Below are 56409 nucleotides of genomic sequence, written 5' to 3' on the forward strand. Positions count from 1 at the left end.
TCAGCCGCTCGCGCCAGCCGGGGAAGCCCAGGTCGAGCAGGTGCTCGGCGCGTGCGACGCCCTCGGCCTTCGACGCGTCCGGCGCGAGGGGGATCTGCCCCTGGATCAGCTGCTCGCCCGCCGGCGCGAGCGTGCGGTCCTGCGCCGTGAAGCGCTCGATCCACCCCGGCGCGTCCAGGTCGGAGACGGCGAAGGCGTCCCCGCGCCGGGTGCGTACGGCCAGGTCGACCAGGGTGGTGCGGCCGCTCGGCCAGGTCAGCGTGGGGTCGTCCAGCAGGCGGCGGGCCGCGTCGAGGGAGGTGGCGACGACGACGGGCGTGTCGGTGGGCAGCGTGTCCACGCGGGAGAGCGTCTCCACCCGTACCCCGAGGTTCCAAGATCCCGCCGAACGTGTACGAGGGCCTGAAGCGCAACCGGGCCGTCGAGGTGCACGCCTCCGGCAGGCTTCCCGGCGGCGGTCGAGCCGGACCCGGCAGCGGTCGAGGAGTACCTGCGCGAGCGGGGCGTCCGCTGCACCACCTGGGAGGGCTGGCAACTGCTCGACGCCCACGAGCGCACGCTCGGCGAGGCCGAGGAGCGGGAGCGGGAGCGGGAGCGGGTCAAGGTGGTCGAGCGCGAGGAGGTGCTCCGCCACAGCGGGGCGTGACCGGCCCCCTCGGTCACGGCCGGACGATCGGCAGCAGCACCTCGTCCACGATGGCCGCCGGGTCGAGGTTCACGGTGTCGCCGCCGCACACCTTGATCCGGTACAGCATCAGCGCCGGGACGACGTCGGTGACCAGCGGGGTGACCGCCCCCGGGCGGACCTCGCCCCGGGCGGCGCCCCGGTCCAGCACCTCGGCGATCAGTGCGGTGGTGGGCGCGACCACCCGCTCCAGCACGAGCTCCAGGAAGGCGTGCGCCCGCTGGTGGTCGAGCTCGCTCATGATCGCCCGGACCGCTGCGCCCAGCTCGCTGAACATCGCGGTGCGCAGCCCGGTCACCACCTCCAGCAGGTCCCCGCGCAGGCCGCCGGTGTCGGGGGCGGGCCGAGCCTGGGGCAGGCTCGCCCGCAGCGCGTCCGTCACCATTTCCTCCTTGGAGGACCAGCGGCGGTAGAGCGCGGCTTTGCCAGTCTGCGCGGCGGCGGCGACGCCCTCCATGGTGAGCCGCGCGTAGCCGTCGGTGGTGAGCTGCTGGAGGGCCGCCTCGTAGATGGCGTTCTCCAGTGCCTCGCCGCGCCGCCGGAGCGGGGCGTCGGTCGCCGCCGTGCGCGCGGTGTCGGTTTCAGCGGACATGGCTGCGCACCTTCCGGGGGGTTCCTGTTCACCAGGCCTCCTGCCAATGTTAGTGAACGAACCCGTTCCCTCCCAAGCATCGCGCGGGGACTCGGTCCCGGGCCGGGTCCGCGGTCCGGTTGGTGAGCGCCGTCCGCCAGGTGCGGGCTGGCGACGCCCTGCTCGCGCCGAGCATCACCCGGCGTCTGGTCGAGCGCTTCGCCCGCCGCGACGCGGCGGACGAGGCGCTGCACCGTGACCTGTCCGTGCTGACGCCGCGCGAACTGTGACGTGCGACCGCCGACCAGGGCGCCGCCGTCTACGTCTTCGGCCAGCGCTTCGAGCCCGAACCTGGCGTGCCGGACAAGGTGTTCGGCTTCCTGCCCGGCAACGGCGTGCACGACGTGCACATGGACCAGCGCAACAGCGGCCAGCTCCGCAAGGACGACGGGGTGCACCAGGACGGCGCGGTGCTGATCCACCTGCCGGACGAGAACCGGTGGACGGCGGTGATCCTCGCCTTCCAGTCGCAGTCCTGGCACACCGACGACCGCACCGGCCGCGCCCTGCCGGCCTCCGTCCCGCACCTGCCCCGGGCGCCTCACGGGACGCCGAGCATCAATTCGTGATCGGCGGATTGGGCCGGGTCAGCCCTCGGTCGTAGGCGAAGATCACCGCCTGGACCCGGTCCCGGGCGCCGATCTTCGCCAGCACCCGGCTGACGTGCGTCTTGACGGTGGATTCGGCGAGCACCAGGCGCTGGGCGATCTCGCTGTTGGTCCAGCCGTGGGCGATGGCCACCAGGATCTCCCGCTCGCGCTCGGTCAGCGCGTCCAGCCGGGGGTCCTCGACCGGCGCCGAGCCGGGCGGGCGGACCGGCAGGTGGTGGGCGTAGGCGTCGAGCAGGCGGCGGGTGATGGCGGGGGCCACCACGGCGTCGCCCTCGGCGACCGCGCGGATCCCGGCGAGCAGTTCCTCCGGGCGCGCGTCCTTGAGCAGGAAGCCGCTGGCCCCGGCGCGTAGCGCGGCGTGGGCGTATTCGTCGAGGTCGAAGGTGGTCAGCACCAGGATGCGTGAGCGTCCGCCGGTGGCGACGATCTGGCGGGTGGCCTCGATGCCGTCCATGCCGGGCATCCGGATGTCCATCAGCACGACGTCGGGCCGCAGGTCGGCGGTCAGCCGGACGGCCTCGGCGCCGTGGGAGGCTTCGCCGACCACCTCGGTGTCGGACTGGCTCTCCAGCAGCATCCGGAAGCCGTAGCGCTGCAACGGCTGGTCGTCCACGATGAGGACGGTGGTCACGTCGGGCCGCCTGTCGGGTCGGGGGTGAGATGGAGTACGGCCTCCACGGTCCATCCTGCCCCAGGGCCGGGGCCCGCCGTGACGGTGCCGCCGTACAGGGCCGCGCGCTCCCGCATCCCGGCCAGGCCGTGCCCCTCGCCGACCGGTCGGACCGGCCGGGGGCTGCCGCCGGGCGGGCCGCTGTCCTGAACGCGCACCCGCAGCCGGGTGGCGTCGGCGATCAGGGTCACGTGCGCCCGGGTCTCGGCGCCGGCGTGTTTGAGGGTGTTGGTGAGGGCCTCCTGCACGATGCGGTAGGCCATCAGCTGGACGCCGCGGTCGAGCTGGTCCAGGTCACCGCCGACGGTGTACCGCACCTGGGGGCCGGCGGCGCGGATACGGGCGCACAGCCCGTCGAGGTCGGCGATGCCGGGCTGGGGGTTGAACTCGGCGGTCTGGTCGCCCCGGTCGCGCAGCACACCGAGCATCCGGCGCAGTTCGCCGAGCGCCTGGCGGCTGGTCTCCCCGATCAGCTGCAGCGCCTCCCGGCCGCGCTCGGGGGAGGCCTGGGCGGCGTAGGCGCCGCCGTCGGCGAGGGTGACGATGACGGAGAGGTTGTGGCCGATGATGTCGTGCATCTCCCGGGCCACCCGGGTGCGTTCGGTGGCCGCGGCGAGGCGGCTGCGCTGGTCGCGCTCGATCTCCAGCCGGGCGGCGCGCTCGCGCAGCCCGGCGAGCTGGGCGCGGCGGATGCGCACCGCGATGCCGAGGGCGACGGCCGCGGTCGCGGCGCTGACCAGGAAGAACAGCGCGTCACCGACGGGCAGCCCGCCGCCGGAGACCTCGACGGCGACCAGGGCCATCGCGCCGGCCATCACCACGCAGGACCAGGCCAGGTGCCGCAGCCGTCCGTGCAGGGCCAGACTGTAGAGGGCGACCAGCAGGGCGGCGTCGGCGCGCAGGGCGACGCCGAAAGACCACTGCAGCACGAACACCGCCATGATCGCGGCGAAGGCCTCGGTGGGACGTCGGCGGCGCCACAGCAGTGGCAGGACCAGGCCCGCTTGGAGGGCCAGCATGGCCGGCAGCGGCGGGCGGACCAGGACGACCCGGTGCTCGTGCGAGGGCTCGCCGCGGCCGGGGAAGAGGTCGGGGAGGCAGAACATCAGGAAGACCACCGCGACCACGGCGGTGTCCAGCACCCACGGGTGGGCGCGGTCCGCCTCCCGCACCCGCTGGCCGATCCGGGCCAGCCTGGCGAACAGCGGGTGGCCGGACAGCGTGTCGACGGCCACGAGCGGGCCGGCGGAGGGGGCGTGGTCCTCGCTCACCGGTGGCGTCTCCCTGGTGGTGGTACGGGTGGTGCGGCGCCGGTCGGTTCCGACGCCGCACCGGGAGTGTCTCAGGACTCGGCCCGCGGACGGCCTCAGGCGTCGTGCGGGCTCGGGCGTCCGTGCGGCCTCAGGCGTCCGTGCGGACCAGCCGTACGGCCGCGCCGGCCAGGGCGAGCACCGTCCAGCCGAGGAAGACCAGCAGTCCGGCCGTCGGCGAGAGGGTGGTCGTGTCGTGGTGGAGGGCGAACATCGCCTCGCCCGCGTGGCTGGGCAGGTAGGGGCTGATGTGGTTCTGCCAGGAGCTGGGCAGCAGCGAGACCAGCCCGGGGATCAGCATCAGCGAGGCGACCAGCACCGAGATGCCGCCCGCCACCGACCGGAGCAGCGCACCGAGGGCGACCCCGATCACGCCGACCAGCCCGAGGTAAAGCCCGGCGCCCAGCAGGCCGCGGACCACCCCGGCGTCGGAGAGGGTCATCGCCGCCCGGGTGCTGGACAGGATGCCGCTGTCGGCCACGAACGTGGCGAACACCCCGACCGTGCCGAGGACCAGCGCGATCACGCCGTACACCGCGGCCTTGGACCACAGAACCGGCAGGCGGCGCGGAACGGCGGCCAGGGTGGAGCGGATCATGCCGGTCGAGTACTCGCCAGCCGCGACCAGCACGCCGAGCACGCCCAGTGCCAGCTGGGCGAAGTTGGTGCCGAACAGGGACAGGCTCAGCGCACTCGCACTGGCGAAGTCCCGGTCCATCGGGCGGCCCGAGGTGATCCGCGACTTGAACTGGAACGCCGCGATCAGGCCGAAGGCGACCAGGAAGAGCAGCGCCAGGCCAAGCGTGATCCAGGTCGAACGGAGCGACCACAGCTTGGCCCACTCGGAGCGCAGCACGCGCAGCGCCGTCACCTTGTAGGCGGGGCGGGCGGGGCGCGGCTCGGCGGGCGCGGTCGGCTCGGACGTCACGACGGTACTCATGCCGCGCTCCTCGGGGTCTCGGTCTCGATGCGGGCGGTGGTGGTGCCGTGGTACTCCACGGCGTCCCTGGTCAGGTCCATGAACGCCTCCTCCAGGGAGACCGTCCGGGGGGTGAGCTCGAAGACGGCGATGCCGTGCTCGGCGGCGGTGAGTCCGATCTCGCGGGCCGTACGGCCGGTGACCAGCAGTTCCTCGGAGCCCGACCGGCCGGTGATCTCCACGCCGGGCCCGGCGAGCGCCGAGCGCAGCCGGGCCGGGTCGGCGCTGGCCACCTTGACGGCGTCGCCGCCGGCCTCGCGGATCAGGTCCTGCACGGTGGTGTCGGCCAGCAGCCGGCCGCGTCCGACGATGATCAGGTGGTCGGCGACCAACGAGACCTCGCTCATCAGGTGCGAGGAGACGAAGACGGTCCGGCCCTCGGCGGCGAGGGAGGTCAGCAGGTTGCGGATCCACAGGACGCCCTCGGGGTCGAGGCCGTTGACCGGCTCGTCCAGCATCACCGTGGCCGGGTCGCCCAGCAGAGCGGCCGCGATGCCGAGTCGCTGGCCCATGCCGAGCGAGAACGCCCCGGCCCGCTTGCGGGCCACCGACTGCAGGCCGGTCAGCTCGATGACCTCGTCGACCCGGCGGCGCGGGATGCCGTGGGTGTGGGCCTGGGCCATCAGGTGGTTGAACGCGGAGCGGCCGGGGTGGATCGACCTGGCCTCCAGCAGCGCGCCGACCTCCTGCAGCGGCGCGGCGTGGTCGGCGTAGCGACGGCCGTTGACCCGCACCGTCCCGCTGGTGGGCGCGTCCAGTCCGACGATCATCCGCATCGTGGTGGACTTCCCGGCCCCGTTGGGCCCGAGGAACCCGGTCACCGTCCCCGGCCGGACCATGAAGTCCAGCCCGTCCACGGCGGTCTTCTCCCCGTACCGCTTCGTCAGCTGGTGCGCCTCGATCATCGCTCACCCTTACGTTCAGGGGCCGGGCCGTCCCGGCCGCCCACGCTTCCACGCTAGGTGCGGCAGGCGCCCGATCCGTGGCACCGCGGGCTGATCATCGGACGGGGCGTAGTACCGCGGTACCACTCCGCCACCCCACCCCGGCCGCTCTGGCGCGAAATGCGGTTCCGCCACCGCCCGCGGCCGGTCGAAGATGGGGCATGGACGCATCGAAGGTGACCCTGCGACCGATGACGCCGTCGGAGTACGAGGCGGCGACCAGGCACCGCGAGGCCGCAGTGGTCCTCGAACTCGCCAAGCGCATGCCTGAGGAGCTGGCCCGGGAACGCGTCCGCCGCGGCACCGCCCAGTACCTCCCGGACGGCCTCGGCACCGCCGACCACCACCTCCTGTCGGCCGTGAACGAGTCCGGCGAGGTCGTCGGCACCGCCTGGATCGGCCCCGACCCCCGCGAGTTCGGCACCGCCACCTCCGCCTGGCTCTACGACCTCCACGTCTTCGCCGCGTTCCGCCGCCACGGCTACGGCTCCGCCATCCTCGCCGCCGCCGAACGACTGGTCGTCGCCGAGGGCCTGACCTCGCTGGCCCTGAACGTCCTCGGCGACAACGAAGCGGCCATCGCGCTGTACCGCCGCAACGGCTACGGGGTGTCGGCGATGTACCTGCACAAGAACGTGCAGCGGTGACGGACGGCGCGGGGGATCGTGACACGAGCCCGGGGCCCTGCGGGGAGTGCGGTGCGCGGGGCTGCGAAGGGCTGTTCCACGCGCTGTTGGCGTTGGACCACGCGCGGAAGGAGCCGTGGGGGCCGCTGCACGGGGTGTCGGTGTCGTGCTTCCTGCTGCAGCATCCGAGTCGGCTGCCGGCCGACAACGGGGCGAGGGCTCGGGAGTTCCTGCGGGCCCATCTCGACGGGGGCCTGGCTGAGGTGGACCGACTGGTCGAGCGGGCGCGGGGGGCCAATTCGCACCGGGTGAAGGAGCGCGCGCCGGAGGTGGTCCGGGAGGCCCGGGTGGAGGCGCCGCGGGGCGGGTACGCCGTCACGATCGCGGAGGTCGCGGTCGACGGGACCTTCCCGGCCGAGGGCTTCCCGGAGCGGGTACGGGCCTGGGCAGCGGCGACGGTGGAGGCGTGGGGGCGACGGTGAGCCGTCTGCGGGTCGGCAGGGTCCCGCGAGGACCGCCAGGGTCAGGCCCATGGCGGCCCCGACCGGCCCCGACAGGCGCCGTTCGCAGCCAGCGCCGATACTGAGGCCGCAACCCGAGGTGGCCCCGGCGGCCGGGTACGGCCGTCGAGGTGCCGCCGAACCGAGGAGTACGCCGTGACCGGATCCGTTGTCGTCGGCTTCGACGGCTCGCCCGAGAGCCTCGCCGCCACCGAGTGGGCGGTGCGCGAGGCGCAGCGCCGCGGGCTCGGTCTCGAAGTCGTCCAGGCCTGGCCCTGGCCGAAGCGGGACGTGGTCGGCAGCGACCAGACCTACCACCGCGCCCTGGCGCACCTGGCCGACCGCGAGGCCGGACTGCGCGCCGTGGCGCCCGGGGTGCCGATCACCTCCGCGCCCGTGTCCGCCGACCCGGTGGAGGTGCTGGAGACCGCTTCGCGAACCGCCGCCGTTCTGGTGCTCGGCTCGCGAGGGCTGGGCACCGTGCGCGGTTTCCTGACCGGTTCGGTGAGCCAGGAGGTGCTGCGCCGGTCCGCCTGCCCGGTGGTGCTGGTCCGGGCCCACGAGAGCGAGCCGGCCGGTGCCGTGACGGTGGGCCTCGATCTGGCGCACCCCGCGGAGGAGGTGCTGGCCTTCGCCTTCGAGGCCGCCGCGCTCCGCTCGGCACCGCTGCGCGTGGTCCACGTCTGGTCCCCGCCGGCCGGCAGCGAGTACATGTCCTACGGCGCCATCGGCGGGCTGGAGCACGAGGTCTCCGCCGTCGAGCGGACCGGGCTCGCCGAGGCCCTGGAGCCCTGGCGGACCCGTCACCCCGAGGTGGAGGTGACGGAGGAGCTGGTGCGGGGCAAGCCCGCGGTCGAGCTGGTGGACGCGACGGCGACGGCCCGGCTGCTCGTGGTCGGCCGCCGCACCCGGCACGCACCGCTGCACCACCACCTCGGTCCGGTGGCGCACGCGGCGATCCACCATGTGCACTGCCCGGTCGCCGTCGTGCCGTACGGCTGATCCGGAGGGAGGCGAGATCCCGTCCGCTGCCACGGCTGTTCGCTCCACCCTGGACGTCATACGTTTGACCTCCCCGTTTCGGCCCATCCCTGAGGAGGACGTCATGGCCGATCACACCCGCGCCCACCTGCTCGCGGCCATCGATCTCGCGGCCTCCGCCCGAGCGCACGGCAACCACCCCTTCGGCGCACTGCTGACCGACCCCGACGGGAGCGTCCTGCTCACGGCCGAGAACACCGTGCTGACGGACCACGACGTCACGGCCCACGCGGAGACCAACCTGGTCCGACAGGCCTCCCGCGCCCTGGCCCCGGCGCAGCTCGCCAAGGCCACCCTGTACTCCAGCACCGAGCCCTGCGCGATGTGCGCCGGCGCGATCTTCTGGAGTGGTATCCGCCGGGTGGTCTACGCGCTCGCCGCGACCGACCTGAACGCCATCGCGGGCGCTGACCCGGAGGAGCCGGTGCTCCACCTGCCGTGCCGCCAGGTCTTCGCGGCCGGCGGCAGCTCCGTGGAGGTCTCCGGGCCGCACCTGTTCGAGGAGGCCGCCGCGGTGCACACGGGGTACTGGAGCTGACCGGCCGGACCGTCCAGACAGCACGGGTGGCCCGGTGCCCGGTACGGGGCCGGGCACCGGGCCACGGTCAGGCGAGGTGCCACGCCCCCGGGGCGTACGGTGAGGACGGAGCACCCCTGCGAGCCAGCGCCGACGACGGCACCGGCGCAGGCTGGAAGTAGCGAACCGGCGGACAGGCGGGAGCCGGCGATGGACACGACGCGACAGGCACCGGACGAGACCGGGGCATGGGTGGTCGCCCACCCCGGCCCCGTCGGTACGGCGGGCCCGGGGCCGTTGCTCTGGGAGCGCCGGCCGCTGGCCGGGCCGGGGCTCGGGGAGATCCTGGTGGAGGTGGAGGCCTGCGGGGTGTGCCGCACGGACCTGCACCTGGCGGAGGGGGACCTCGCCCCCAGGACGCCGAGGTGCACGCCCGGGCACGAGGTGGTGGGCCGCGTCCGGGCGGCCGGATCCGGGGTCGAGGGGTTCGCGGTCGGGGACCGGGCCGGGGTGGCCTGGCTGGCCCACACCTGCGGCAGCTGCGCGTACTGCCGGACGGGGCGGGAGAACCTCTGCCCGGAGTCCCACTACACCGGCTGGGACCGGCACGGCGGCTACGCCGAGCACGTACTCGCCGACGCCCGGTTCGCCTACCGGCTGCCCGAGGGCCCGCCCGCCGAGGAGCTCGCCCCGCTGCTCTGCGCCGGGATCATCGGCTACCGGGCCCTGGCGCGCGCCGACCTCCCGCCGGGCGGACTCCTGGGCATCTACGGCTTCGGCGCGTCCGCGCACCTGACCGCCCAGATCGCCCTGGCCCGGGGCGCGCGGGTGGCCGTGTTCACCCGGGGTGCGGAGGCCCGACGGTTGGCCCTGGAGCTCGGTGCCGGTTTCGCGGGCGATTCCTACGACCCCGCCCCGGATCCGCTGGACGCCGCCATCCTGTTCGCCCCGGCCGGCGAACTGGTGCCGGTCGCCCTCGCGGCACTGGATCGCGGTGGCACGCTCGCGGTGGCCGGCATCCACCTCAGCGACATCCCGGTGCTCGACTACCAGCGGCACCTGTTCCAGGAGCGCACGCTGCGCAGCGTCACCGCCAACACCCGGGCCGACGGCCGGGCGTACCTGGCGGAGGCGGCCCGGACCCGCCCGGCCGTGCGTGTGCGCCGCTACCCGCTGCGGCAGGCGGACACGGCGCTCGCGGACCTCGCCGCCGACCGGGTGACCGGGGTCGCGGTGCTCGTCGCGGAGTAGCGGAGTAGCGGAGCCACCGAGTAACGCCGGAGCGGTCCCCGGGCGGTCAGCTCCGGGCGGTCAGCTCCGGGCAGCGGGGAGGACGATCTCGAAGCAGCAGCCCCCGGCGGTGTTGCTGACCCGGGCACGGCCGGCGTGGGCCTCCACGATGCCGCGCACGATGGCCAGCCCAAGTCCGGCGCCGCTGCCCCCGCCGTCACCCCGCTCCCCCGGGGCACCCGGGTCGGCCGGGCGGGGCGTGCGGGCGGGGCTGCCGCGCCAGCCCGTCTCGAACACCCGGGGCAGGTCCTGCTCCGGGATGCCGCCGCACCCGTCGGTGACCGAGAGCACCACCTCGTCCGCCTCCCGGCGGGCGGAGACGGCCACCACGCCGTCCTCGGGGGTCGAGCGGATCGCGTTGACCAGGAGGTTGCCGAGCACCCGGGTGATCTCGCCGCTGTCCACCTCGACGGGTTCGGCGGCGACCTGTCGGCCCTCCAGCCGGACGCCACGCTGCCGGGCCAGCGGGTGGGCCCCGGCCAGCGCGTCGTCGACGAGGTCGTAGACGGACACCCGGGACAGCGACAGGGCCAACGCCCCCGCCTGGATGCGGGAGAGCTCGAACAGGTCGTCCACCATCCCGGTCAGCCGCTCGACCTCGGTGCGCATCCGCTGCAGGTACTGCTGGGGATGTTCGGCGACGCCGTCCTCCAGCGCCTCCGCCATGGCGCGCAGGCCCGCGAGCGGGGTGCGCAGGTCGTGCGAGATCCAGGCGATCAACTCCCGCCGGGAGCCGTCCAGGGCCCGGGCGCGGGACCTGGACTCGGCCAACCGGGCGCTGGTGGCGGCGAGTTCCGCACTGAGCTGGGCCAACTCCAGGCCGAGCGGGGGCTCGGGCGCGGTGAACCCGGTGTCGCTTCCGACGGTCCGGGCGGCCGCGGTCAGCGCTCTTCCCCCGGCCGCGACCTGACGTCCGAGCAGTGCGGCGGTCGCCAGCGACACCACCGAGGCCATCGCCAGCACCGTGATCACCACCCCGAGGTCGTGCCGGGACAGGAACATCGCCTGGGCGACGGCGAAGGTCCCTGAGGTCACCGCCAGAACGGTGACGGCGGCGACGCAGAACAGCGACAGCGCGAGCGAGCGCCGGCGCAGCAGCCGGACGGCCGCCCAGCCGAGCAGGCCCGCCCCGCCGGCGCCGAGCGCGGCGAACAGGGCGATCAGCAGCAGGTCCTTCACTCCGGGCCGTCCTGCTCCCCCGTCGCCGGGTCGTAGCGGTAGCCGACACCCCAGACGGTGGTGATCAGCGCCGGCGCGGCGGGGTCGTGCTCGACCTTCTCGCGCAGCCGGCGGATGTGGACGGTGACCGTGGAGAGGTCGCCGAAGTCCCAGCCCCACACGCGCTCCATCAGCTCCTGCCGGGAGAACACCGTCTGCGGGTGCCGCAGGAGGAACGCCAGCAGGTCGAACTCCCTGAGCGTCAGGAGAAGTTCGCGGCCGCCGCGGTGCGCCCGGCGGGCCTGCGGGTCGAGCGCGATGTCACCGGAGACCAGCTGCCCCGCGGGAGGCTGCGCGGGCGCGGACGCCCGGGAGCGGCGCAGCACCGACTGGACCCGCAGGACGAGTTCGCGCGGGCTGAACGGCTTGGTGACGTAGTCGTCCGCGCCCAGTTCCAGGCCGAGGATGCGGTCGGTCTCGTCACCCTTGGCGGTGAGCAGCACCACCGGCGGGTCGGCGCCGTCCGCGCCGGCGCGCAGCCTGCGCAGGATCTCCAGGCCGTCGATGCCGGGGAGCATGAGGTCCAGGACCAGCAGGTCCGGGCGGTGGGCACGGGCCAGGGCGAGCCCCTGCGGGCCGTCGGCGGCGCGGTCGACGTGGTGACCGGCCCGGGTGAGGTAGCCGGCGACCACCTCGGCCACGGTCGGGTCGTCATCGATCACCAGGATGCGGCCGGGACGGGGTGGTCCGGCGATGGCGGGGCTCTCGTTCATCTCGGCGAGGATACGAGGCGGCGACCGCGGCCGGTGCGCGCCGGGGGCCCACGTCTGAGTTCCGTGAGATCCCCCGGACGGCCCCGGCCGCGCGGACGTAGCACTTCCGTAAGTGCGCGGTTCAGGACCGCTTCGCCCTGGAGCACACGCCGCTCGCCGTCTGGGCCGAGGCGATCGCCCGCCTCGGCAGCAACCTGCAACCGACGGCGCTGCTGCGCGACCTGGCGGCGGTCTGGGCCGGTCTGACGGAGGTCCACCGGATCGACTGGGCCACGATCCGGGCCGACGTGGTGTGGGTGGACGCCGAGTTCGGACGCGGGGACCACGACCTCGGCGCCCGGCTCATCCGCCGGGGCGGCGCCCGGGTCGACTACCGGGTGGTTCCGGGCTACGGCCACGGGGACGTGGTCTGGTCGGCGACGGCCGAGCGTGATGTGTGGGAGCCACTGCTGCCCAGCCGGTGAAAGCCGCCTCACTGGTCCACGGTGCTCGGCTGGCTCCGGGCCACCCGCTGGGGCAGCGAGCGGCGGGTCGCCCGGCTGGACCACCTCGGCATGCCAGCCGGCGTGGTCGCCTACTCCGCCGACTCGCTGGCGCCGATCCCCACCGCCGGCTGATCCTGTCCGGCCTGCCACTGCGGGTGCTCGCGCGCGGCCCAGCTCCGCTCCACCAGCCCGGTCCGCATCCCGAGCCGCGCCTCCCGGTCCCGCCAGGCCATCCGGACGTGCCCGGCGACCACGACCGCGATGGCGGCGGCCAGCCAGTCGTGCACGAAGGTCGCGCCGGTCCGCCAGGACGGCGGTGCGAGGTGGGTGAGCCACATCAGCAGCCCGGTGCCGACGATCACCAGCATCGATCCGAGCGTCCACTGCGCGTACAGCTTCTGTCCGGCGTTGAACTTCCCGGCCGGCCGGTGGGCGGCCCGGGCGCGGACGGCCCGCAGCCACTGCCAGTCCGCCGGGGTGAACCGGCTCAGCCGGGCGACGTCCGCCCGCATCGCCCGGGAGGCGAGCCCGAGCAGCAGCGGCACCGGCAGCGCCAGACCGCACCACACGTGCACGGTGACGACCAGCGGCCGGTTGCCGACCAGTTCGGCGAGCGGCGCGAGGTAGAGGCAGGCGGCGGTGGCCAGGCAGACGCCGATCAGTGCGGCGGTGGTCCGGTGCACCCAGCGCTCGGCCCGGGAGAAGCGGAGGACCAGTTCAGCTCGTGGGCGCATCGTCCCTCCCGTTCGACCGGCCGACCCAGGCGTCGACGTCGTATCCGTTCTGCTCCCAGTAGCCCGGCTCGACCGAGCCGGTGACGGTGATGCCGGAGAGCCACTTCGCGGACTTGTAGAAGTACATCGGCGCGACGTACAGCCGCACCGGCCCGCCGTGGTCGTGCGCGATCGGGTTGTCCTGCATGCGCAGCGCGACCAGCACGTCGTCCCGCCGGGCCTGCTCCAGGGTGAGGCTCTCGGTGTACGCGCCGTCGAAGCAGCTGAAGCGTACGGCCTTGGCTTCCGGCTTCACCCCGGCGGCGTCGAGGAGGTGGGCCAGCGGCACCCCTTCGAACGGGGTGTCCGGCACCCGCCACCCGGTGACGCACTGGACGTCCTTGACCAGCCGCCGCTGCGGCATCGCCTGCAGGTCTGGCAGTCGGTGGGTGGCGGGGCGCTCCACCAGTCCGTCCACGGTGAGGGTGTAGTCGCCCGCGTTCCGTTCGGGGACGGAGGTCACCACCGAGTAGTACCGGAAGCCGTTGTTGCCCGGCAGCAGCCCGGACAGGCCGCTCGGATCCCGTTCCGCCAGCGCCGACTCGGCCCGCTGCAGGTACGGCCCGGCGGCCACCCCGAGCGCGCCGAGCCCGAGCAGGCCGAGCACCACCCGGCGTCCGACCGGGGTGCCCCTGCCCTCTTCGTTTCCACTGTTCACGGGACGATTCGACCAGGTCCGCCCCGGCGACGGCCAGGGCCGGGGGCGTCCCGTCAGACTTTCGTCATCTCCGGCCGCGCCTCACGGGTCGGGCGGGCCGGCCCGGCAGTCATGAGACGGCGCAACACCGGCACCACGAGCACACGGGCCAGGGCGGCCCCCGTAGGCGACGCGCTGGGCGTCCTCTCCGCCGACCGGGTGGAGCACCTGGCCGGCCGCGGGAACCGCCAGCCACTCCCAGCGCCCGTCCAGCGCGACCAGGGCCACCACCAGCAGTCCGTACCAGCTGAAGGACGGCGTCACGCTCGACGGACCGGCCGCCCCCAAGGGCGAGTTGAGCGGCCGGTGCCTCAGGTGGCAGGACGGCCCGGACCTCCTACCGTCCGCCGACCTCACCCTGCCGCTCGACCCGATCACCCTGCACCCGATGCTCCACGGCACCGGACGGGCCGCCGGCGACGCACCGTTCCCGCGCCCGACCGCGGTTCGGCATCCCGGCCGGCCCGTGGGCCCACCTGACAACCCTCGCCGCTGAGGCAAGCCAGGACGGCGGACTGTTCTGGTGGCACGGTTGGGAGCAGTCGGCCACCGCCCTGCGCACCGTCGAGCGCGCCCTGTGGCAGGGCGGACCGTAGGCCCAGGCCCCCTGCACCGAACCGCAGTTGGCCCGGCCGGGGGAGGCGCTCCAGCCGCTTCACCCGCGGCTACAGCCGCCCTCCGGGGCTGTCGGCGGACAGCCGCTGGGCCAAGTAGACCGGCACCACGGAGAGCAGCACCAGGACTGCGGCCACGACGTTGACCACCGGGGCCTGGTTGGGCCGGGCCAGGTTGGCGTAGATCCAGATCGGCAGGGTCTGGACGCCGGGGCCGGCGGTGAAGGTGGTCACCACGATCTCGTCGAAGGAGAGTGCGAACGCCAGCAACCCGCCCGCCAGCAGCGCCGACCGCACCGCCGGGAAGGTGACGTACCGGAAGGTCTGGAAGGTGTGCGCGCCGAGGTCGGCCGAGGCCTCCTCGGCGGAGGGCGACATCCGGCGCAGCCTGGCGATGACGTTGTTGAAGACCACGACGATGCAGAAGGTGGCGTGCCCGATGATGACGGTGAGCATGCCGAACCCGATGCCCGCCGGGCCGAGCACGGTGCGGAACGCGGCGTTGAGCGCGATGCCGGTGACGATGCCGGGCAGTGCGATCGGCAGGATCACCAGGAACGACACCGTCTGCCGACCGAAGAACCGGCAGCGCTGGACCGCGAATGCGGTCATCGTTCCCAGGACCAGGGCCACCAGGGTGGCCCCCGCTCCCGCCTGCAGTGAGGTGACGAGCGCGCTGCGGGCGCCCTCGGACTGCCAGGCCCGCACCCACCACTCGGCGGTGAGTCCGGTCGGCGGCCAGGCGAAGGAGCGGTCCCGGTTGACCGAGTTGAGCAGGACCAGCAGCAGCGGCAGGTAGACGACGGCGAGGCCGGCGGCCACGGCCGCGCGCAGCGCGATCCGGGCACGGCGGGAGAGGATCACTGGTGTTCGACTCCTACAGAGAGTCCAGGGCGCCGGTCCGGCGCACGGCGAGCAGGTAGCCGACGATCACCACCACGGGTACGCAGGACAGCACGGCAGCCAGTGGCAGGTTGAGCGTCACGTTGTCGGCGATCGCGGTGCCCAGCACCTGCGTCTTCCCACCGACGATCCGTACGGCGATGTAGTCGCCGAGGCTCAGCGAGAAGGTGCAGACCGACCCGGCGAACACCGAGGGCAAGACCTGCGGAAGGACCACTGAGCGGAAGGTCCGCCCGGCCGAGGCGCCCAGATCGGCCGAGGCGTCAAGGAGGTTGGTCGGCAGGTTCTCGAGTCCCGCGTAGACCGGCAGGATCATGTACGGCAGCCACAGGTAGGCCAGGACGGCGATGACCGCCGCCGTGCCGTACCCGGGGCTCGACAAGCCGAACGGTTTGCCGAGCCAGTCGAGCACGCCGCCCCGGCTGAAGATGACGCGCCAGGCGTACGCCTTGACCAGGTAGCTGGCCCAGAGCGGGGTCAGTACGGCGACCACCAGGAGCTTGCGGGTGCGCGGCCGGGCGATCCGGGCCATGTAGAAGGCCATCGGGAACGCCACCACGGCGTCGACCACCGTGACCGCGGCGGCGATGCCGAGGGTGCGCAGGGCGATCGTCCGGTAGACCGGCTCGGTGAGGACGGTGTGGAAGTTGGCGGTGTTCCGGATTCGGACGATGTCGTAGGTGAAGTCGTCGACCGTCCAGAAGGCCGAGAGGAACAGGACGGCGAGCGAGCCCAGGTAGGCGAGCACCAGCCAGGCCATCGGCGCCGCCAGTAGCAGCGCCAGCCGCAGCCTGGCGTGCCGGTGCAGGACGGAGGCCGCCTGCCGCATGCCACCCCGCCGCAGCGGCGGGGCAGCGACGTCGTGATTCGCCCGCTCGCCTCCTGCCCCGCCTGCTGCTCTCCAGCCCCGACCTGCCGTTGAAGCAACTCGCCGCCGAGGTGCTGCGCCCGCTCACCCGGTTCGACGGGACCAACAACGCCGATCTCGTCACGACCCTGCACGCCTACCTGGCCGCGGACTGCTCGGTCCAGGCGGTCGCCGACCGGCTGTACGTCCACCGCAACACCGTCCGCTACCGGCTGGACCAGATCGAGCGCCTCACCGGCCGATCACTGCAGTCCATGCAGGACCGCTTCCAGCTCTGGCTCGCCCTCCTCGCCGCCTTCCCCGACCGGACATCGGCGATTCCCCAGCATGATTGATCGTTTCCGACGATCAGCCGGGGGCCGCCAGGGCGACGGGTCGGTCAGGGGTGGCGCAGGGCTTCGGTGAGGCGGTTGGCCGCCTCGACGACGGCCTGGGAGAAGTGCGCGCCGGGGTGGCGGGTGAGGCGTTCGATCGGGCCGGAGACGGAGACGGCGGCCACGACCCGGTTGGACGGGCCGCGGACGGGCGCGGAGACGGAGACCACGCCGGGCTCGCGCTCGCCGACGGACTGGGCCCAGCCGCGGCGCCGTACGCCGCTGAGGGCGGTGGCGGTGAAGCGGGCGCCCAGGAGGCCGCGGTGGAGCCGCTCAGGTTCCTCCCAGGCGAGCAGGATCTGGGCGGCGGAGCCGGCCTTCATGGGGAGGGTGACGCCGACGGGGACGGTGTCGCGAAGGCCGGAGAGCCGCTCGGCGGCGGCCACGCAGATGCGGACCTCGCCCTGGCGGCGGTAGAGCTGTGCGCTCTCGCCGGTGACGTCGCGCAGGTGGATGAGGACCGAGCCGGCGGCCGCCAGCAGCCGGTCCTCACCGGCCGCCGCCGAGAGCTCCCCGAGCCGGGGGCCCAGGACGAACCGGCCCTGCAGGTCCCTGCCGACCAGACGGTGGTGTTCCAGTGCGACGGCGAGCCGGTGGGCGGTGGGCCGCGCCAGGCCGGTGGCGGCGACGAGCCCGGCCAGCGTGGCGGGACCTGCCTCCAGGGTGCCGAGGATCGAGGTGACCTTGTCGAGCACGCCGACGCCGCTCGTGTTCTCCATGGATGGGTACTCCAGTCTCAAACCCCGTGAGCAGCAGGTGGGTTCCGCTCACGGAGGCTCCCCGCGGGGAGCGGGGGGTGGTCAGCGAGAACGGGCCTGAGAAGTCGGCCGATTGCCTGCGCCGGGCACGAGACGGGTACGCGAAAGGGCCGGGGCGGGAAGCGCCCGGGCGAAGGACAGCACAGAGAGCACCGTGTCTCCTCATCTTTCCCGCGCCACGTTGGCGACAGGCCGGAGTTGGCACTGATCCCGGACGGCGCGGCGCGTACTTCGCACACCGAGTCGACCGGGGAGTTGCCGGGGCTTCGTAGGGCCGGTCCCTCCACCCCTCTGGATGATTCGCGAGGAACCATACAAGACTCCCCGGCCGACCCGCCAAACCTCCCCCCTCCCGTGCGAACGCTCCGCATCATCCGGTCAGGGGATTGGCCGCCGGTTTGCCGCCCCCAAGGGCGAGCGCTGAAGGCCGCCTCCTGGCCGACCGTGCGCTCCGCGCCGCCGTGCGCCGGCCAGACTCTGTCAGTCGTCAGCCCAGGGTGCGGTCGAGGTTGTAGGCGGCACTGATCAGCGCGAGGTGGGTGAACGCCTGCGGGAAGTTGCCCTGTTGCTCGCCGGTGTGGCTGATCTCCTCGGCGTACAGGCCGAGGTGGTTGGCGTAGGTGAGCATCTTCTCGAAGGCGAGCCGGGCCTCGTCCAGGCGGCCGGCCCGGGTGAGGGCCTCGACGTACCAGAAGGAGCAGATCGAGAAGGTGCCCTCCTCGCCGATCAGGCCGTCCGGGCTGGCCTGCGGGTCGTACCGGTAGACCAGCGAGTCGGAGACCAGGTCGGCGCTGAGCGCGTCCAGCGTGGAAAGCCACTTGGGGTCGGTGGGTGCGATGAACTTGGCCAGCGGCATCATCAACACCGCGGCGTCCAGCACCTGATCGTCCTCGTGCTGGACGAACGCCCTGCGCTCCGCGGACCAGCCCCGGTCCATGATCCGCCGGTAGACGGCATCACGCGCGGCACCCCAGCGCACCAGGTCGGCCGGCAGGCCGCGGCGCCGGGCGATCCGGACGGCCCGTTCGATCGCCACCCAGCACATCAGGCGGGAGTAGAGGAACCTCTTGCGCCCGCCGCGGGTCTCCCACACGCCCTCGTCGGGCTGGTCCCAGTTGGCACAGACCCAGTCGACCACGGCGCACACGGCGTCCCACTGCTCGCTGGAGATCGGCTGACCCCACTTGTCGTACAGGTAGACGGAGTCCAGCAGGGCGCCGTAGATGTCGAGCTGGAGCTGGTCGACGGCCGCGTTGCCGACCCGCACCGGAGCGGACCCCCGGTAGCCCTCCAGGTGCCGGAGCTCGCGCTCGGGCAGGTCGGAGCGGCCGTCGATGCCGTACATGATCTGCAACGGGCCGGAGGGCCGGGTCCCGTCCCGGTCGATCCGGGCGGTCAGGAAGCCCATGAACGCCTCGGCCTCGCCGGTGAAGCCCAGCCGCAGCAACGCGTACACGCAGAACGCGGCGTCCCGTACCCACAAGTAGCGGTAGTCCCAGTTGCGTTCGCCACCGATCCGTTCTGGCAGGCTGGTGGTCGGCGCGGCCACCATCGCGCCGGTCGGGGCATAGGTGAGCAGTTTGAGCGTCAGCGCCGAGCGGTGAACCATCTCCCGCCACCGCCCTCGGTACCGGCTCTGCGCCAGCCACCCCCGCCAGAACGCCACCGTGGCCTTGAACTCCACCTCCGCCTCGTGGTGGGCGCAGCCCCTCGGCGACACGCCGCCGTCGACCCGGTCGAGCGCGAACACCGCCGTCTCGCCCTGGCTGAGCTTGAACTCGGCGGTCACGTCCAGCTCGTCGCACTCGAACGCCACCGTGGAGGTGAGCGCGAGTGACAGCGCGCCGGACTCGAAGATCGCCAGGCCGTCCCCCTGCCGCCGCACCACGTGCGGCTGCGCCCCGTAACCGAACCGCGGCGCGACCCGCGCCCGGAACGGCAGCGAACCCCGCACGCACACCACCCGCCGAATCAGCCGATGCCGCCCGGTCTCACCCGCCACATGACCGCCGACGATCGGCATAAAGTCCTGGATCTCACCGACGCCGTCCTCGGTGAGAAAACGGGTGATCAGCACATTGGTGTCGGGGAAGTAGAACTGCCTGGTCCGGCCCGGCACGGCCGCCGCCAGCTCGAACGCCCCGCCCCGATCCGCATCCAGAATCGCCCCGAACACACTCGGCGCGTCGAACGACGGACAGCAGTACCAGTCGATCGTCCCATCCGTGCCCACCAGCGCCACGGTCCGCAGGTCGCCGATCAGCCCGTGCTCGGCCACCGACAGATACCGCTCCACCTCACCCGGCACCCGGGGTCCCAGTCCTTCACCCATCGCGGCACCCCTCTCCTCACCCAGTCTCCCGCGAGCCCGGACCACGCGGCCAGCGGGCCCGTCCGGTGACACTCCACCCAGCAGGGTGGCCGGTACCGGTACGGCCGGGTTCGGCGACCGTGGCGTGACCCCGGATGACCTGAAAGTGACCCCACCTGCCGCCACGAGGACACCCTCGCCGCCGCCCTGTGGCCGAACGCGCCGAGCCGGGCGTGGACGCCGGGGAAGACGCAGGTGACGACGGGCGCGGGCCAGTCGTCGGCGGAGAAGCCCGGGCGGAGCAGGGTCAACACCCCGTCAAGAAGACGGGAAGGACGCGTCAAGGTCGCCGACACGGGCGCCCGCCCCGGCGCGTCGTCCGCGCCGACCCGCTAGCGTGGGCGGCTTCGTTTCCCGAGACCCGTCCGAGGAGCACAGCCCCGTGTCCGCCAGCTTCACGCACCTGCACGTCCACACCGAGTACTCGATGCTGGACGGGGCGGCGAAGAACGGCAAGCTGTTCGCCGAGGCGGAGAGACAGGGCATGCCCGCCATCGCGATGAGCGACCACGGCAACATGTTCGGCGCGTACGAGTTCTTCCACGCGGCCGCGAAGACCGGCGTGAAGCCGATCATCGGCATCGAGGCGTACGTCGCACCGGGCTCGCGCTTCGAGAAGAAGCAGGTGTTCTGGTCGCCCGGCGGCCAGCGCCCGACCGGCGCCGACGGCGAGGGCGGCAAGGACGTCTCCGGCGGCGGCCGCTACACCCACATGACGATGTGGGCGCGGAACCCGACCGGTCTGCGGAACCTCTTCCGGCTCTCCTCGCTCGCGTCGATGGAGGGCTACTACATGAAGCCCCGAATGGACCGTGAGCTGATCGCCACGCACGCGGACGGCATCATCGCCACCACCGGCTGCCCCTCCGGCGAGGTGCAGACCCGGCTGCGGCTGGGCCAGTACGAGGAGGCGGTCAAGGCCGCGGCCGCCTACCAGGACATCTTCGGCAAGGAGAACTACTTCCTGGAGCTGATGGACCACGGCCTGGACATCGAGCGCGAGGTCCGCGCCGACCTGCTCCGGCTCGCGAAGCAGCTGAACATCCCGCTGCTGGCCACCAACGACTCCCACTACGTGACCGCCGACCAGGCCGACGCCCACGACAGCCTGCTCTGCGTCGGCGTGGGCAAGAACAAGGACGACCCGAACCGGTTCAAGTTCCAGGGCACCGGCTACTACGTGAAGACCGCCGCCGAGATGCGCGAGCTGTTCCGTGAGCTGCCGGAGGCCTGCGACAACACGCTCGCGATCGCCGAGCGGATCGAGTCGTACGAGGAGGTCTTCACCTACGTCGACCGGATGCCTCAGTTCGACGTGCCCGAGGGCGAGACCCAGGCCTCGTTCCTGCGCAAGAAGATCGAGATCGGCCTGAAGCACCGCTACGGGGACAACCCCAGCCAGGAGGTGCTGGACCGGATCGAGCTGGAGATGGGCGTGATCACCCCGATGGGGTTCGACGCCTACTTCCTCGTGGTCGCCGACATCTGCCAGTACGGACGGGACAACGGAATCCCGGTCGGCCCGGGCCGCGGTTCGGCGGCCGGCTCGATGGTCGCCTACCTGACCGGGATCACCCAGCTGGACCCGCTGGAGCACGACCTGCTGTTCGAGCGCTTCCTCAACCCCGAGCGGATCAACCCCCCGGACGTCGACATCGACTTCGACGACCGCCAGCGGGACCAGATGGTCCGCTATGTGACCGAGAAGTACGGCGCCGCCTACACGGCCCAGGTGAACACCTTCGGCACGATCAAGGCCAAGGCCGCCGTGAAGGACGCCAACCGTATCCTCGGCTACCCGTTCTCGATGGGCGACCGGATCACCAAGGCGATGCCCCCGGACGTCATGGGCAAGGGTGTGCCGCTGGCCGACCTGTTCGACGAGAAGCACCCCCGCTACAACGAGGGCACCGAGATCCGGGCGCTTTACGAGAACGAGTCGGACGTCAGGAAGATCATCGACACCGGGCGGGGCATCGAGGGCCTCATCCGCGGCACCGGCGTGCACGCCGCCGCCGTCATCCTGTCCTCCACCCCGCTGCTCGACCTGATCCCGCTGCACATGCGGGACAAGGACGGGGTGATCATCACCGGCTTCGACTACCCGTCCTGCGAAGCCATGGGCCTGATCAAGATGGACTTCCTGGGCCTGCGGAACCTTGGCATCATCGATCACTGCATCAAGATCATCAAGGCCAACCGGGGCGTCGACGTCTCCATCGAGGACGTCCCGCTGGACGACCCCACCACCTACCACCTGCTCGCCCGCGGCGACACCCTCGGTGTCTTCCAGCTCGACGGCGGGCCGATGCGCGCCCTGCTCCGGCTGATGAAACCCACCGAGTTCGCCGACATCTCCGCCGTCTCGGCGCTGTACCGGCCGGGCCCGATGGGCATGAACTCGCACACCAACTACGCGCTGCGCAAGAACGGCCAGCAGGAGATCGTCCCGATCCACCCCGAGCTGGAGGCCCCGCTCGCGGACGTCCTCGGCCCCACCTACGGCCTGATCGTCTACCAGGAGCAGGTCCAGCGCGCCGCGCAGGTCCTCGCCGGCTACTCGCTCGGCCAGGCCGACCTGCTGCGCCGGGCCATGGGCAAGAAGAAGAAGGAGGTCCTGGAGAAGGAGTTCATCCCCTTCCAGGCCGGCTGTCGCGAGCGCGGCTACTCCGACGAGGCCGTCAAGGCGGTCTGGGACGTCCTGGTCCCGTTCGCCGGCTACGCGTTCAACAAGTCGCACTCCGCCGCGTACGGCCTGGTCTCGTACCAGACCGCCTACCTGAAGGCCAACTACCCCGCCGAGTACATGGCCGCGCTGCTCACCTCCGTCGCCGACGACAAGGACAAGATGGCGGTCTACCTGGCCGAGTGCCGGCAGATGGGCATCAAGATCCTCTCCCCCGACGTCAACGAGTCGGTGGTCGACTTCACCGCCGTCGGCAGCGACGTCCGCTTCGGCCTCAAGGCCGTCCGCAACGTCGGCGTGCCGGTGATCGACTCGCTGGTGCGCACCCGCGACGAGAAGGGCAAGTACACCTCCTTCGCCGACTTCCTGGACAAGGTCGAGCTCGTGGTCTGCAACAAGCGCACCGTCGACTCCCTGGTCAAGGCCGGAGCCTTCGACTCGCTCGGCCACACCCGGCTCTCGCTCAGCACCGTGCACGAGAGCGCGATCGACGCCGTCACCGGGGTGAAGAAGCAGCAGGCCATCGGGCAGGACGACCTGTTCGGCGCCCTGGACTCCGGCGACAGCGGCGGCCCGGGCATCGGGCTGGACTTCCAGCTCACCGAGCAGGAGTGGCCCCGCCGCCAACTCCTCTCCCTGGAACGCGAGATGCTCGGCCTCTACGTCTCCAGCCACCCACTCGACGGCGCCGAGCACATCCTCTCCCAGAACCGCGACATCTCCATCGCCGAACTCCTCGGCTCCGGCCGCTCCGAGGGCGAGGTCCGACTGTCCGGCCTGATCACCGCGGTCGACCGGCGGATCAACAAGGCCGGCAACGCCTGGGCGATCATCACCGTCGCCGACCGTGACGGCTCGGTCGAGGTGCTGTTCTTCCCCGCGACCTACAACCTGATGGCCGAGCAGATGATCGAGGACAACGTGATCTCGGTCCGCGGCCGCCTCAACGAGCGCGACGGGTCGCTGAGCGTCTTCGGGCAGGAGATCACCACCCTCGACGTCTCCTCCGCCGAACTCGGCACCAAGCCACCGGTCCAGATCACCGTCCCGGCCGCCCGGATCACCCCCGAGACGGTCGCCGAACTCAAACTCGCCCTCCAGGCCCACCCGGGCGACGTCCCGGTGCGGTTGCTGACCACCAACTGGGACAAGAACACCCTCTACGAGCTCGGCTTCCGGGTGAACCCCGACAACGGGCTCGCCTCGGACATCAAGACCCTGCTCGGCAACCGCGCCTGGGCGGGCACGGCCGTCCGGTCCTGAGCCGCGGGGCGCCGGACAACGACATTACCGACCGCGGCCCGGGCGGGACGACGGGGCCGGTGCCGTCCGGTCGCGACGGCGACCGGGCGGCACCGGCCTCACGGCGTCGACGGATCAGGACAGGTAGTCCTCCGGCCCGCCGTCGCGCCGGATGTCCAGGGTGACGCAGTGGAAGCCGCCTCCGAGCACCCGGGAGTGCCGCAGCCGGTGCGGCAGGACGGTGATCCCGGAGTGCTCCAGCAGCTTGATCAGGCTCTCCTGGCCCGACTCGACGATCGCCGTGTCCGGGGAGACCATCAGCAGGTTCATGCTGATCCAGCTCTCGCTGAGCGCGTGCTCGGGCATGTCACCGGAGGGCTCGGCCGGCGGGCACCACAGGATGTCCCAGCCCCGCAGCGCCTCCGGGACGGTCTCCGGGCTGATCCGCTCCGGGTTGAGCAGCACCAGCCCCGGCCGCAGCAGCGCGATGGTGCTGTCGATGTGGGTGTAGCCGTAGATGTCCCGCAGCGGGTGCAGTCGCAGGCCGCCGTCGCCGAGCAGGCCGAGGGTGGACTCCAGCCACCGCAGGCCGAGTTCGTTCCCGCTGCGGGAGACCTGGTAGAACACGTCCCGGCCGAGCCGCAGCACGTTCGCGGCGTCGAAGACCGGCTCGGCCTCGCCCAGCCGCGGCAGCCCGTCCGCGTCGAACTCGAAGAGCTCGTCCCTCAGTTGCGGCCTGGGAGCGGCCAGCCAGCGCGCGCCGCGGCGCAGGTAGTCCTGGAAGAGTCCGCGCAGCCCGAAGACCTCGAAGTAGCGCTGTCGCATCGGGCTCGCCACCTCGATCACCGTCTCGCCGACCACCAGGGTCAGGTCCCGCGGGCAGTAGGAGTGGAAACCGCCGTCGGCCGTCCAGAGCGGGGAGGAGAACTCGGCCGCGTGGTCGATCACTTCGGGCTGGTGGACGGTGACGCCGAGGCCCCGCAAGGTGGCCACCAGCGCGTCCAGGTCCTCCTCCGTCTCCTCCACGACCTGCTGCGAGTAGGGGCCGACCTCGATGGAGGCGAGGTCGACGGCGCTGGTCTTCGGAAAGCAGGACAGCCAGGAGGACGGCTCGGTCTGCTCGGGCAGCCGGGCGCCGACGGCGGTGCCGACCACGACCTCCCGCAGTGTGGTGAACTCGTCCCAGCTGTGGACCGGACGGGCCGAATTGGACATGACTCCCCCTTGACACGGGTTTAGGGAAACGCGGATACGGCGGCGAACGCGACGGCTTTTGAAGTGCACGGCAGGACGGCCGGGCGGGGTGAGCGCCGAACGGCCGTCAGCCGCTGACGGAGCGAGGTCGCCGAACACAGCGGAACCGGCAACGGAAATCGGTACGGATTGATCGCCGGACCGCTTCTGGGCCGATCACGGCGTACGGGAAATCACCGACCGAGCAGCCGAATTCGCCTTTCGACGGGCCGGGATCGACCGTCAAGCTACCCGCCCGGCCGACGGCGGCGCAAGGACCGTGATCGGCACCGAATACGCCGCCGCGACGAACCGACGGTTGATCCTCCTGTTGTTCAACTCCCCCATTCCGACACTGATCAATACCCGGGTGACGGCCCGAACGAGACGCTCGCGGGAACGACCGGCCGCACCGCGCGCGGCCCGGCGCTCACCACCGCCAGGCCCGACGGATCCGGTTCCCGCCCGCCAGGGCCAGCAGCGCCCCACTCGCCATGGCGACCCCGGCCACCGCCAGGTTCTGGCGCTGCGCCCGGCGCCGGTCGGCGGCGGCCGCCCGCGCCGAGGCCGCCAGGAACGCCCGCTCAACGCCGGCCGGGACCAGCTCGCCGGCCGCCACCCGCCGCCGGAGCTGGTCCAATCGGACGCCCCGGTACAGCAGTTCAGGGTCCCGGTCGGCGGACGCCCAACCCCGCGCGGCCGCGGTGAGCCTGCGCTGCTCCCCCAGCCCCTCGCGGCCCTCCGCCAGCCATCCGCGCAGCCTGGGCCAGGCCTGCGGGAGCGCGTGGTGGGACAGCTCGACGGTGTCCCGGTCCACCACCACGAGCCGCGCCCGGACCAGCCGTTCCATCACCTCCGGTACGCCGGGATCGTCGAGCTCGGCCCGCCGCACCGGCCTGCGGGTGCCCTCGTCGCCGCCCGACACCAGCTCACCGCCAGGCGTCAGCGCGTCGCCCAGTGCCGTCCCGCCACCGGCGGGGTCCTCACGGGCACCGAGCAACTCCCCACCGAGCCGCAGGAATACCGCCTGCGCCCGCGTCCGGTCGGACGCCTCCAGCCCGTTGTACAGCGCCTCCGCCGTCCGGGCCAGCGCGCCCTCGAAACCTCCCGTGGCCTGGAACCCGGCCAGGGTGAGCGCGTTGCCGCTTCGCCTGCGCCAGGTCTCCAGCAGCGCCGCCGACAACAGCGGGAGCGCGCCAGGCTGTTGCGCGGCGGTCGAGATGAGGACGGCCAGCAGGGCGCCCTCGACGGTGCAGCCGGCCCGCAACGCCGGTTCGGTGATCGCCCGCCGCAGCTCGTCCGGCGCCGGGCGCCCCACCGACAGCACCCCGTGGCGACCGGCGTCGGCCAGCCCCGGGTGCTCGGCGAACAGCGGCCCGCTGTGGTCCGAGCGGACCACCAGCACCACCCGGCACCGGGCCGGCACCGGCGCCGGCAGCTCGGCCAGGGCCTCGCCCGAACCGCCCGAGGCCGTCGCCACCAAGGCGTCCAGGAAGCGCGCCCGCTCGGCGGCGTCCCGGCAGCGGGTGCGCAGTTGCTCCCCCTGGTCCACCACCAACACCGGGTCACCGGCCGGCGCTCCGGACGCGCCGCGCGTCGCCTCCCCGACTCGCTGCCCGAGCCGGGCGAGCGCGAGCGCGTACGCCTCCATCGGTCGTTCACCCGGCGTCAGCAGTGCCACCGGGACAGCACCCCCACCGGCCGGGGCCCGCCGCGTTCCGCCCCTGGCCCCGCTCCTCCCGGCAGCCGCTCCCACGGCGGGAGCCCCGCCGAGCCGGTCCAGCAGACCGGCTCTGACCAGCGAGGACTTCCCCACCCCGGACGGCCCGGTGAGGATCACCAGCCGCCGTTCGGCCAGCAGCGCGACCAGCCGGTCCAGCATCGCCTCGCGGCCGAAGAACCGCTCGGCGTCGGCCGCCTCGAACGCCGCGGCTCCGGGGTAGGGAGCCCGTCCGGCGTCCTGGGCTCGCCGCCGGGCGGCGGTGTCCGCGGCCAGTTCGGCAGCGAGCAACTGCCAGCGGTGCCGCCACTCCCGCACGTCCCCGCCGCAGGCCTGCACGTAAGCGAGGGTGACGGCGAGGCTGGGCAGCCGCCGACCGCCCGCGGCCACCGACAGGCTGGCCGCCGAACAGTGCGCCCGAACGGCGAGTTGGCGGTACGGCGGACTTCCGGCGCGCTCCCGCAGGGCCCGCAGATCGCCCGCGAACCGCAGCAGCGGCCCGTCCCCCGGGTCCAGTGGACTTTCCCGACGCGGCACTACAGCCCCCTTCTTCGTTGAAGCGGTGTCCTGACACCCTTGCGTGCCCACGCGCCCACGCGCGTCGCGCGTGTCTCGTGTCCATCCCCCGGTAATTCATCATGCACAGCGCGGTTGGCGTCAAACAATGGTGCGCGCGGGTCGGTTGTTCCGAGTTGATGTTCAATGTCCAGCCACACGGCGCTGAACAAAGCCGGTGGGATAGAACCGGGACCCGCAGCCTTCGCTGACTTCGGAGATATCCATGAAGTTCACGCGGTACTGCCGTTCCCTACTGTCCACACCCGCGATGGCGGTGGAGCGGTACAGCAAGAGCCACCAGTCCGGGGCCGACATCGCCATGGTCGACCTGGAGGATTCGGTCCCACCCGCCCGGAAGGAGGAGGCCCGCCGGCTCGCCGAGGATTTCTTCACGCTCCCGTCCACCAAGCTCGCGCGCAGCGCGGTGCGCATCAACACCCTTTCCGGTCCGGACGGTCTGCGCGACCTGATCGCCATCACCCGGTACCGCGTCAAGCCGGACCTCGTGCTGATCCCGATGGCGGAGTCCCCCCGGGACATCGAGATCGCCGCCGGCGCGCTCGGTCCGGACTGCCCGGAGACGGAGTTCCTGGCCGTCGTGGAGACCCCGCTGGGCATCGAGCACGCGCCCGCCATCGCGGCCGCCGGGCACCGGCTGCGCGGGCTGGTCTTCGGCTCGGCCGACTACGCCTTCGCGGTCGGCGCCCGGCTCTCCTGGGAGGCCCTGGCCCATGCCCGCGCCCGGGTGGTCAACAGCGCCCGCGCCGCGGGGGTGGAGGTGATGGACGCGCCGTTCTTCGAGGTCACCGACCTGACCGGGCTAAGCCGGGAGGCCGGGCTCGCCCGGGACTTCGGGTTCAGCGGCAAGATCGCCGTCCACCCGCGCCAACTCGCGCTGATCAACGAGACGTTCAGCCCGGACGAGGAACTGCTGGCACGGGCCCGCCGGGTGGTCGCGGCCGGTCTGGAGAACGGCCGCTCGGTCACCGTGGTGGACGGAGTGATGGTCGGCATGCCGTTCTTCGAGGCCTCGCAGCGCCTGATCGAGCAGTTCGACCCACCCCGGCCCGAAAGCCGCCTGCCCACCGACCCCCCGAACCACGCGACGGAGAAGTGACCATGACCGAAGAATCCATCCTGGGCCCGCGCCGGTACCGCAACGCCGAGACCATGCTGGCCGCCGCCGACCCGGTCTGGCAGGCGGCCGCCGCCAACGGCCTGATCGGCATCACGGTGGACTCGGAGTCCAACAACCGGCTGATCGTCCGCGAGACCGGCCACGAGTTCGCCAACATGGTCTCCTGTGCCTACCTGGGACTGAACAACCACCCCTCGGTCGCGGCCGCCGCGGTGGACGCGCTGGCCGAGTCCCGCAGCACCTGGCTGGTCACCTCCACCACCCGGATCCGGCACAACCTGCTGGTCCGCCTGGAGGAGGAGCTGGGCGAGCTGTTCGGCGCGCACATCCTGCCGGGAGCGTCCTGCACCTCGCTCACCGCCGGCATCCTGCCGCTGATCGCCTCCGGCCACCTGGACGGCACCTGTCAGAGCGGCGGCGGGCCCCGGGTGATGGTCTTCGACCGCTTCTGCCACTTCTGCATGGCGTACGTGAAGCCGATCTGCGCGGACGAGTCGCTGGTGCTGACCTGCCCGCACAACGACCTGAACTACCTCGAGGACATCTGCCGCAAGTACCCGCGGGTCGCCTACGTGGCCGACGGCGCGTACTCGATGGGCGGCGCGGCGGCCCTCGACGGGCTGCTCGAACTCCAGGACCGCTACGGACTGTTCCTCTACATCGACGACTCCCACTCGCTGTCCATCATGGGCGAGCGCGGCGAGGGCTTCGTCCGCTCCCGACTGGAGATGAACCCGCTGACGGTCATCGTCGCGAGCCTCGGCAAGGGCTTCGGCACCGGCGGCGGCGTCGCGATGCTCGGCAACCGCGAGCAGTTCGAGTTCCTGCACCGGCACGCCGGCCCGGTCGGCTGGTCGCAGAACGTCGCCCTGCCGCTGGTCGGCGCCTCGCTGGGCAGTGCCGCCATCCACCGCTCCCCGGAACTGGGCGAGCTTCAGGCCAAGTTGAACCGCAACATCGATCTCTTCGACGAACTGCTGCCGACCACCTTCGCGGGCAACGGCCTGCCGGTGCGCCGCGTCGACGTCGGAGACGCCGAGCGGGCGGTCAAGCTGTCCGCCCTGCTCTTCGAGCGCGGCTTCTACAGCTCGGCGGTGTTCTTCCCGATCGTGCCCAAGGGCGAGGCCGGGCTCCGACTGATGATGCGCGCCGACATGGACGAGCGACTGATCCGCGAGTTCGCCAACCACGTCAAGGAACTCACCGCCGAATAACAGGAGTTGGGGGAACCACGATGGACGGAACCGAACCCGTCGGCTACCGGCGGATCGGCGAGCGCCGCTACCGCGAGGTGGTCGGGCGCTACTACGAGGAGTTCGAGGTCGGCGAGGTGGTCGAGCACCGCCCCGGGCGGACCGTCACCGAGCTCGACAACGTGCTGATGAGCATGCTGAGCATGAACGACGCCCCGCTGCACATCGACGCCGCCTACAGCGAACACACCCCCTGGGGGCGACCGATCGTCTCCAGCCTGGTGACACTCAGCATCGTCGGCGGGATGACCGCCCGCTCGACGAGCGGGCGCACCATCGCCAACCTCGGCTGGGAGAAAATCCGGATGACCCACCCGGTGTTCGCCGGCGACACCCTCTACGCGGAGACCGAGACCCTCGCCAAGCGGCTGTCCAAGAGCCGTGCCGGGCAGGGCATCGTCAGCTGCCGCACCACCGGGACGAAGTCCACGGGAGAGGTCGTGGTGGAGTTCGAGCGCAGCTTCCTCGTCCCGCTGCGCGGCCACGGCCTGGACGAGGTCGCCGGGTACTGACCGGGCACCGGGCCCGACAGCGGACTGTCGGGCCCGGTGCGCACGCCGCTCAGCCCCAGGGGCGGACGTCCACCAGCACCTTGCCCATGGTCTCCCGCGCGGCCAGCGCCCGGTGCGCCCCGGCCACCCCGGACAGCGGTACGGTCCGGTCGATCCGCGCCACCAGCCGCCGCTCGGCCGCGAGTCGGAAGAGGCGGTCGGCGATGCCGGCGAACAGCGCCCGGTCCTCCAGGACGTGGTGGAGCCAGAAGCCCAGCAGCCCCGCCGAGCGGTCGGCCAGCTCGTCCACCGAGAAGCTCTCCTCCGGTCCACCCCGGGCCCCGACCGACAACAGCCGCCCGAACGGCGCCAGTCCGGCCAGCCCGGCGCGCAGCACCCTGCCGCCGACCAGGTCCACGAACAGGTCCACCCCACCCGACTCCGCGATCCGCCCGGCCAGGTCGGGATCCTCGGGGTCGAGGGCCGGATCGGCTCCCAGCGACCGCGCGAACTCCCGCTTCGCCGGGGTGGAGGCCACGGCGACCACCCGGCCCGCACCCAACTCCCGCGCCAGCTGCACCGCCAGGTGGCCGACCCCGCCGGCGGCGGCGGTCACCACGACGGTCTCGCCCGGCCGCAGCCGCCCCGCCAGGGTCAGCGCGCCGTAGGCCGTCGCCCCCTGTTCCAGCAGCGCGAGCGCCTGCTCGTCGCCCACGGCGTCCGGCACCTCCACCGTGTACGCCGTCTCGGCGCAGGCCACTTGGGCGTACCCGCCGCCGGCGCGCAGCAGGGCGGCGACCCTCCGCCCGTCCCCGCGCCGTCGCCCGACCACGTCGGCGCCGAGCACCGCCGGCAGCGGGTAGCGCGCGTACTCGCCGGTGCGGCACTGCAGGTCCGCGTAGTTGAGCCCGGCCAGGGTGACGTCGATCAGCACCTGACCCAGGCCGGCCACCGGCTCCGGCACCGTCTCGGTGCGGAACTCCTCCGGCCCGCCGTAGCGGTGGATCACCGCCGCACGCATCCCGCTCACGGCCCCGTGGAGTCTCATCCGGCGAAGAGCGCGAGCAGCCCGGCCTCCAGGGCACGGATGGCCTCCGGGCTCTCGGCGATCACGCAGTACATCACCGAACCGTCGGCGGGCGCGAAGTCGCAGCTGTACACCACACCGGTGCCGGTCTCCGGGTCGAAGGCCAGGCCGGCCGCGTCGATCGCCGCCACGGCCCCCGCGAAGGACGGCACCTTGAGGCCGGCGAGCTCCAGGATGTAGCGCGAGTCGCGGTGCTCCTCGCGCAGCAGGCGGCCGAAGTAGGCGTCGTGGAGGTGGCTGGAGCCGGTGAGCCGGCCGTTGGTCTCGTGGAAGTAGATCTCGCCCTTGGGGGTCAGCACGGCGTCCGCGCTGACCGTGCCCCGGTAGCCGATCACCCGCAGCGACTCGCACAACCGGGCGGCCTGGTCGACGAGTTCGGCCCGGACGTCGGAGTCCGGGGTGACCGGCGGGGTGATCTCCCCGATCACCACCGGCCGCATGACCATCTCGCCGCAACCGGAGAGCACCACGGCGGCGTCGTCGATGATGAACTGTGCGTACAGCGGCGCGGAGTCGGCGAAGTACCGCTCCACCACCACCCGTTGGCCGCGCCCGCCGGTCAGCCAGGTCCACCGCCCGACCACGTACGCGGCCACCGACGCCCGGTCCGGCAGCGGCACCACCCGCTCGGCGCCGGCCGCGTCCACCTGCTCCTCCCGGGCGAGGATCTCGTTGCCGAAGCCGCCCGCCTGGTACTCCACCTTCACCATCACGCTGTGCCCCTGCACCAGCAGGTGCTCGATGGCGGCCTCGACCTCCGCGGGCGAGGCGGCCACCGTCCCGGGCGGGATCGGCACCCCGGCGCCGGCGGCCAGCGCCCGGAACCCCGCCTTGCTGTTGACCAGGGCGTTGCCGCCCTGCGCGGCGAAGGGTTGGCCGGGCATGGCGTGTGCCAGGCCGAGCGCGGCCGCCAGCTCGGCCACCGCGCCGTTCGGCGAGATGGCCAGCACCTCGTCGACGGTGCGACCGTCCAGGGCGCGACGCAACTCCGCGCGGAAGCCCGGGTCGACCAGGCGATCGGTGGTGAGCATCTGGTCGCCCTGCTCGCCCGGCGGCGGGACCACGAAGGTCAGGCCGTCGGCCCGCACGCCGGTGAGCCCGGTGACGTACGCCAGGTACTCCGGGTCAGGGCCCCAGGGCAGCACCAGGACGTCACCGTCCTCGGCCCACCACAGCATCCGCTGTGCCCCGCACCCGGCGAACCGCTGCTCCAGCGGCGTCATCCCGGTGAGGTCCCCGACCATCTCCTCGGTGCGGTTGTTCGCGATGCAGAGCGTCGTCATCTGGTGACTCTCCCGGCGTTCGGCGCTGTTGCGGCCCTGGTCCGACGCACGACACGGGTGTGGCGTGCGCTACCGGTGTAGCGCACCGGGATTGTTCTGGTTCGGCCCTCGGTCATTGAACAAAACGCCGAACAACCGGCGGCCCGCCACGCTCCCCCGACGACCGGCCCAACCTGACCTATGAGGGCCGGGCCCCCTTCCGTACTCAGCCCGGCGATGCCTGTCGTCCGGGTACACACGAGCTCGGGAAGGAGGCCCGGCAATGTCCGTCTACGTCGGCCGCCCGCATCGGGGTGGGTCACGCCGTGGCGAGCGAGACCTCGGTGGACTTGATGAGCGCGACGACCGACGAGCCGGCCTCCAGGCAGAGCTCCGTCGCGGTGTCCTTGGAGATGGCCGCGGTCGGCTCACCGCCTTCGACGGACACCTTCACCGTCACCATGTCCGCCCCCGCCGCCACATCGACCACCGTGCCGGGGATGCGCCAGGGCCGTGTACTCCACCATGCTCAGATCGGCGTCGCGCTGCAGCTGGGCGTCGATGGCCCACGGCAAGCAGGGGCCGCCGTTGACCGCACGGTCCTGCGGTGTGAGAACCTACGGTCCGTAGTCGCCGGGGGCGTCGGACACTGGAAGCGATGGGGGCGGAATGGCATCTAGCAGGCCTGTGGGGGTGGGGCTGGCTCCGTTGGAGACCGCCGGTCACCTCCTGGAGAAGATCCGGCAGGGCAACGAGTACGCCCGAGGGAGGAAGAAGCGTTTCCGGCTGGCCTCCTCGGCGTTGAAGATGCTGACGCTCTCGCTGTCCGCCGCCTCAACGATCATCCTCGGTTTGCAGAGCCTGAACTTCTGGGCCGGCCTGGCCTTCGCCCTGGTGGCAGTGGTCACCCTGCTGGGGGCCGTCGAGTCGTTCTTCAACTGGCGGTCGCGCTGGGTGTTGATGGAGGAGACCCAGTACCGGTTCCAGCGTCTCGCCGATGACCTCGAGTACCTCATCGCCTCGACGCCCGCCGCCGATCTCACCCACGACCGGATCCGGCCCCTCTTCGATGAGTACCAGAGAGTATGGACGCAGCTGAGCGAGGGTTGGCTGCGGGAGCGCCGCGCGCTCGCCGCCTCGTCCGGGAGCCAATGAGCCTTCGGCGCTGCGCAGTTCGAAGCTGGCGGGGGTCGGCGCCGAGCCGTCGTCGAAGCCGCTGGTCAGCAGGACGGCGAAGGGCCGGTCCGGGGTGAGCCGGTAGCGGCCTTCCGCCGTCCGGTAGTAGAACATCGGAAGCCGGAGCGCCTGGTGAGCCACCGGGGCGAGGCCGAGCTGTGCGGACAGCCGCCCCTTCGGGCCCGTGGCCCTGTCGGGCGGCCGTCACGCCGTAACCGTCAGCTGTCCCGCCGCACTGCCCGGGAACCCTGATCCGCCGCGCCCGACGCCCGTGCAAGGAGGCTTCTCTGGCATGCCTTCCGGCTCGGCGGCCCCGCGCGGCGAACCGCGTGTCGAACCCCGCGGCACCCCCTGAATCCGACCTGTCCAGATCGTTGGCGCGGCCCCCGTGGCTGTATAGACTCCTTCGGCTGACCGAACATCAACTTCCGTTCGGGCAGGAACATCGCAGCATCGCGGCACCACCCAGGACACCAGGCACGATCCGCCGACGACCATGGGGGTCTCCATGCAGTTCCGCGCCAGAGCGCCGCTCGCCACCGCGACCGCAGTACTCGTCCTCGCCGTCGTCGCGGGCGGCACCCCGGCCGGCGCGAGTACGGGCGGTACGCCGCTCGCCCTGATCTCGCCCGGCGATCCGTACGCCGCCTGCGACATCAGCGCGGACGGCGACGGCACCAACCACCCGTCCGCGGAGGACGAACCGTACGCCGCCGCCAATCCCCGTGACCCGGCCAACACGATCACCATCTACCAGCAGGACCGCTGGTCCAACGGCGGTGCCCGGGGCCTGAGTTCGAGCTACAGCACGGACGGCGCCCACTTCACCCAGACCGCTCTGCCGTTCACCCACTGCGCGCCGGGCGGACTGCCCTACCAGCGGGCCTCCGACGGCTGGGTGAGCTTCGGTCCGGACGGCACCGCCTACGCCAGTGCCCTGATCTTCGACGCCACCACGGCGCGCAGCGCGGTGGCCGCCGCCACCTCGACCGACGGCGGGCGCAGCTGGCAGCACGTCACCGAGCTGATCAGCGACAACGACCCGACGATCACCGATGACAAGAACGCGGTCACCGCCGACCCGGTGCACCCGGGCGTCGCCTACCAGGTCTGGGACCGGATCGACCAAGCCACCAACCCCACGCCGGTCTTCGACGGACCGGGCTACATCTCCATCACCCGCGACCACGGCCGCACCTGGTCCCAGGCGAAGCCCTTCGTGATCACCAGCACCACGCCGAACACCCAGACCATCGGCAACCAGATCGTCGTCGATCCCCGGACCGACACGCTCTACGACTTCTTCGACTCGATCACCTTCACCGACGCGACCGCCAGCACGGTCAGCGACGTGCACTTCGGCATGGTCAGCTCCACAGACCAGGGCCGCACCTGGAGCCAGCCGGTCCGGGTCGCCGCCGACACCTCCGTCGCCGAGGTCGACCCGAACGCGCCCACCGACGCCACCAAGTCCCTCCGGGCCGGCGCCGGCCTGCCCAGCGTGGCCATCGACCCGCAGACGGGCGAGCTCTATCTCGCCTACGAGGGCTCGGAGTTCACCGGTGGCCAGTACGACGCGATCCAACTGGTGCACTCCACGGACGGCGGCCGGACCTGGAGCGGCCCGGCCCGGCTCAACCAGGCCCCGGGCGCTCCGGCGTTCACCCCGTCCATCACCGTGACCGCCAACGGCACGGTCGCCGTCAGCTACTACGACCTGCGCTACCTCACCCCGGGCAACACCACCACCCTGCCCACCGCCGCCTGGCTGCTCAGCTTCCCGCGCGGCGGCGAGAGCAGCCCGGTCGAGCGGCAGATCTCGCCGGTCTTCGACTGGCTCCAGGCGCCCTACGCCGGGGGCCGCTTCCTCGGCGACTACCAGGCGCTGATCAACGACGGCCACCAGATCCGCCCGGTGATGGTGACCGCCAACGCCGACCCGTTGAACTCCACCGACGTGTACAGCGGTCGCTTCCAGCCCAGCACCCTGCGCAACCCCGCCGCCGGTTCGCCGGTCGCGCAGACCGCCCACGCCACCGGCCCGCGCACCGTCCAGCACCTGCGGCGCTGAGCCGTTCCGGTCGGCCCTCAGGGACGGCTGGCACGACCGGTGCCCGCGATCTGGTGAGCGGCGGCTGACCTCGTCCCGGGTCCACGGAAATGGCACTACGCGGCGTCCTGCGGCTCCTGAGCACGGAGCCGCAGGACGCCGCGTTTCGCAGACCATCCGGCGCACCCGGCAGTTTCCCCACCGCGTTAGGTCGTGCCCCGGGCGGGTAGAGCCCCGCCACCGCCGGGCGATGCGGGGTCGGCGGTGGGGACGGAGGGGACGTGGGCGAGCAGCGGCGCGAGCACGGTGCGCTGGAGGCCGAGGTGACGGCCGTGCTGTGGGCCTAGGCCCGCCCGATGACGGCCACCGAGGTGTCCGTGAGCTGACCCGGGGCCCGATGTTCAGGCCGTCGGCAGCGGCTGCGGGGCCATCGGTCCGGTGTAGCGGGCGGACGGCCGGATGATCTTGGGGTCGGCGGCCTGCTCCAGGATGTTGGCGCTCCAGCCGATCGCGCGGGCCGCGGCGAAGGTGGGGGTGAACATCTCCTTGGGCAGACCGCACAGGTGCATCACCACACCGGCGTAGAACTCCACGTTGGTGTGGAGTTCGCGGCCCGGCTTCAGCTCGGCCAGGATCGCCTCGACCCGGGCCTCCACCTGGACGGCGAGGTCGACCAGCTCGCCGCCGAAGGACTCGGCGACCCCGCGCAGCATCCGGGAGCGCGGGTCCTCGGTGCGGTAGACGGCGTGGCCGAAGCCCATGATCCGGTCGCCGGCCAGCACGTGCTCGCGGATCCAGCCGTCGATCCGCTCCGGGGTGCCGATCGCGTCCAGGGTGTCCAGCGCCCGGCTCGGCGCGCCACCGTGCAGCGGCCCGGAGAGCGCGCCCAGCCCACCGACCAGACAGGCCACCAGGTCGGCCCCGGTGGAGGCGATCACCCGGGCGGTGAAGGTGGAGGCGTTGAAGCCGTGGTCCACCGTGGAGATCAGGTACTGCTCGATCGCCCTGGCCTTGGCCGGCTCGGGCTCCTCGCCGGTCAGCATGTAGAGGTAGTTGGCCGCGTAGCCGAGGTCGTCGCGCGGCTCCACCGGCTGCCCGCCCCGCTGCAGCCGGTGCAGCGCGGTCAGGATGGTGGGCACCAGCGCGGTGGCGAACAGCGCGTCCTCGACCCGCCGGTCGGGCGCGGTGTCGTAGAGCGGCCGGATGCCGCGGTCGGCGGCGGCGATCGAGAGCGCGGCGCCCAGGGCGGTGAGCGGGCCGCCGTGCGCGGTGCTCGCCGCCAGCGCGGGCAGCAGCGGGCGCAGCGCGTCGGGCAGTCGGCGCAGCGGCGCGGTGCGGGCCAGGAAGGCGGCGCGGCCGGACGCCCCGGGCAGCTCGCCGAGCAGCATCAGCTGCCAGACGTCCTCCAGGGTGCGCTGCTCGGCGAGCTCGATCGCCGAGTACTGGCGGTAGTGGTAGAAGCCCTCCAGCCCGCGGACGTCACTGAGTTCGGTCTCGGTGACCACGACGCCCTTGAGACCGCGCGGGACGTCGATTTCGGTGGTGCTCGGCATGTCGGCAGCCCTCCTGATGGGTGCTTCGGGTGACGTTCTGTACTCTCCGATCATTGATCCACATTGTCAACGTTGATTGAAATCAATATGGAATACTATGGATCATCATCGAGACGCGGTACGAGGACGAGGGCAGACCATGGCCGAACGCTTGACCACCCAGCAGGTCGCCGAGCAGCTCGGGATCAAGGTGGAGACGGTGTACGCCTATGCCAGCCGCGGCCAGCTCAGCAGCGAGCGGGCGCCGGGCGGCAAGGGCAGCACCTTCGACGCCCGCGAGGTGGCCGAGCTGGCCGCCCGCGGCCGCCGCACCGCGGTGCGCCCGGCGGCCGCGGGCGAACCCGTCACGGTGCGGACGGGGCTGACCCTGATCGAGAACGGCCGGCTCTACTACCGCGGCAGGGACGCCGTCGAGCTCGCCGCCCGGCACGGGTTCGAGGCCGCGATCGGCTGGCTCTGGGGGCTGGGCACCGACGCCCCGGTGACGCTGCGGGTGCCGCCCGCCACCACCGAGGCGCTGGCCCGGGCCGCCGCCGCGCTGCCCGACGGGATCCGGCTGCCCGACCGGCTGCGGATCTCGGCCACCGTCGCCGCGGCGCTCGACCCGCTCCGCTTCGACCTGCGCGAGCAGACCGTGCAGGCGGCCGGGGCGGCACTGATCGCCGGGATGGTGGAGGCGCTGCCGCGCACCGCGCCCGACCCCGGGCCCGACGCCTCGCTGGCGGCGCGGCTGTGGAGCCGGCTGGCCACCGCCGCGCCCACGCCCGAGGCACTGGCCTGCCTGGACCGCGCCCTGGTGCTGCTCATCGACCACGAGCTGGCGGTCTCCACGGTGGCGGCCCGGGTGGCGGCCTCAGCGCGGGCCCATCCGTACGCGGTGGTCTCCGCCGGGCTCGGCGCCACCGACGGCCCGCTGCACGGCGCGGCCAGCCCGCTGGCGCACCGGATGCTCGGCGAGGTGCTGGCCGACGGCGCCGTGCCGGTGGTCTCCGACTACCTGCGCACCGGCCGACCGATCCCGGGGCTCGGCCACCGGCTCTACCCGGAGGGCGACCCCCGGGCAGTGGCGCTGCTCGACGCGGTGGGCCGGCTCGACGGCGGTGCGGCCGTGGTGGCGGCGGTCGCCGAGGTGGAGGCGGCGGCGGGCCCGGCCGGGCGACCGGCGCTACGGGCCAACATCGACCTGGCACTGGCCGCCATGGCGCTGGCCACCGGGCTGCCGGCGGAGGCCGGCGAGGTGGTCTTCGCGGTGGCCCGCACTCCGGGCTGGCTGGCCCACGCGGTGGAGGAGTATCGCGAGGAGCCGCTGCGGATGCGGGCCCGCGGCAGCTACACCGGGCCGCGCCCCTGAGACCTGTCTTCGGACTCCCGGCAGCGGGAGTCCGAAGACAGGTTCTGGGTCATGCTGTCGGCTCGGTGGCGAGAAGGGCCGTGATCTCGTCGGCGAGGTGCGGGCCGAGCTCGCCCCAGCCGTCCTTGTAGCCGTAGACGCCGGCCAGGGTTCGGGCTTCGTAGTCGCCGTTCATGATCTCGATGTCGTTGGCGGTGATGAGCGCCGGGTGGGCGACGCCGACGGCCGCCGAGACCTTCATCAACTCCTTGCGCAGGGTGCGCAGGTAGGCAGCGGCCCGGTCGGCCTTCGAAGCCGGGTCGAGGCCGCGGGCCAGCCACGGGTTCTGGGTCGCGATGCCGGTGGGGCACTTGTCGGTGTGGCACTTCTGGGCCTGGATGCAGCCGATCGACAGCATCGCCTCACGGGCCACGTTGATCATGTCGGCGCCCAGGGCGAAGGCGACCGCGGCGTTCTCGGGCAGGCCGAGCTTGCCGGAGCCGATGAAGGTCAGGTCGTCCGTCAGACCCAGCTCCGCGAAGGTGCCGTAGACCCGGGAGAAGCCCATCCGGAACGGCAGCGACACCGAGTCGGCGAAGATCCGCGGCGCCGCCCCGGTCCCGCCCTCGCCACCGTCGACGGTCACGAAGTCGACCCCACGGTCACCACGCGCCATCAGCGCGGCCAGCTCCTGCCAGAAGCCCATCTCCCCCACCGCGCTCTTGACCCCGACCGGCACACCGGTCTCGGTGGCGAGCAACTCGACGAAGTCGAGCATCGAGTCGACGTCGCTGAACGCGGTGTGCCGCGACGGGGAGGCGCAGTCCTTGCCGACCGGGATGCCGCGGATCCCGGCGATCTCCGGCGTCACCTTCGCGCCCGGCAGCATCCCGCCCAACCCCGGCTTGGCGCCCTGGGAGAGCTTGATCTCTATCGCCTTGACCGGGGCGCCGGCGACCACGTCCTTGAGCTTGTCCAGGTTGAAGCTGCCGTCCTCGTTGCGGCAGCCGAAGTACGCCGTGCCGAGCTGAAGGACGAGGTCACCGCCGTTGCGGTGGTACGGCGAGAGGCCACCCTCGCCCGTGTTGTGCATCGCGCCTGCCAGCGCCGCCCCCTTGTTGAGCGCCGTGATGGCCGCGCCGGAGAGCGATCCGAAGCTCATCGCCGAGATGTTCACCGCGCTCGTCGGCCGGAACGCCTTCGCACGCCCGCGCGGCCCGCCCAGCACCTTGGCCGAGGGCAGTGGAGCGAGCGGGTCGTGCGCGTCGGGCAGCGCGCCGGCGAACGTGCGCTGCTTCAGGTAGGCGTGCCCCTGTACGTGCTCGACGTCGACTTCGGTGCCGAAACCGAAGTAGTTGTTCTCCTCCTTCGCCGACGCGTAGATCCACGTGCGCTGGTCACGACTGAACGGGCGCTCCTCCTCGTTGGAGGTCACGATGTACTGCCGCAGCTCCGGCCCGATCGTCTCCAACAGGTACCGGGCGTGCCCGATCACCGGGAAGTTCCGGAGCAGTGCGTGCCTCTTCTGCATGAGGTCGCGGGCAGCCAGAAGCGCCACCGCTGTTGCGGCGGCAGCGCCGATCTTCCGGGCTCGCATGGACGTTCCTCCTCGATGCACGGCTCCATCGCCGTGCGGCGGAGCCGTTGGGTCGTCTTGGCTGGCTGTTGGACGGCGGGCACACGGCCGGGCGGCGGCAGCGTCCGTCGATGGATGCGAAATGATGTTAGGAGGCCTCGCGGAGAGGCCTGCGGCCAGGGGGCTGCTCCGGGGCCCGTCCTCACCCCGGCGGGGGCGATGGGATGGACTCCGGCGCCGGATGTTCAGGAGCCACTCCGTGATGGGGCCATGCCCCAACGGCCTCATTGCCGCACTCGCGTCCCAGCAGTTCCAGGGGCAGCTTTCCCAACTCGCCGTCAGCGCCGCGTTGTGGCTGACTTCCGAGACTGAACCAGAATTCGCGCGCGACCCGTTCAGGGCAGGAAGAGGGGGCGCCCCTGGCTCACCGGGGCTTCGAGACCGGGCTGAACGTGCCCGCACGACTCACGTGGCTGTCGACACAGATGTCGATGCGGACGACTTGGAGTTCGCCATGAGAGCGCTCGGAGCACGTCATTCATTCGCCGCATCGCGCGTGCTTACACGAACGGCGTCCAGGCCCAACCGACCAGCTTCGGCGAACGGGCCGGGTGAGTTCCGCGTGGGCCGACGTCCGGCCGGCCCTGATCCACCACCGTCACCGGCGTGTGGACCAGGGCCGCTTGAGCTCTCCTCGACACGGGTCGCCCGAGCCGCAGTGCGGACAGGCCGACGCCAGCCAATTGTCATGACTGAAACAGCATTCGTCCGGGCATACCATCGATAGCCCACCGACGGGCCCGGCTGAAGCTCCCCCACGAGCACAACCGGGCCCTTGGCCGGCGACCGGGCCTGGGCGTGACTCCCCCCACGGAGTGACGGCCAGGCCCGCCTCTGTTCCACCAGCGACACGCAGCGTACATGCCATATCCACGTAACGCTACCGCGCGGCACCGGACACCTGGCGGCCCGGCAGGAATCCGCCCACCCAACCCGGGGGTCCCGGCGAGTCGCGGGTGTTCCACGACGCCCCCTCGAGTCGCCACCTGGGAGATCAACGGCCTTGGAGCGACCTGACGTTGCCACAGAACGTCCAGCCCTTTGAGCCGTCCCAGTTGACCGACCACGTCATGAGTCCCTTCAGCGAACCGCCGAAGGCGTTCCACGACTGGCCGACCAGGCTCGGCTCCATGTAGCCGCCGCCCGCGCCGGGTCGGGCCGGCAGGCCGGGCACCTGCTTGTCGCAGGGCACCTTGACGGTGGCGCCCTGGATGGTCCGACCGTTGTCCAGGCAGGTGGCCTGCGCGGTGAAGCCCTGCACGGTACCGGCGTGGAGCTCGGAACTGCCCCCTCCCGACCTGGCCGCCTTCGAGGCGGCCAGGATCCGGGCGGGGGTGGAAATCGCTCGACGGACGTGGGTGCGGGACCTCCAGCGGAACATGCTGCGCTCCCTTCCCGCCGAGCGCCATGGACATGACCGGCGCGTAGCGGCGTGACGCCCGGCTCTGGGTGAGGTGGGGACATGTGAGGCCGCGCCGGACCGGATCGCAGGAGGGGTGACAAGGCCCGTCAATAGGTCTGGACCAATCGCAAAGGGTGCGGTTCGGTCGAGCGTCACGGTCGGGTTCACACCGCAGGCGAGGGCAAGGTCGGAGACCGGGATCGGTCCCGGCCCCATCCGCCGCAACCGAGGACCTGACGCCCGTCGTACGCAGCGCCCGCCCCGGCGCACGACCCCGATCAGTCACCCGGCCGCGCTCCTCGGTCGCCCCAAGGTGCGAGCGCCACGCGTCAGCAGCGGTGTGTGACGTCGGCGGAGGGATCCTGCTCTCGACGGCAAGGCCCGCGGAACCGGCCGGGCCCTCTTCGCGATCGCGGGCTGCACCACCCGCTGAGCCGGCCGGGCCCGCCCGCCCTGAGGCAGGCCCGGGGCTGTCGCCCGTCAGCTGGCGGCCGCCGTGGCGGCCGTGGCGGCCGCGGCGACGGTCACCGCGGTGATGGCCGCGACGGCGACGCGCATGTTCCGGATCGCCTGACCGACGGACTCGCCCGCCCAGTCGCCCGCGGCGATCTCCGCGAAGCGCAGCTCGACCCGCGCACGGGGGAGGTCGGGGAAGGCCAGCCCGTGCAGCCGGGCGGCGTGCAGGAGGGCTATCAGGGTCGCGGTGCGGACGTCGGGCGCCTCGTGATGCCGGATCACGGCAGCCAGCCGCCCGCGCAGTTCACGCTCGACGGAGCCGTCCGCCTCCGGATAGCGTCGGACCGGGAAGAGACCGAGGAGCCGGTGGCGCTCCTCGACCACCAGGCCGCGCTCGCACAGCCGCCGCACCGTGGCACGGACCGCCGTGGGGTGGTCCTTGGTCAGCCAGTCCGCCGCCTTCGCCTTGCCGAGAGCCTTGCGCCCGACCCACTCGGCAAGCCGCTCCAGTCGCTCGTCGAGCAGCGGGTCGCCGGTCGGGGTACGGTCGGTGACGCTGAGCCGGCCTTCGTCGAGCGCAACCCGGCCGGCCAGCGCGAGGTCGGCGAGGAGGCCTCCCGACACCGCCCACCCGGCGCTCGAACTGTCCTTCGCCACACCGGAGTCGTCGTCCAGCGAGAGCAGCATCAGCTCCTCGGCGAGGGTGACGTGCATGTGCCATTCCTTTCCCTGTTCGGACCGGCCACCCAGCGCGCCTACCAACCGCCGCGCCTGGGTGTCCTCAGCCAGCAACGCCCGCCCGCCCGGCCCGGTTCCCCGGCCGCCCCCGCGCCCGGACAGGTTCGCCGGAACCGACCTCGAACCTGCCACGAGCGGCACCTGCTCGGCGACCGGCACGGAGTGCGTCCGGGCATTGCCGAGGACCGCCGAGCTGAGCGGCGCGGACCGCGTCATCCACTTCACCCCGCACCGTCACCAGTCAGGATCTGCACGGGGAGCAGGGGCTGCTCGCGCCCTGGTTCGCCGACTCCGCGTCGTGACAGCGCGGGCAGCACACGAACCTCTCGGGCGCTGTGCCCTCGTCACTCGCCTCGCGCCATCACGAGCCGTCACACGAACGACACCCGACCCGCGCAGAAGTCTCGCGCCGACCGGGTGTCGCGAACCGGCCCCATCTGCGTACGCTCGCATCCGATCCGATCCGGCCCGGCCCACGGGCGGCGTGGCAGTCACCGCCGGGATCCCGGTCATGCCGCACCTACGGAAAAGATCCCATGAGTTACTGCACGCCCTGCCAACGTCACCTCAACGGCGCACTCTGCTGCCCCGGCTGCGGCCAGGCCGCCGCGCCCGCGCCCGGGGATGCAGCGCGCCATCGACCCACGGAGCCGAGCGAGGTCTCATCCACCGCATCCGCACCGCCACGCCGCTCGGCAGAGCGGTCGGCTCGGCGGCGGGGTGGACGGCCGCCGCGGGGCACGGTCGTGGCCGTGTCGACCGCGGGGGTGGTGGTCTGCGGGCTGGCCACCGTCCTGCTGGCCAGCGGCAGCTCGGACGGTGCGGTGGCCCCGGCCTCTACGGGCGCCGAGTCACCCTCGCAGAACGCCGCGGCCACCCCCGGCGCCCCGGCCTCACCGGCACCGGCCACCACCACGGCCACAGCCACGGCCCGTCCGCAGCCGTCGACCACCACCACCCGGCCCAAGCCGTCCAGCAGCACCGCCTCAGCCGCAGCGTCCGCCTCGGGCCCACCCGCGTCCTCCGCCTCCCCTCTTCCGGCGGACCCACCCGCGAAACCCTCCCCGAGCACGACCGCTCCGAACACCGGTCCCGTTCCGCCGCCCTCCACCACCCGGCACCCGACCGCCCCGGCAACCACACCGAGCTGTACCGGCTTCCTGCTCTGGTGCACCTGACCAGGAGCAGCCGTTCGGCACCGGGACTCTCCACCGACACGAGGCGCGGGTGGGCGGCGAGCAACACCTGCTGTTCCCGCACGTGCCCGCCGACCCCGCTGATTTCATCGTCCGTCCGGCCGGCGCCGGACTCACCACGACCGCGCTGCCACAGGACGGAGAGGCACCAGCGTCGACGTCCCGATGCGGCAGTCGGCGCGGCGGAACTGTTCCGCGACCCGTCCGCAGCCGGGGTACTCCCGAGGGTGCCGAGCCAGCTCCCGACCCCGCCGGCGGCCCGGTCGGCGCGCGGCCCGGTCAGCACCGACGTGAAGTACCGGCACTCCTTCCCGGTGCCCTCGTCCAGGCGCGCGCTCAGGTACGCCTCGCGCAGCCCCGCGCGGGCGCGGGCCGCGAGGGAGCGCACCCCGCTCGGGGTCATGCTCATCCGCTGGGCGACGGTGGCGGCCGACTCGCCCTCCACCACGAAGAACCGGACGGTGTGGCGGGAAGGGCCACAGCACACCAGTCCCACGGGTTCAGGAGCAAGCGTCCGAAAGCAGCCGCGCGCCCGGTGATTCCGGATCCGAATGTGCGAAATCCGTGTGCGGGACGGCGGACGGGCCCGGGGTGGCGTCGGACGGCCCCGGTGGCGGGCCGCGGCGCCCACGACTCCGTGGCGAGACCTCGTCAGGCGCGGCGGGCCCACGGACAACAGAAAAGGTCATACGGCATTCGCATGATTGAACGCCTCCGCTCCGGCGGAGTTTGGCGCCGAGTTGGACCACGTTGTCCGACGGACTCCCACTCGTCACATGCTCGGCGGGTTCTGGCCCAGGTAACGAAGGCCCTGCTTGAGGTAGGCCCGTGGATTGGTAGCCAGATGGCGGGCCCAGGTGGGCTTGGTCTCGCCACGCAGGTGGGCGTAGCAGGCCAGCGCGTAGCCGAGCATCCGCTCGCTCAGGTAGCCGAGCCGCGAGTACGACCAGCCCCGATTGCTCTGGCTGAAGTTGAAGGCGGAGTTGGCGGTGAAGATGCCGAGGCCGAAATAGACCGTCAGCAGGTCGGTGAGTGGTTCGTGGTCGCGCCGGTCGGTGGGGATGCGCTGCTCGTCGAGGAGGCGGACGTGGCCCAGCTCGTGGGCGATGGTGGCGACCAAGGCGACCGGACGGGCGGCTTGGCGCTGGTCGATGGCAATCACCGGGCGCCCGTTCTCGCGCCGGTAGTGCCCGGCTGCGGAGCGGGACTTGTGGGCGAGGTTGAGGTCGGCCACCATCGCCTGCTCGCCGTCGTCCGGCTCGATCTCGATCGTCAGGCGGTTGGGCGCCACGTCCAGGTATCCGCAGAGCTGGGCGATCACGCTCCGGATGTCCTCGTCGGAGCCCTCGTACGGCCCCGGGAAGAACTCGGCGGTCGGCAGGACCGGATCGCGGTTCAGCACGTCACGGCCGAACTCGGCTGTCAGCCAGGCCATGGACTCCTCTATCCAGACCCGTTCGTCCGGCCCGACCGGGCACTTCGGCGAGAACAGCGCCATGACACCCCCCAAGTGATCACGGCCATCATGCACCACGAGCGGGCAGCGGCGACGGCTGCCCTCCCCACTCGGCCCCACCCTCTTGACCAGACAGCGGCCCGGCCACGGCTGACGGGCCGTCGGTTTGCGACGTGTCGCTCACGGGGCCAGGTCGTCCAGGCTCCGCCAGCTCGCCAGGCGGAGGACGGGGCGGAGCTGCTGACGACCGGGCAGGTGTTTCAGGCGCCAGCGGCCGTGGCCTCGACTCGCTGGCTGCCCGCCCCGCTGCCTGCGGCGGTCCGGCCTCCTCGCGGCCCCGCCTCCCCGCACGCACGCCGCGAGGGTGTCAGCGGCGGCTGCGGTCGATCGACGGGTCGGTCAGGCGGTCACCGTCCACTCGGGTTCCGGCCTGTTTGACCTGGCGGAAGACCGGGCTGATCTCCATGCCTTCGACGCCGGACAGGCTTCCGACACGATCGGTGGTGAACTCGAACAGTTCGTCGAGGTCGCGGCACTGTACGACGGCATGGAGGTTGTGCGGTCCGGATACCGCGGCGGCGAATCCCACCTCGGGCATCTGCGCCATCGCCCGCCCGACGGCCTTGATCCTGCCCGGGTGGACCCGCATCCACAGGTTCGCCCGGGCTCGGTATCCCAGGGCCATCGGTGCGACCTCCACATCGATGTCGACCACTCCACTCGCGCGCAGCGCGTGCAGACGGCGTGACGCTCGGCCCGGGGTGAGGTCGGCCGCGGCTGCGAGGTCGACGAGGCTGGCCCGTCCGTCGGCGGCGAGGGCCGCGAGCAGTTTCTCGTCATGGGCGCTGAGCTGCGACGGCTGGTTCCGCACGACCGGCCGTTCGGTGAACGGACTGTCACCGGACCCGAGGGCGGACTCCTCCTCGGGGGTCAGGGTTCCGGTGAGTGCGGCCCAGTAGTGCCCGCGTCCGCCGACGAACTGGCGGAGCATCACCGACGCCTGCAGGTCGACCACGGCGGCGGTGCGGGGGAGCCGACGGCCGAGCAGGTCGTCACGTTGCTCCTGTGATCGCGAGCGCACGGCGAAGGTGACCTCCGAGCCGGCAGCGCTCAGGGCGACCCAGCCGATGTCGTCGCGTTGCGCGAGCGCCTCGGCGATGGCCGTGACGCTGCCGGGCCGGCAGCGCAGGCGCACCATCCACCGACTCTGCCCGAGCGCTCCCGGGTCGACCACCCCGATCACACGGACCGCCCCGGCACGCCGCATGCGGCGGTAGCGGCGGGCGACGGTCAGCTCGGAGAGCCCGAGGACCGTCGCCACCGTCGCGAATCCGACCCGCGGATCGATCTGAAGGGCTCGAAGGATTCGCACATCATCCGGTTCCAGAGTGACGGAATCAGCGATCTCCCGGTGCGTCATGGCGGTAACCCTACAGAAGGTGCCGCTTTCGGGCTTCTGCGCGCCGCGCATCGCCGAGGCTTGCGGGGACACGGCGGCAGCGGTGCGCGGCGCTGTCCTACCCGGCCCACCCTCATCGACTCCCGCGCACTCACCATGACGAACGGGACGACGACATGACGCTCATCGCCATCGAAGAACACTGGATCATGCCGGGCCTGACGTCCGCCCTCCAGGCCGCCCCGCCCGAACTCCGCGACGACAGCCTCGCCTTCAACGGGATGGGCGACAACCGGCAGCGACTGGAGGACCTCGGCGCAGGCCGGCTCGCCGCCATGGACGCTCAAGGGATCGACGTGTCGATCATCGCCCTGACGCCACCGGGAACCCACCCGCTCGCCCCCGAGGACGCCGTCCGGCTCAGTCGCGCCGCGAACGACCTCGCCGCCGAGGCCGTCGCCAGCCACCCGTCAAGGCTCCGGGCGCTGTCGACCCTGCCCATGTCGGCGCCGCACGAGGTCACCGGCGAGCTCCGGCGAGCCGCCGGCCTGGGCCACGTCGGCACCATGGTCTACGGCCGGTCAGGCGACCTCTTCCTGGACGACCCCGTCTACGACGACTTCTTCGCCGCCGCAGCACGGCTCGGCCAGCCGGTGTTCCTCCACCCCCAACTGCCCTCCCCGGCGCTTCGCGACGCGTCCTACCGCGGCTTCGCCCCCATGACGGACCTCGCCCTGGCCACCTTCGGATGGGGATGGCATCTCGACACCGCGACAGCCGCACTGCGGCTGATCCTGCGAGGAACCTTCGACCGGCACCCCGACCTCCAGGTCGTGCTCGGCCACTGGGGCGAAATGCTGCTGTTCTGGCTGGACCGGGCCGACAGTCTTTCCCGTGTCGCCGGCTTGCCACGACCGGTGTCGGACTACCTGCGGTCGAACTTCTTCATCACCGCCTCCGGCATGCTCAACCCGGCCCTCCTGCACCATGCGCTGTCGGTGACGACCGTGGACCGCCTGCTGTTCTCCACCGATTACCCCTTCCATCGTCCGACCCGCGAGGACATCGCGACCTTCCTCGGCCACTTCGCCTCCGACACGGACCGTGAGAAGTTCTCGTCGGCCAACGCGGCCGGCTTGTACGGCCTCGGCATCTGACACCACTGGCCGACCGGGCCGGTCAGGACGCGGACGGCCAGGCATCGTGCAGCGCGTCGATCAAGTCTTCACGTTCATCAGCACCGTCGTCCGCCGTGGGTGCATCCCTCACACCAGGCGTACACGGCGCGCACGGCGTCCGGGCGGCGCCGCAGCCCTGAATGACCAGTCCGACGCGGTGCACGGGCATGGGGGCCCGGCCGGGCCTGCGAGCCGTCCGTCCGCTGCCCGGGGCAGGAACTCCTCGGCGGTTCCTTGCTTCAGCGGGGGCCGAGGGCGCGAATGAGGTCGATCCCGTGTCCGAGGTTGCCCAGCCGGGTCTCCAAGGTGTCGCCGGACAGGTAGAGCCGGGTGCCACAGCTGGGCGATCATCCGGCCGCCCGCACCGTGCACGGCCCCGTCAGCTACGACGAGGCCGTCGCCCTGCACACCTCAAACGCCGCCGGTCTGCTCGGCGAAGAGCATCTGCGCGGCACCCTCACGCCCGGCCGCCTCGCCGACCTCACCATCTGGGAGCGCGACCCAGCCACCTGCCCGGCCGAGGGCCCGGCGACCTCAACCCCACCCACCCCCTGGTCGGCGGCCGGCCCGTCCACCGCCCCGACCCCGCCGACTGACTGTGACGCGCCTCCGGCGTCCCGGCTCCAGGCGGCCCACCGTGGGTGTACCGCGAGGAGTCAGGCGCACGCTCGGGTGATCCCGCGTCGTGGCGACGGCCTAACCTCGACCGGTCGGTGCGAGTCCCCCACGCCGCACCGGCCGGTCGAGCGACGAAGGTCAATGCCCTCGTGAGGTCAATGCCCTCGTTTCGGGCCGGACGTCCGAGCCCGTGGGATTGATCGATCCGCAGCGCGGACGGGGCCTCGGTCAGGCGTTCCTGCCGCGGGCGGCCACCCGCCAGCGGTCCACGAGCTTGCCGCCGCTGACCACGGCGACGTCGTCGACGAGGTTCACCGCCACACATACGTGGTTGGGAATCACGCGCAGCCGCTCGCCGAGCGTGGGAAGGTCACTGTCGACGGGCCAGACCACGGTGGCGTGGTGCTCGGACAGCGCCGTGATGCGGGCTTCCGGGTGGTCCATGAGCCGGCCGAAGCCCGTCGTCCATGCGGGTCGGTCGCCGCCGAGGACCTTGCTGCCCGCGTCCAGGATCACCCGTCGGGGAGTGGCGCCGTCCCCTTCGTGCCGGCTGACGACGGTCGCCGCGACCGTCAGCGCGATGTCCTCGATGGAGCACCGGCCGAGTTCGAACTGTTGGGCGTCGCCGAACACGTAGACGCCCGGCCGCGCCTCGGTGATCGCCGAGGTTCCGGTCAACTCCGCGGTGGGCGTGGAGCCGCCGCTCACCCGCGTGACCTCGAAGCCCGCAGCGGCGAGCAGTTCGACGGCCTCCCCGAGCGCCCGCTCCTCCTCCGCGGCCGCCTTCTCGGGCATCTGCGGCGCGTAGCCGTGGCCCGGGAAGGTGAACACTCCCCCGACACGGAGCCCGGCGCGGGCCGCCGCCCGGGCGACCTCCACGGCCTGCGCCGGGCTGACACCGCTGCGGTGGTGTCCGCTGTCGATCTCTACCAGGACATCGATCCCGCCGGCCGCGTCCCCGAGATGCCGACCCGCCGCCTCGGCCGCTTCGACGGAGTCCGTCCCGATCGCGATCCTGGCCCTGGTGACGATTCGGCGCAGCCGTTCCGCCTGCCGGGGCCCGATCCAGAGCGGATAGGCAATAAAGAAGTCAGTGGCGCCGTGCTCGGCGAAGACCTCGGCTTCCCCGATGGTCGCCACCGTCAGCCCGACTGCCCCGGCCGCAAGCTGCCGCGCGGCGATCTCCGGCATCTTGTGGGTCTTCACGTGCGGGCGCAGCCCCAGGCCCTTGGCCCGTAGCGCGGCTGCCATGCGCTCGATGTTCCGCTCCAGCACGTCCAGATCGACCATGATGTCCGGGGTGTCGACCTCCACCGGGATTCTGGGCATCTGCTTCCTTTCGACTCGAATCGCGCCCCCATTCTCGCCCCACCAAGATCGGTTCGAGAAACCCGCCGCCGCGAAGTCGGCGGACGCGGCGAGCACCGGAGTGGTCGTCCCGGCGGCAGCGAGGAGACAGCGCCCATGACGGCGGCGCTTATGTCAACGACATTGACGTTGATGCCGGGCCTGCGGTCGGATGGGGCATCCGGAGGCCCGACCCTCCACGCACCCAAGGAGAGCCACCCGCCATGGCCGACCCCGTCCACGCACTCCAGGACACCCAGCCCGTGCCGTTCTGGCTCGACGACCCCGGTCGACCCGCGGCCGCGTCCTCGGTGGTCGGGGACCTCCGCTGCGACCTGCTCGTCGTAGGCGGCGGCTACAGCGGACTGTGGGCCGCGCTCATCGCCAAGGAGCGCGACCCCTCGCTCGACGTCGTCCTCGTCGAGGCACAGGAGATCGGCTGGGCCGCCTCCGGTCGCAACGGCGGATTCTGCGAGGCCAGCCTCACCCACGGCCTCGCCAACGGGCATCAGCGCTGGCCGGGCGAACTCGCCACCCTGGAGCGACTCGGCGCCGTCAACCTCCAGGCAATGGAGGACACCGTCAAGCGCTACGACATCGACTGCGACTGGGAGCGCACCGGCTCACTCGTCGTCGCCACCGAGCCCTACCAGGTCGACGGCCTGCACGAGTTCGCCGACCTCGCCGCCCGCCACGGAAGCCGCCTCGACTTCCTCGACCGCGAGGCCGCCCGCGCCGAGATCGACTCCCCCACCTTCCTCGGCGCCCTCTGGGACCGCGAAGGCGTCGCCATGGTCAACCCCGCCCGCCTCGCCTGGGGCCTCAAGCGGGCCTGCCTCGACCAGGGCGTGCGGATCCACGAGCACACCCGGGCAACCGGCCTGGCCTCCTCCCCGCACGGCATCACCGTCCGCACGCCGTACGGCCGGATCGGCGCCCGCCGGGTCGCGCTCGCCACCAACGCGTTCCCCTCCCTGCTGCGCCGCCACCGCCTCTACACCGTGCCGGTCTACGACTACGCGCTGATGACCGAGCCGCTGACGGAGGAACAGCTCGCCTCCGTCGGCTGGCGGAACCGCCAGGGCTTCGCCGACAGCGCCAACCACTTCCACTACGTCCGGCTCTCCGCCGACAACCGCATCCTGTTCGGCGGCTACGACGTCGTCCACCAGTACCGCAGCCGGGTACGGGCGGAGCGCGACCAGCGTCCGGAGACCTTCGCCACCCTCGCCCGGCACTTCTTCCGGACCTTCCCCCAGTTGGAGGGTGTGCGGTTCAGCCACGCCTGGGGCGGCGCGATCGACACCTGTACCCGGTTCAGCGCCTTCTTCGACCTCTCCCACGACGGCCGGGTCGCCTACGCCGCCGGATTCACCGGCCTGGGCGTCGGCGCCACCCGCTTCGGCGCCGAGGTCATGCTCGACCTCCTGAACGGCGCCCGCACCGAGCGCACCGCCCTGGAACTGGTCCGCCGCAAGCCGCTGCCCTTCCCACCCGAGCCCGTCCGCTCGATCGGCATCGGCATCACCCAATGGGCCCTCACCCGGGCCGACGCCGACGCCGGGCGGCGCAACCTGTGGCTGCGCACGCTGGACCGCTTCGGCCTGGGCTTCGACAGCTGACGCCCAGCCCCGGCGCGGGTCGCCGTCGCCGAGCCCCCGCGCCCGTCGACGGCGACCCGCGCCGCGCTCAGTCCGCCGCGCGGACGAGTTCCCCGCACCCGGCCCGACACGGTCACTGGGGCAGGGCCTGCTCGAACACAACGGCAGCATTCGTTCAAGAGAGCCGCAGCGCCAGAGCGGGGCACTGGCTCACCGCCTGGCGCGCAGCGTGCTGCTGCCATGGCGCGACGGGCATCGAGGTCGACACGGGGTAGCCGTGCGGGCCGAGCCGGACCAGCCCGGGCGCCACGATGGCACACAGGCCGTGCCCCGCGCACCGGGACCAGTCCACCTCCAGTCGCGGCCCGCTCTCTCGGGGGAGCGGCAGCACCCCGAGCGTCGGCCGCCTGCACCCGGGCCCCGAGACGTGGGCGGCCACATCCTCCGCGAAGACGTCGAGCGCGGTCAGGACGAAGCGGGCCGTGCCGTCCGGGTGCGAGCAGGCGCCGCCGCCCTGCGCCGCCCCGAGGGCGCTGCGGACCTGCGCCAGGAGGGCGGGCCCGGCGGCGCCGGCGGCCAGGGCCGCCAGTGCGTCGGCGGCGTCGGGCAGTCCCCGCTGGCAGGGTCCGCACTGTCCGGCGGACTCGCCCGCCAGCCAGGCCGCGACCCGGGCGACCTCGCCGAGCGGGCAGGTGTCCCCGGGAAGTGCGACGACCGCCCCGGCGCCGAAGGTGCCGCCGAGCCCCGCCAGACCGGCCCGGGACAGCGGGGCGCCGACGGCGTCCCGCCCGGGCAGCCACGCCCCGTGGTAACCGCCGACGAGCACGCCCTCACCTGCGGGGGTGCCGCAGGCGTCCAGCACCGGTCCCATTGCCGTCCCGGCCGGGACCTCGACCACCAATGGGCCGACCGCCGGTCGGTTGACCGTGAGCAGCACCGTACCGGGTTCCGCGACACTGCCGACCGCCGCGTACGCGGCGGCGCCGAGCCGGACGACCAGCGCGAGCTGGGCCCACGTCTCGGCGTTGGACAGCAGCGTGGGGCGCCGCCGGACACCGCCCGGCCCGCCGTCGGCAGCGCGAGCCCTCACCGTGCCCGGCGAGACCGCAAGGCCGTTCACACCGCGGATCAGCGCACTGGACTCGCCGGAGACGAACCGCTCGGGCAGGCACACCAGGCGGGCTGGGCACGGCAGGTCGTTCTCGCGCTCGGCGAGCGCGGCGGCGACGGAGCCCTCGCCAGGGCCGCCCGCCGCGACGCCGATCACGATCTCCTCCGCGCCGAACGCGGCCGCCGCCGCGCACGCCCCGTCCAGGACGAGATGCGGAACACGGGCGAGCAGCATCGCGTCCTTGCCGCTGGGCGGCTCGCCCTCGGCGCCGTTGACCACGACGACGGGGCGCGCGCCGGAGCGGTCGGACGCCGCGAGAGTGGCGCGGGCCTTACGGGCGAACGGGAACCCGGCGCCGCCGCGGCCCCGCAGGTCCACGCTCTCGGCCAGCGCGAGCAGGTCGTCCCGGGACGGGTGCGGCGGCAGCGGGTGGACGGACCTGTGCGCCGCGAGGTCAAGTCGCCGTCTGCGGTCCAGGCCGGCCGTGAGCCGGGCGGGTGCCAGCCAGCGCACCTCGGGCAGAGCGGGCGCCGGGCTCATCGGCCACCGCCCGGCCGGGCCAGGCGGAGCAAGCCGGCCGCGGGCGGTCCGGCGTGCCTGGGCTCGCGCGGCAGTCGGCCCACGAGGGAGGAACCGGCCGCGGACAGGCCCGGTCGGGCCAGCGGCATGGCACCGCTGTCCGCCCGGGAGGACCGTGCGGCAACCTCGGCAAGGGTGGTCGCGCGCAGGGTGGCGGGCCGACGGGCGCGCGCGCCGCGGCGGTGCAGGCCGACCGCCCGTCGCCGGCCCACGGCAGCGAGGGTGCGTACCAGCAGCGCGAGGGCCACCGCCGCCGCACACAGCCCGTAGCCCCACCACACCCAGGCGTGTGCCGGTCTCCCCGCGGTCAGCCCGTGGGCCAGGGCTACCGGCCAGCAGGCGTACGCGGTGGAATGCAGAACCCGCCACAGCCAGGCGTGGCGACTGCCCGCGAACCGTCCGCGTATCGCGCCGGTGGCTGCCACCAGCACCATCAGGTCGGCAGCCACGGTGCCCAGGGCGACCTCGACGCCGGTGCCGCCGGTGAAGGGGACCGCCACGGCCCACGGGCCGGCGTGCCGCTCGGCGACCTTGACCGCGATGTGGACGCCCAGAAATCCGAGGGCCGCGACGGCCGTCGCCCGATGTGCCGACTGCACGGCCACCCGCAGCCGCGGCGTCAGCAGCAGCCGGTCGGTGGCAACCAGGCCGCACACCACCACCGCGGTCAGCGACAGCAGCGTGAAGACGCCCGCGAAGTAGTCCAGGAAGGCCTGGACGCGGCCGACCACCAGAAGCAACGGGTGGAGCGTCGGCACGGCTGGCAGCACGTGACTGGGCATCGGGCACCTTCTTCCGTGGCCCGGGATTACGCGGCCCGGGCCGGAGCCGGGATCGCGGCAGGGCAGACCCCCAGGCCCGCATGAGGGATACCGCCCGCTGATGGCGCGGGCGGCGAGGTATGACGGACTCATTCTTAGCGGCGCCCGTAGCGGGGCCCAAGGGCCCTCGGTACGACCACGCACCGTAGACGGCCACTGCGCAAGCGTCCCAGCAACGCCCCTACCAGGGAGGTCGTGACTACGACCGGCCGTAGGAGACGGTCCTGCCGGTGTTACCGGCCTCACGTGCCGAAGCCGCGTGCGGCGCCGTTTCAGACTGCCTGGCTCCGCGGTCACGACAACCTCGCCACAGGGGGCAAGACCCGGGTGCGGCCGGCCCGTGCGCGCCTTCTAGGCTGGGCCCATGCACGACTCGGCAGTGGTACGGGTGCTGGTGGTCGAGGACGACGCGGGGATCGCCCGGTTGCTGGTCAGGGGCCTGCAGCGGGCCGGGTACGCGGCGCAGAGCGTGGAGACGGGCCACGCGGCCCTCGTCGTCACTCCGCAACCGGACGTGGTCCTGCTCGACCTGGGCCTGCCCGATCTGGACGGGGTCGAGGTGTGCCGCCGACTGCGGCGGCGCGGCGACGCGGCGATCATCGTGGTGACCGCGCGGGGCGAGGAGAGCGACCGGGTCTCGGCCCTGGACGAGGGCGCGGACGACTACCTGGTCAAGCCGTTCGGCCTGGCCGAGCTGCTGGCCCGGATCCGCGCGGTGCTCCGCCGCACGCGCCCGGCCGAACCGGAGCTGCTGCGGCACGGCGTGCTGGTCGTCGACCCGCGGACGCGCAAGGTGACCGTCGAGGGGACGGAGGTGGCCCTGACCCCGAAGGAGTTCGACATCCTGGAATGCCTGGCCGTCGACCCGGGCCGGGTCGTCTCCCGGCAGGAGATCCTGGAAAGGGCCTGGGACGAGCACTGGTACGGGCCCACCAAGGTGTTGGACGTCCACATGGCGGCGCTGCGGCGCAAGCTCGGCGTGCCCGGCCTGGTGGAGACCGTCTACGGCCGGGGCTTCCGTCTCGGCGAACCGGCTGAGCGGCGATGACCCGGCGGATCGCCCTGACCGTCCTGGCTCTGGTCACCGTCCTGCTGGTGCTCGCGGTCGTCCCGCTGGGCGTGCTGCTGACCCAGCGGGAGGAGACGTCTTTCCGGGGCGCGGCGCAGGCCGCGGCGCGCACCCTGGCCTCCGCCGCGGAGGAGCACCTCTCCGATCACAGGCCCGACACGGACATGCGCGAGCTGCTCGACGACACGCAGGACGAGGGCGGGTGCGCGGCCGTGTACGACGCGGCGAGCCAGGTGATCGCCCGTACGTCGTGCGCCGACGCGACCTCCGGGACCGCCCGCCGTCTGGTGGCCTCGGCCCTCGCCCACCCGGGCACGGTCACCCATCGGTCCGGCGACACGCTGACGGTGGCCGCGCCCGTCGGCGACGAGGCCGACGCGGTCGGTGTGGCCGTCCTGGTACGGTCCGCCGATCCGCTGGACGACCGGATCGCCGCGGTCTGGGGCTGGCTCGCGCTCATCGGCGTCGTCGGGCTCGGCCTCGGGACGCTGGTGTCGGTGCGGCTGGCCCACTGGGTGGGGCGTCCGCTCCAGGCGGTGGACGCCGCCGCCCGCCGCCTCGGCGAGGGCGCTCTGGACGTGCGTGCCCCGGCGGACTCCGGGCCCGAGGAGGTACGCCGGCTCGCCGCCACGTTCAACACCATGGCCGCTCGGACCGAGGCCCTGGTGCACGGGCACCGGGCCGTGACCGCGGATGTGTCCCACCAGCTGCGGACCCCGCTGACGGCGCTGCGGCTGCGGCTGGACCTGCTGGCAGCGGACGCCGAGGGCGAGGACGCGGCCGAGCTCGCCGGCGCCCAGGAGGAGATAGCCCGACTGTCTCGTCTGGTGGATGGCCTGCTGGCCGCGGCCCGGGCGGAGAACGCCGTACCCACGCCCGTCCCCGTGCACGTGGACGACGTCGTCGCGGAGCGGATCGCCGCCTGGGAGCCGGTGGCCGCCGAACGACAGGTCGAACTGGGCGCGCACTGCCCGGGCCGGCCCACCGTGTACCTGGGCGGCGGCCACCTGGAGCAGCTGCTCGACAACCTGTTGGCCAACGCCCTGGACGCCGTACCCGCAGGCGGCCGTGTCCGGTTGGAGGCGGCACCCGCGGCATCCTCCTTCGGGCCCGGTACGGAACTGCGGGTCGTCGACGACGGGCCGGGGATGAGCCCCGAGGCACGGGCGACCGCGTTCCGGCGCTTCGGCAACCCGCAGGCGCGCGGCACCGGCCTGGGCTTGGCCATCGTGCACCGGCTGGCGACCGCCAACGGCGGCACGGCCCGTCTGGAGGAGACCGCAGGCGGTGGTCTGACCGTCGTGCTGGAGCTTCCCGCGGTGCCGCGCGGGCAGGAGCCTGGCCGCTCCGTCCAACAGACCGGCTGACCTTTGGCCGGGGGCCGCCGCGGGAAGGTGCACGATGCCGGACTCCGACCCCTTGCACGACGACCGCCGCCCCCGGCT

The 56409-nt window shown here is 72.7% G+C and carries 48 protein-coding genes, 5 pseudogenes and 1 riboswitch; of the genes and pseudogenes, 23 read left to right on the forward strand and 30 right to left on the reverse strand.

Annotation, left to right across the window (positions count from 1 at the left end):
- A pseudogene (locus ACWC9T_RS19550) lies at positions 1 to 436 on the reverse strand (FAD-dependent oxidoreductase); the annotation flags it as partial.
- On the opposite strand from ACWC9T_RS19550, the pseudogene ACWC9T_RS19555 reads away from it, so the two are divergent.
- A pseudogene (locus ACWC9T_RS19555) lies at positions 430 to 646 on the forward strand (pyridine nucleotide-disulfide oxidoreductase); the annotation flags it as partial. The pseudogenes ACWC9T_RS19550 and ACWC9T_RS19555 sit on opposite strands and share 7 nt — an antisense overlap.
- A gap of 13 nt (positions 647 to 659) precedes the next feature.
- Here ACWC9T_RS19555 and ACWC9T_RS19560 read toward each other — a convergent pair.
- On the reverse strand, positions 660 to 1277 hold the full coding sequence (locus tag ACWC9T_RS19560; RefSeq protein WP_449822294.1) for a TetR-like C-terminal domain-containing protein: 618 nt from the start codon (positions 1275 to 1277) through the stop codon (positions 660 to 662).
- A gap of 119 nt (positions 1278 to 1396) precedes the next feature.
- On the opposite strand from ACWC9T_RS19560, the pseudogene ACWC9T_RS19565 reads away from it, so the two are divergent.
- Together ACWC9T_RS19565 and ACWC9T_RS19570 are read left to right on the forward strand one after the other, a co-directional pair.
- Positions 1397 to 1543 (forward strand): annotated as a pseudogene (locus ACWC9T_RS19565) (DNA-binding response regulator); the annotation flags it as partial.
- Positions 1544 to 1567: 24 nt separating this feature from the next.
- Positions 1568 to 1885 (forward strand): annotated as a pseudogene (locus ACWC9T_RS19570) (DUF2278 family protein); the annotation flags it as partial.
- On the opposite strand, the gene ACWC9T_RS19575 reads toward ACWC9T_RS19570, so the two are convergent.
- The 4 genes from ACWC9T_RS19575 to ACWC9T_RS19590 form a co-directional block, all read right to left on the reverse strand.
- Positions 1875 to 2558, reverse strand: coding sequence for a response regulator (locus ACWC9T_RS19575; protein ID WP_449822295.1), 684 nt, complete (start codon positions 2556 to 2558; stop codon positions 1875 to 1877). The pseudogene ACWC9T_RS19570 and the gene ACWC9T_RS19575 overlap by 11 nt on opposite strands.
- The gene (locus ACWC9T_RS19580) at positions 2555 to 3868 is read right to left on the reverse strand and encodes a sensor histidine kinase (protein WP_449822296.1); all 1314 of its coding nucleotides are present in this window, start codon (positions 3866 to 3868) and stop codon (positions 2555 to 2557) included. The genes ACWC9T_RS19575 and ACWC9T_RS19580 overlap by 4 nt, the downstream gene beginning before the upstream one ends.
- A gap of 130 nt (positions 3869 to 3998) precedes the next feature.
- Positions 3999 to 4847 (reverse strand): ABC transporter permease, encoded by an 849-nt coding sequence (locus tag ACWC9T_RS19585; RefSeq protein WP_449822297.1) that lies wholly within the window; start codon positions 4845 to 4847, stop codon positions 3999 to 4001.
- Positions 4844 to 5791, reverse strand: a complete 948-nt coding sequence (locus ACWC9T_RS19590; RefSeq protein WP_449822298.1) for an ABC transporter ATP-binding protein — start codon at positions 5789 to 5791, stop codon at positions 4844 to 4846. Before ACWC9T_RS19590 ends, ACWC9T_RS19585 begins: the two co-directional genes overlap by 4 nt.
- Before the next feature lie 230 nt (positions 5792 to 6021).
- Between ACWC9T_RS19590 and ACWC9T_RS19595 the strand changes: the two genes are divergently transcribed.
- The 5 genes from ACWC9T_RS19595 (at position 6022) to ACWC9T_RS19615 (ending at position 9765) form a co-directional block, all read left to right on the forward strand.
- Positions 6022 to 6477, forward strand: a complete 456-nt coding sequence (locus tag ACWC9T_RS19595; RefSeq protein ID WP_449822299.1) for a GNAT family N-acetyltransferase — start codon at positions 6022 to 6024, stop codon at positions 6475 to 6477.
- Positions 6474 to 6938 carry a DUF5946 family protein gene (locus ACWC9T_RS19600; protein WP_449822300.1) on the forward strand — a complete coding sequence of 155 codons (465 nt, stop codon included), beginning with the start codon at positions 6474 to 6476 and terminating at the stop codon, positions 6936 to 6938. The genes ACWC9T_RS19595 and ACWC9T_RS19600 overlap by 4 nt, the downstream gene beginning before the upstream one ends.
- A gap of 174 nt (positions 6939 to 7112) precedes the next feature.
- Positions 7113 to 7958 carry a universal stress protein gene (locus ACWC9T_RS19605; RefSeq protein ID WP_449822301.1) on the forward strand — a complete coding sequence of 282 codons (846 nt, stop codon included), beginning with the start codon at positions 7113 to 7115 and terminating at the stop codon, positions 7956 to 7958.
- Between the two features lie 103 nt (positions 7959 to 8061).
- Positions 8062 to 8535, forward strand: a complete 474-nt coding sequence (locus ACWC9T_RS19610; RefSeq protein ID WP_355671595.1) for a nucleoside deaminase — start codon at positions 8062 to 8064, stop codon at positions 8533 to 8535.
- Between the two features lie 189 nt (positions 8536 to 8724).
- Positions 8725 to 9765, forward strand: coding sequence for a zinc-dependent alcohol dehydrogenase family protein (locus tag ACWC9T_RS19615; RefSeq protein ID WP_449822302.1), 1041 nt, complete (start codon positions 8725 to 8727; stop codon positions 9763 to 9765).
- A gap of 60 nt (positions 9766 to 9825) precedes the next feature.
- Here the strand turns inward: ACWC9T_RS19615 and ACWC9T_RS19620 are convergent, their stop codons facing one another.
- Both ACWC9T_RS19620 and ACWC9T_RS19625 read right to left on the reverse strand, forming a co-directional pair.
- Positions 9826 to 10983, reverse strand: a complete 1158-nt coding sequence (locus tag ACWC9T_RS19620; protein WP_449822303.1) for a sensor histidine kinase — start codon at positions 10981 to 10983, stop codon at positions 9826 to 9828.
- A complete protein-coding gene (locus ACWC9T_RS19625; protein ID WP_449822304.1) occupies positions 10980 to 11735 on the reverse strand; it encodes a response regulator transcription factor in 756 nt (251 codons plus the stop codon). The genes ACWC9T_RS19620 and ACWC9T_RS19625 overlap by 4 nt, the downstream gene beginning before the upstream one ends.
- A 287-nt stretch (positions 11736 to 12022) precedes the next feature.
- Here ACWC9T_RS19625 and ACWC9T_RS19630 point away from each other — a divergent pair, with 287 nt between their 5' ends.
- Both ACWC9T_RS19630 and ACWC9T_RS19635 read left to right on the forward strand, forming a co-directional pair.
- Entirely contained in the window at positions 12023 to 12199 is a 177-nt protein-coding gene (locus ACWC9T_RS19630; RefSeq protein ID WP_449822305.1) for a hypothetical protein, read from the forward strand.
- A 21-nt stretch (positions 12200 to 12220) separates the two neighbouring features.
- Positions 12221 to 12352: a hypothetical protein gene (locus ACWC9T_RS19635; protein WP_449822306.1), complete on the forward strand. Its 132-nt coding sequence runs from the start codon at positions 12221 to 12223 to the stop codon at positions 12350 to 12352.
- On the opposite strand, the gene ACWC9T_RS19640 is transcribed toward ACWC9T_RS19635, so the two are convergent.
- The 5 genes from ACWC9T_RS19640 to ACWC9T_RS19660 all read right to left on the reverse strand — a co-directional run bounded on the left by ACWC9T_RS19640 (position 12310) and on the right by ACWC9T_RS19660 (position 16036).
- Positions 12310 to 12954, reverse strand: a complete 645-nt coding sequence (locus ACWC9T_RS19640) for a cytochrome b/b6 domain-containing protein (protein ID WP_449822307.1) — start codon at positions 12952 to 12954, stop codon at positions 12310 to 12312. The two genes, ACWC9T_RS19635 and ACWC9T_RS19640, sit on opposite strands and share 43 nt — an antisense overlap.
- Complete coding sequence (locus ACWC9T_RS19645) at positions 12938 to 13651, reverse strand: molybdopterin-dependent oxidoreductase (RefSeq protein ID WP_449822308.1); 714 nt, start codon at positions 13649 to 13651, stop codon at positions 12938 to 12940. Before ACWC9T_RS19645 ends, ACWC9T_RS19640 begins: the two co-directional genes overlap by 17 nt.
- Positions 13652 to 13732: 81 nt before the next feature.
- A complete protein-coding gene (locus ACWC9T_RS19650) occupies positions 13733 to 13954 on the reverse strand; it encodes a hypothetical protein (RefSeq protein ID WP_449822309.1) in 222 nt (73 codons plus the stop codon).
- Between the two features lie 401 nt (positions 13955 to 14355).
- Complete coding sequence (locus ACWC9T_RS19655; RefSeq protein ID WP_449822310.1) at positions 14356 to 15168, reverse strand: ABC transporter permease; 813 nt, start codon at positions 15166 to 15168, stop codon at positions 14356 to 14358.
- Between the two features lie 13 nt (positions 15169 to 15181).
- Positions 15182 to 16036: an ABC transporter permease gene (locus ACWC9T_RS19660; protein WP_449822311.1), complete on the reverse strand. Its 855-nt coding sequence runs from the start codon at positions 16034 to 16036 to the stop codon at positions 15182 to 15184.
- 89 nt (positions 16037 to 16125) lie between these two features.
- On the opposite strand from ACWC9T_RS19660, the gene ACWC9T_RS19665 reads away from it, so the two are divergent.
- Positions 16126 to 16410, forward strand: a complete 285-nt coding sequence (locus ACWC9T_RS19665; RefSeq protein ID WP_449822312.1) for a PucR family transcriptional regulator — start codon at positions 16126 to 16128, stop codon at positions 16408 to 16410.
- A gap of 44 nt (positions 16411 to 16454) precedes the next feature.
- Here ACWC9T_RS19665 and ACWC9T_RS19670 read toward each other — a convergent pair whose 3' ends face one another.
- Positions 16455 to 17168: an IclR family transcriptional regulator gene (locus ACWC9T_RS19670; RefSeq protein ID WP_449822313.1), complete on the reverse strand. Its 714-nt coding sequence runs from the start codon at positions 17166 to 17168 to the stop codon at positions 16455 to 16457.
- 198 nt (positions 17169 to 17366) lie between these two features.
- Positions 17367 to 17509: riboswitch (SAM riboswitch) on the reverse strand.
- Between the two features lie 185 nt (positions 17510 to 17694).
- Positions 17695 to 19539, reverse strand: coding sequence for a glycoside hydrolase family 15 protein (locus ACWC9T_RS19675; protein WP_449822314.1), 1845 nt, complete (start codon positions 19537 to 19539; stop codon positions 17695 to 17697).
- Positions 19540 to 19960: 421 nt separating this feature from the next.
- Here ACWC9T_RS19675 and dnaE point away from each other — a divergent pair, with 421 nt between their 5' ends.
- Positions 19961 to 23527 carry a DNA polymerase III subunit alpha gene (gene dnaE, locus ACWC9T_RS19680; RefSeq protein ID WP_449822315.1) on the forward strand — a complete coding sequence of 1189 codons (3567 nt, stop codon included), beginning with the start codon at positions 19961 to 19963 and terminating at the stop codon, positions 23525 to 23527.
- A 114-nt stretch (positions 23528 to 23641) separates the two neighbouring features.
- On the opposite strand, the gene ACWC9T_RS19685 is transcribed toward dnaE, so the two are convergent.
- Positions 23642 to 24721 (reverse strand): inosamine-phosphate amidinotransferase 1, encoded by a 1080-nt coding sequence (locus tag ACWC9T_RS19685; protein WP_449822316.1) that lies wholly within the window; start codon positions 24719 to 24721, stop codon positions 23642 to 23644.
- Between the two features lie 448 nt (positions 24722 to 25169).
- A complete protein-coding gene (locus ACWC9T_RS19690) occupies positions 25170 to 26996 on the reverse strand; it encodes an nSTAND1 domain-containing NTPase (RefSeq protein WP_449822317.1) in 1827 nt (608 codons plus the stop codon).
- A gap of 244 nt (positions 26997 to 27240) precedes the next feature.
- On the opposite strand from ACWC9T_RS19690, the gene ACWC9T_RS19695 reads away from it, so the two are divergent.
- Genes ACWC9T_RS19695 through ACWC9T_RS19705 form a run of 3 tightly spaced genes read left to right on the forward strand, consistent with a single transcriptional unit; the run spans position 27241 to position 29920 of the window.
- The gene (locus tag ACWC9T_RS19695) at positions 27241 to 28134 is read left to right on the forward strand and encodes an HpcH/HpaI aldolase/citrate lyase family protein (protein WP_449822318.1); all 894 of its coding nucleotides are present in this window, start codon (positions 27241 to 27243) and stop codon (positions 28132 to 28134) included.
- Positions 28135 to 28136: 2 nt separating this feature from the next.
- Entirely contained in the window at positions 28137 to 29369 is a 1233-nt protein-coding gene (locus ACWC9T_RS19700; protein ID WP_449822319.1) for an aminotransferase class I/II-fold pyridoxal phosphate-dependent enzyme, read from the forward strand.
- A gap of 20 nt (positions 29370 to 29389) precedes the next feature.
- On the forward strand, positions 29390 to 29920 hold the full coding sequence (locus tag ACWC9T_RS19705; protein ID WP_449822320.1) for a MaoC family dehydratase: 531 nt from the start codon (positions 29390 to 29392) through the stop codon (positions 29918 to 29920).
- Positions 29921 to 29969: 49 nt separating this feature from the next.
- Here ACWC9T_RS19705 and ACWC9T_RS19710 read toward each other — a convergent pair whose 3' ends face one another.
- The 3 genes from ACWC9T_RS19710 to ACWC9T_RS19720 form a co-directional block, all read right to left on the reverse strand.
- Positions 29970 to 30920 carry a quinone oxidoreductase family protein gene (locus ACWC9T_RS19710; protein ID WP_449822361.1) on the reverse strand — a complete coding sequence of 317 codons (951 nt, stop codon included), beginning with the start codon at positions 30918 to 30920 and terminating at the stop codon, positions 29970 to 29972.
- A gap of 23 nt (positions 30921 to 30943) precedes the next feature.
- Positions 30944 to 32269: a preATP grasp domain-containing protein gene (locus ACWC9T_RS19715; RefSeq protein WP_449822321.1), complete on the reverse strand. Its 1326-nt coding sequence runs from the start codon at positions 32267 to 32269 to the stop codon at positions 30944 to 30946.
- Between the two features lie 298 nt (positions 32270 to 32567).
- Positions 32568 to 32750, reverse strand: a complete 183-nt coding sequence (locus ACWC9T_RS19720) for a TOBE domain-containing protein (RefSeq protein ID WP_449822362.1) — start codon at positions 32748 to 32750, stop codon at positions 32568 to 32570.
- 206 nt (positions 32751 to 32956) lie between these two features.
- On the opposite strand from ACWC9T_RS19720, the gene ACWC9T_RS19725 reads away from it, so the two are divergent.
- The gene (locus ACWC9T_RS19725; protein ID WP_449822322.1) at positions 32957 to 33403 is read left to right on the forward strand and encodes a DUF4231 domain-containing protein; all 447 of its coding nucleotides are present in this window, start codon (positions 32957 to 32959) and stop codon (positions 33401 to 33403) included.
- Between the two features lie 517 nt (positions 33404 to 33920).
- The gene (locus tag ACWC9T_RS19730; protein ID WP_449822323.1) at positions 33921 to 35495 is read left to right on the forward strand and encodes a sialidase family protein; all 1575 of its coding nucleotides are present in this window, start codon (positions 33921 to 33923) and stop codon (positions 35493 to 35495) included.
- Positions 35496 to 35875: 380 nt separating this feature from the next.
- Here the strand turns inward: ACWC9T_RS19730 and ACWC9T_RS19735 are convergent, their stop codons facing one another.
- Positions 35876 to 37027, reverse strand: coding sequence for a citrate synthase/methylcitrate synthase (locus ACWC9T_RS19735; protein ID WP_449822324.1), 1152 nt, complete (start codon positions 37025 to 37027; stop codon positions 35876 to 35878).
- Positions 37028 to 37166: 139 nt separating this feature from the next.
- Between ACWC9T_RS19735 and ACWC9T_RS19740 the strand changes: the two genes are divergently transcribed.
- Positions 37167 to 38378 carry a citrate synthase gene (locus ACWC9T_RS19740; RefSeq protein WP_449822325.1) on the forward strand — a complete coding sequence of 404 codons (1212 nt, stop codon included), beginning with the start codon at positions 37167 to 37169 and terminating at the stop codon, positions 38376 to 38378.
- A gap of 49 nt (positions 38379 to 38427) precedes the next feature.
- Here the strand turns inward: ACWC9T_RS19740 and ACWC9T_RS19745 are convergent, their stop codons facing one another.
- The 6 genes and pseudogenes from ACWC9T_RS19745 to ACWC9T_RS19770 all read right to left on the reverse strand — a co-directional run bounded on the left by ACWC9T_RS19745 (position 38428) and on the right by ACWC9T_RS19770 (position 46712).
- A complete protein-coding gene (locus tag ACWC9T_RS19745; RefSeq protein WP_449822326.1) occupies positions 38428 to 39954 on the reverse strand; it encodes an FMN-binding glutamate synthase family protein in 1527 nt (508 codons plus the stop codon).
- 1033 nt (positions 39955 to 40987) lie between these two features.
- Positions 40988 to 41266, reverse strand: a pseudogene (locus ACWC9T_RS19750) (carbohydrate-binding protein CenC); the annotation flags it as partial.
- 609 nt (positions 41267 to 41875) lie between these two features.
- Positions 41876 to 42565, reverse strand: coding sequence for a GOLPH3/VPS74 family protein (locus tag ACWC9T_RS19755; RefSeq protein WP_449822327.1), 690 nt, complete (start codon positions 42563 to 42565; stop codon positions 41876 to 41878).
- A gap of 586 nt (positions 42566 to 43151) precedes the next feature.
- Positions 43152 to 43676, reverse strand: coding sequence for a hypothetical protein (locus tag ACWC9T_RS19760; RefSeq protein ID WP_449822328.1), 525 nt, complete (start codon positions 43674 to 43676; stop codon positions 43152 to 43154).
- 881 nt (positions 43677 to 44557) lie between these two features.
- Complete coding sequence (locus tag ACWC9T_RS19765) at positions 44558 to 45220, reverse strand: hypothetical protein (RefSeq protein WP_449822329.1); 663 nt, start codon at positions 45218 to 45220, stop codon at positions 44558 to 44560.
- A gap of 388 nt (positions 45221 to 45608) precedes the next feature.
- Positions 45609 to 46712 carry an Lrp/AsnC family transcriptional regulator gene (locus ACWC9T_RS19770; RefSeq protein ID WP_449822330.1) on the reverse strand — a complete coding sequence of 368 codons (1104 nt, stop codon included), beginning with the start codon at positions 46710 to 46712 and terminating at the stop codon, positions 45609 to 45611.
- Positions 46713 to 46816: 104 nt separating this feature from the next.
- On the opposite strand from ACWC9T_RS19770, the gene ACWC9T_RS19775 reads away from it, so the two are divergent.
- Positions 46817 to 47797, forward strand: coding sequence for an amidohydrolase family protein (locus ACWC9T_RS19775; RefSeq protein ID WP_449822331.1), 981 nt, complete (start codon positions 46817 to 46819; stop codon positions 47795 to 47797).
- 387 nt (positions 47798 to 48184) lie between these two features.
- Complete coding sequence (locus ACWC9T_RS19780) at positions 48185 to 48589, forward strand: amidohydrolase family protein (protein WP_449822363.1); 405 nt, start codon at positions 48185 to 48187, stop codon at positions 48587 to 48589.
- A 75-nt stretch (positions 48590 to 48664) separates the two neighbouring features.
- On the opposite strand, the gene ACWC9T_RS19785 is transcribed toward ACWC9T_RS19780, so the two are convergent.
- Entirely contained in the window at positions 48665 to 49765 is a 1101-nt protein-coding gene (locus ACWC9T_RS19785; RefSeq protein ID WP_449822332.1) for an alanine racemase, read from the reverse strand.
- A 242-nt stretch (positions 49766 to 50007) separates the two neighbouring features.
- Between ACWC9T_RS19785 and ACWC9T_RS19790 the strand changes: the two genes are divergently transcribed.
- Positions 50008 to 51405: an NAD(P)/FAD-dependent oxidoreductase gene (locus tag ACWC9T_RS19790; RefSeq protein WP_449822333.1), complete on the forward strand. Its 1398-nt coding sequence runs from the start codon at positions 50008 to 50010 to the stop codon at positions 51403 to 51405.
- Between the two features lie 154 nt (positions 51406 to 51559).
- On the opposite strand, the gene ACWC9T_RS19795 is transcribed toward ACWC9T_RS19790, so the two are convergent.
- On the reverse strand, positions 51560 to 53035 hold the full coding sequence (locus tag ACWC9T_RS19795; RefSeq protein ID WP_449822334.1) for an NADH-ubiquinone oxidoreductase-F iron-sulfur binding region domain-containing protein: 1476 nt from the start codon (positions 53033 to 53035) through the stop codon (positions 51560 to 51562).
- On the reverse strand, positions 53032 to 53856 hold the full coding sequence (locus ACWC9T_RS19800) for a hypothetical protein (RefSeq protein ID WP_449822335.1): 825 nt from the start codon (positions 53854 to 53856) through the stop codon (positions 53032 to 53034). Before ACWC9T_RS19800 ends, ACWC9T_RS19795 begins: the two co-directional genes overlap by 4 nt.
- 403 nt (positions 53857 to 54259) lie before the next feature.
- Here ACWC9T_RS19800 and ACWC9T_RS19805 point away from each other — a divergent pair, with 403 nt between their 5' ends.
- Positions 54260 to 54943: a response regulator transcription factor gene (locus ACWC9T_RS19805; RefSeq protein WP_449822336.1), complete on the forward strand. Its 684-nt coding sequence runs from the start codon at positions 54260 to 54262 to the stop codon at positions 54941 to 54943.
- Complete coding sequence (locus ACWC9T_RS19810; protein WP_449822337.1) at positions 54940 to 56331, forward strand: sensor histidine kinase; 1392 nt, start codon at positions 54940 to 54942, stop codon at positions 56329 to 56331. The genes ACWC9T_RS19805 and ACWC9T_RS19810 overlap by 4 nt, the downstream gene beginning before the upstream one ends.
- The last annotated feature ends 78 nt before the right edge of the window (positions 56332 to 56409 follow it).

Source organism: Kitasatospora sp. NPDC001159, from assembly GCF_053598235.1.

Excerpts from the sequence above, each read along its gene's own strand:
- ACWC9T_RS19560 (WP_449822294.1), bottom strand. The coding sequence starts at position 1,277 with ATGTCCGCTGAAACCGACACCGCGCGCACGGCGGCGACCGACGCCCCG.
- ACWC9T_RS19585 (WP_449822297.1), bottom strand. The coding sequence starts at position 4,847 with ATGAGTACCGTCGTGACGTCCGAGCCGACCGCGCCCGCCGAGCCGCGC.
- ACWC9T_RS19590 (WP_449822298.1), bottom strand. The coding sequence starts at position 5,791 with ATGATCGAGGCGCACCAGCTGACGAAGCGGTACGGGGAGAAGACCGCC.
- ACWC9T_RS19595 (WP_449822299.1), top strand. The coding sequence starts at position 6,022 with ATGACGCCGTCGGAGTACGAGGCGGCGACCAGGCACCGCGAGGCCGCA.
- ACWC9T_RS19610 (WP_355671595.1), top strand. The coding sequence starts at position 8,062 with ATGGCCGATCACACCCGCGCCCACCTGCTCGCGGCCATCGATCTCGCG.
- ACWC9T_RS19615 (WP_449822302.1), top strand. The coding sequence starts at position 8,725 with ATGGACACGACGCGACAGGCACCGGACGAGACCGGGGCATGGGTGGTC.
- ACWC9T_RS19625 (WP_449822304.1), bottom strand. The coding sequence starts at position 11,735 with ATGAACGAGAGCCCCGCCATCGCCGGACCACCCCGTCCCGGCCGCATC.
- ACWC9T_RS19640 (WP_449822307.1), bottom strand. The coding sequence starts at position 12,954 with ATGCGCCCACGAGCTGAACTGGTCCTCCGCTTCTCCCGGGCCGAGCGC.
- ACWC9T_RS19660 (WP_449822311.1), bottom strand. The coding sequence starts at position 16,036 with ATGCGGCAGGCGGCCTCCGTCCTGCACCGGCACGCCAGGCTGCGGCTG.
- ACWC9T_RS19670 (WP_449822313.1), bottom strand. The coding sequence starts at position 17,168 with ATGGAGAACACGAGCGGCGTCGGCGTGCTCGACAAGGTCACCTCGATC.
- ACWC9T_RS19675 (WP_449822314.1), bottom strand. The coding sequence starts at position 19,539 with ATGGGTGAAGGACTGGGACCCCGGGTGCCGGGTGAGGTGGAGCGGTAT.
- ACWC9T_RS19685 (WP_449822316.1), bottom strand. The coding sequence starts at position 24,721 with ATGTCCAATTCGGCCCGTCCGGTCCACAGCTGGGACGAGTTCACCACA.
- ACWC9T_RS19695 (WP_449822318.1), top strand. The coding sequence starts at position 27,241 with ATGAAGTTCACGCGGTACTGCCGTTCCCTACTGTCCACACCCGCGATG.
- ACWC9T_RS19700 (WP_449822319.1), top strand. The coding sequence starts at position 28,137 with ATGACCGAAGAATCCATCCTGGGCCCGCGCCGGTACCGCAACGCCGAG.
- ACWC9T_RS19705 (WP_449822320.1), top strand. The coding sequence starts at position 29,390 with ATGGACGGAACCGAACCCGTCGGCTACCGGCGGATCGGCGAGCGCCGC.
- ACWC9T_RS19710 (WP_449822361.1), bottom strand. The coding sequence starts at position 30,920 with ATGCGTGCGGCGGTGATCCACCGCTACGGCGGGCCGGAGGAGTTCCGC.
- ACWC9T_RS19715 (WP_449822321.1), bottom strand. The coding sequence starts at position 32,269 with ATGACGACGCTCTGCATCGCGAACAACCGCACCGAGGAGATGGTCGGG.
- ACWC9T_RS19730 (WP_449822323.1), top strand. The coding sequence starts at position 33,921 with ATGGGGGTCTCCATGCAGTTCCGCGCCAGAGCGCCGCTCGCCACCGCG.
- ACWC9T_RS19735 (WP_449822324.1), bottom strand. The coding sequence starts at position 37,027 with ATGCCGAGCACCACCGAAATCGACGTCCCGCGCGGTCTCAAGGGCGTC.
- ACWC9T_RS19740 (WP_449822325.1), top strand. The coding sequence starts at position 37,167 with ATGGCCGAACGCTTGACCACCCAGCAGGTCGCCGAGCAGCTCGGGATC.
- ACWC9T_RS19745 (WP_449822326.1), bottom strand. The coding sequence starts at position 39,954 with ATGCGAGCCCGGAAGATCGGCGCTGCCGCCGCAACAGCGGTGGCGCTT.
- ACWC9T_RS19755 (WP_449822327.1), bottom strand. The coding sequence starts at position 42,565 with ATGCACGTCACCCTCGCCGAGGAGCTGATGCTGCTCTCGCTGGACGAC.
- ACWC9T_RS19765 (WP_449822329.1), bottom strand. The coding sequence starts at position 45,220 with ATGGCCTGGCTGACAGCCGAGTTCGGCCGTGACGTGCTGAACCGCGAT.
- ACWC9T_RS19770 (WP_449822330.1), bottom strand. The coding sequence starts at position 46,712 with ATGCGCGGCGCGCAGAAGCCCGAAAGCGGCACCTTCTGTAGGGTTACC.
- ACWC9T_RS19775 (WP_449822331.1), top strand. The coding sequence starts at position 46,817 with ATGACGCTCATCGCCATCGAAGAACACTGGATCATGCCGGGCCTGACG.
- ACWC9T_RS19785 (WP_449822332.1), bottom strand. The coding sequence starts at position 49,765 with ATGCCCAGAATCCCGGTGGAGGTCGACACCCCGGACATCATGGTCGAT.
- ACWC9T_RS19790 (WP_449822333.1), top strand. The coding sequence starts at position 50,008 with ATGGCCGACCCCGTCCACGCACTCCAGGACACCCAGCCCGTGCCGTTC.
- ACWC9T_RS19795 (WP_449822334.1), bottom strand. The coding sequence starts at position 53,035 with ATGAGCCCGGCGCCCGCTCTGCCCGAGGTGCGCTGGCTGGCACCCGCC.
- ACWC9T_RS19800 (WP_449822335.1), bottom strand. The coding sequence starts at position 53,856 with ATGCCCAGTCACGTGCTGCCAGCCGTGCCGACGCTCCACCCGTTGCTT.
- ACWC9T_RS19805 (WP_449822336.1), top strand. The coding sequence starts at position 54,260 with ATGCACGACTCGGCAGTGGTACGGGTGCTGGTGGTCGAGGACGACGCG.
- ACWC9T_RS19810 (WP_449822337.1), top strand. The coding sequence starts at position 54,940 with ATGACCCGGCGGATCGCCCTGACCGTCCTGGCTCTGGTCACCGTCCTG.